Origin of the sequence: Arenibacter amylolyticus, from assembly GCF_002150785.1 — a bacterium.
Lineage (GTDB): Bacteria > Bacteroidota > Bacteroidia > Flavobacteriales > Flavobacteriaceae > Arenibacter > Arenibacter amylolyticus.
Genome location: NZ_MTAZ01000006.1, coordinates 1 through 57671, shown reverse-complemented (window position 1 = coordinate 57671; position 57671 = coordinate 1). Strand labels below are relative to the sequence as shown.

Sequence of the window (57671 nt, the reverse complement as noted above, 5' to 3'; positions counted from 1 at the left end):
ATCGAAAACATGTGTATTTTGTAGGTAAAATCAAAAAAAGATATAAGACACACTCAATAATTTTTAAATTAACCCGTTAGAGTGTTGTTAAGCATGAAAAGTATTGCTTTAACCACCAACCAATACGTTTAATATACAGCTACGGATCCAAACCCGTATCATCCCCAACTAACCCCCAACATTATGAAAAACAACATCAACCACTACGCCAACAGACTTAGCACCTTTTTCTGCGCTATTTTTGGACATCATTATGCAGTGACCAAGATTATTACCTCCCACATTAAGGAGTACCAATGCGTTCACTGCAATAAGGAAGTCACTACGGATGCCAATGGCAATCTCTCCGAACTGACCCCTAAACAACAGGATATCAATAATACCTTGCAGCACATTTACCAAAAAAGACATGGGGCAGACCAACAGGTTGCATAGCCACTAAAGGCTACCCACCATCGGCGGAGTAGACTGATAACGACTAACATTCCTGAAGATAGAAGGCCTAAGATTTGTTTAAACTGCCCCCCCCCTAGACAGCAACAATAAACCAGCCATCAGTTTTCGGGAATTTTTTGTTTAGGTAAAGGAGTTCCACCCCTGGGCGGTTATTGGAATCTTAGTATTGGCACGGGAAATTAAATGGGCTCCTTCCTTGTGATCTGTCATATGTCCAATTACCGAAAAATGGGGATTCCCCTTTATCTTAGGGAAATCTTTTTGATCTATGGTAAACAACAGCTCATAATCCTCTCCTCCACTCAGGGCTACCAACGTACTGTCAATTTTAAACTCTTCACAGGCCGAAATAACGGTTGGATCCAGTGGAATTTTATCTTCATACAGATTACACCCCACCTCACTTGCCTTACAAATATGCAATATCTCTGAGGAGAGCCCATCACTAATATCAATCATGGCAGTAGGTTGAATTTCCAATTTTGCCAACAAGCCTTTTACATCCTTTCTGGACTCAGGCTTTAACTGTCGCTCTATGATATAGGTATATGGGGAAAGATCTGGTTGGTTGTTGGGATTCACCTTAAACACTTCTTTTTCCCTTTCTAACACCTGCAGACCACAATACGCTCCGCCCAAATCTCCAGAAACCACCAACAAATCATTGGGCTTAGCCCCACTTCTATAGGTAATATCGGCCTCGTTTGCTTCCCCAATGGCCGTTACACTAATGATCATCCCTTTGGTAGAAGAAGTAGTGTCTCCGCCAATTAAATCTACTTTATAAATTTTTGCTGCCAAGGCAACTCCTGCATAAAACTCCTCCAAAGCTTCCAGGGGGAACCTATTGGAAACCGCAATAGACACCGTAATTTGAGTTGCTACGGCATTCATGGCGTATATATCCGATAAGTTCACCATTACCGACTTATAGCCCAGGTGCTTCAAGGGCATATAACTGAGATCAAAATGCACTCCTTCTACCAGCATATCCGTAGAAACCACCACCTTTTTATCGCTAAAATAGAGCACAGCGGCATCATCCCCGATTCCTTTTACGGTAGAACTTTGTTGTATTTCAAAGTTTTGAGTAAGGTGCTGGATTAATCCAAATTCTCCCAGCTCCTCTAGACTTGTCTTTTCTTGATTCTTATCTTCTAACATGCTGCAAAAGTAAGGAGGAAATTTATTTATTGCCCCTTTTGCGCTAAATATTGAGAAGAGGCGCCTATATTTTAGAAATACTATTTTATTCATTACTCCCCTAAGACTACCTGCCGCAATTTAACAGGTATTTTGTACTGCAAGTCGATAGCAAGGTCGCTTACAAAATAAAACGCCAGCCTTTTCAAGAAAGACTGGCGTTTTAATATTCTAATTACGGGAGTTCCTAACCCAAGGAGTAGCCTTCCCTATAATTTCGTTTCACGTATTTATTGGCGGCATCAAAATTGCTCACCTTCATATTTTCTGCATCCCACAGAAGTCGCTTTCTACCATAATACTGAGAACCACCGCTCCAGAACCCTTTGTTTTCTGCATTAGGATCTACCTCAAAATAGGCCTTAAGCGCCAAGTTCCCAATAAGGATACTTTCGGTAAAAGGACCAGCATAATCGAAAGAAGAACTGGTTTCCGCATTTCCGTAGCCGGCCATACAAGCATTTACCCACTGCAAGTAGTGTCCTTCAGGCACCCTAGCTATGGTTTCTTCCACTTCAAACTGTTCGTTTAAGCTTAAGGGAAGCAATCTAGGATTAGCGCCATAACAATCTGCCATTAACTTTCCTTTGGTGCCTATAAATAGCACACCACCATCCCAGTTACCCATTGGCTCGTCATCGCCCATTTCCTCTGGACGCTCTGGAAGCAATCCGCCATCCATCCAGGTAACCTTTACTTTCCCTTTACCATCGGTTCTAGGGTAGCTTAGGTGTATTTTACTGGAGTTGGGGAAGCTTTTTGGGTAATCGGCAGTTTCAAACTTCCCTTTAAAGGAATCGGACACACTACACTCTACTTGGTCTGGGTATAGAATGGGGAGAATTCTATAAACTGGGTCCATAATATGGCAAGCCATATCCCCTAGGGCACCCGTTCCAAAATCTGACCAGCCCCTCCAATCAAACGGAAGATACGCATCGTTATAGTCGCGCATTTCTGCAGTTCCTAACCACAGGTCCCAATTAAGCCCCTTGGGAATCCGGTCTTTTTTAGTAGGTGTTTGCAAGGCTTGGGGCCATATAGCCCTATTGGTCCAACATTTAACGGTATGCACTTCTCCAATGATCCCGGTATCGTAAATCTCCTTCATTTTTCGGACTCCATCCCCGGAGCCTCCTTGGTTCCCCATCTGGGTAACCACCTTGTATTTTTTAGCCGCTTCGGTAAGCATTCTTGCTTCCCAAATATCATGGGTCAACGGTTTTTGAACATACACGTGCTTCCCCATCTGCATGGCCATATAGGCCTGAACTGCGTGATTGTGATCTGGTGTAGATACGGAAACAGCATCAATGGTATTTCCTTCCTTCTCCAGCATCTCCCTAAAATCTGCATAATACTTGGCCTTTGGGAAGTTCTTTCTGGAATCTACGGATTGCCTATCGTCCACATCACAAAGCCCCACAATATTAACATTTGGGCTTTCAGCAAAAGAAGTAAGATCACTCCTTCCCTTTCCACCAACTCCAATGCCGGCAATGTTTAATTTATCACTTGGGGCAACAAACCCAGGGCCGCCCAAAACATGCCTTGGAACGATCATAAACCCGGCAGTTGCCAGCCCGGTCCCCTTTATAAAATCCCTCCGGGATTTACTGCTAAACGTGGTTTTTTTGTTGGACATAACTTTAGTTATTTTTTTGGTTTTTTAAAAATGCTGTTGAATTTAAAGGTTTTTTTTTAAACGATATACGGATCAAGGAACTATTTTTTCACCAATCCATTGGTTGCGGCAATTCATAGACCCCATCCAAAATTGACACCACCTCCTATCCCCTAATTTCCTTTAAGGTTAAATCGGAGCACAACTTACTACATTCCTACAATATAAAAAAACAACCTCCTTTCTTATCATTATCCCACCAACTCCCTAGGCTATTTATCAATCACATAATTATACAGGGCAATTCCCCATAAATTAGCAGCGAATAAAATTGGAAAAACTTTGGTTAAATCAGTCCAGCTGGGACTTTCAAACCGCTTGCCATACGCTTATCCTTCCCATAGAGAAATCTAATACCCCTATTGGCTAGATTAATGTTGTAAAGTATGGTAAAACCCTTCTTATGTAGTATCTTTGCAATCTAATTTAGATTAAATCCAATTAACAATGATTAAAGTATCTGAAACAGCAAGAGAAAGGGTAACGGCCCTGATGCGCGAAGGAGGCTTTGATGCAAGCACCGACTATGTGAGGGTAGGAGTTAAAAGCGGCGGATGCAGCGGATTGTCCTATGAGCTGAATTTTGACAAAACGATTGGAGAGGACGACAAAATGTTTGAGGATAATTCCGTGCGTATCGTAGTGAATAAAAAAAGCTTTTTATACCTCGTAGGCACGGTCCTGGAATATTCTGGCGGACTTAACGGTAAAGGATTTGTCTTTAAAAACCCCAATGCGCAAAGGACTTGCGGATGTGGGGAAAGTTTTTCCCTGTAAAGCATCAAAGGGAAACAAAGCAAATGCATCCAAGCTTGGAAATGTCTTTACCAGCGAAAAATAATCAATCATCACCAAGAGCATTTGTTAGATTATAAAATTTGTTAATAAGAGTAACGGTTAAGTTACAACCTACCCTCTTTCTAACTCGTTAACTTATATGAAATGGCATACACAGAAGAAGAATTAAAAAAAGAATTAGAAACCAAGGAGTATGAGTATGGTTTCTATACAGATATTGAATCGGATACCTTTCCAAAGGGATTGAACGAGGAGGTCGTTATTGCCATCTCCAAAAAGAAAGAGGAACCAGAGTGGATGACCCTATGGAGGCTAAAGGCATTTAAGATTTGGAAAGAGATGGTAGAGCCCGAGTGGCCAAACGTAAAGTATGAGAAGCCAGACTTCCAGGATATCTCCTATTACTCTGCACCCAATGTAAAACCAAAATACGATAGTTTGGACGAGGTGGATCCAGAGCTTCTGGACACTTTTAACCGTTTGGGGATTTCATTGGAGGAACAAAAGAAGTTGGCAGGGGTAGCCGTGGATATTGTGATGGACTCTGTTTCTGTAGCTACTACCTTCAAGGAGACCTTGGCAGAAAAAGGAATTATTTTCTGTTCTATTTCCGATGCTATTAAGAACCATCCGGAATTGGTCAAGAAATACATCGGTACCGTGGTTCCACAAACGGACAATTTTTATGCAGCCTTGAACTCGGCCGTATTCTCGGACGGATCTTTCTGCTACATCCCAAAAGGAGTTCGCTGCCCCATGGAACTATCTACCTACTTTAGAATTAACCAAGCTGGTACCGGACAGTTCGAGAGAACTTTGGTAGTTGCAGACGAGGATAGTTATGTAAGCTATTTGGAAGGATGTACCGCCCCCTCCCGTGACGAAAACCAATTGCATGCGGCCGTTGTAGAACTTATCGCCTTGGATGGTGCTGAGATAAAATACTCCACTGTTCAAAACTGGTTCCCAGGAACCAAAGAAGGAAAAGGCGGTGTCTTTAACTTTGTAACCAAGAGGGGTATTTGTGAAAAGAACGCGAAAATTTCTTGGACACAGGTAGAAACCGGATCTGCCGTTACATGGAAGTATCCTTCTTGTATCCTTAAGGGAGACAATTCTATTGGGGAATTTTATTCCGTTGCCGTTACCAACAATCACCAACAGGCTGATACCGGTACAAAGATGATCCATTTAGGGAAAAACACCAAGAGTACCATTATCTCTAAGGGGATCTCCGCAGGGCACTCTCAAAATAGTTACCGAGGATTGGTACAGGTGGGTAGTAGGGCCGAAAACGCTAGAAACTTTTCCCAGTGTGATTCCTTATTGATGGGGAATGATTGTGGCGCCCATGCCTTCCCATATATTGAAGCCAAGAATAAATCCGCAATGATAGAACACGAGGCCACGACCAGTAAAATTGGGGAGGATCAGATTTTCTATTGTAACCAAAGGGGAATTGATACTGAAAAAGCCATTGCCCTTATCGTAAATGGGTTTAGTAAGGAAGTATTGAACAAATTACCTATGGAATTTGCTGCGGAAGCCCAAAAATTATTGGAAATAAGCTTAGAGGGCTCAGTAGGATAAACCATCAACCCCGTAGAATGGGAAATAAAAAAATCTGGATTAAAAAAACACTATAACGAGAAAAATAGTTTAAAATGCTAAAAATCACAAACTTACACGCCAACATAGAGGGCAAAGAAATATTAAACGGAATCAATTTAACCGTGAATGCTGGGGAAGTACATGCCATTATGGGACCAAACGGTTCTGGTAAAAGTACCTTGGCCTCTGTTATTGCAGGAAAAGAAGAGTTTGAAGTTACCCAAGGAGAAATTACCATGGATAATGAGAGTTTGGAAGAGCTATCTCCCGAGGAAAGAGCTCATAAGGGTGTATTCCTTTCCTTCCAATATCCTGTAGAGATTCCAGGGGTATCGGTTACCAACTTTGTTAAAACCGCTATCAACGAATCTAGAAAAGCTCAGGGCTTGGAGGAAATGAGCGCAAAGGAAATGTTGCAATTACTACGTGAGAAATCCGAGTTGTTGGGGATCGATAGAAAATTCTTATCACGTTCATTGAACGAAGGCTTTTCTGGAGGGGAAAAGAAACGAAACGAAATATTCCAAATGGCTATGTTAGAGCCAAAATTGGCCATCTTGGACGAAACAGACTCTGGTCTGGATATTGACGCGCTAAGAGTTGTTGCCAATGGGGTAAATACTCTTAAGAGTAAGGACAATGCTGTAATATTGATTACCCACTACCAGCGCTTGTTAGAATACATAGTTCCAGATTTTGTACACGTACTTTACAATGGTAAGATCGTGAAGTCCGGCACCAAGGAACTGGCATTGGAGTTAGAGGAAAAAGGATATGATTGGCTAAAGCCAGAGACGGTGATCTAATACCACCGTCTGCGGTTCCAGATCTTAATGCAAAAAGGCCGTAAATTGCAAGTATCCTCTTGTTGTAGGCGTGACGGGCCTCAAGTGGTTAAAACCATAAATCCCGTTAATAGCCAGGATTTTAACAAGCGAAGTCTGAGCCTCACCAATAAAGGCATTCCAATGCCGGAGGGCAATTTACCAGGACGACCCATAAGAGCTACCGATACCATCGGTTCGCAGATTCGGATAACATGGAACCAATCATATTAAAGGAATAAAAGAAAATATTTCTAAACTGTTAAGTAGTTATCGAACATCTCAACACAAATAAGAGATCTATAACCTTTAACATTTAGACATTACAACTTAAGAAAATGGATTTAAAAGAAAAATTAGTCTCCTCTTTTTTAGCGTTTGAGAATAATGTAGACGTAGAGCATTCCGTTCATGATATACGTACCGAAGCAATAAAGAAGTTTGAGGAAAAAGGATTTCCCTCCCGAAAAGAGGAGGAGTGGAAATACACTTCCTTAAATAGACTACAAAAAGTAGATTTCAGCATATTTCCCAAAACCGAGAGTAACCTAGACTATAAGGATGTTAAGCGGTATTTTATGCATGAGATAGATACTTATAAAATTGTATTTGTCGATGGTGTCTACAGTTCTTATTTATCGGAAACCACCCATGACGGGGTAGATGTTTGCCTAATGAGTTCTGCGCTTACCAAACCTATGTACAAGCCGGTAATAGACGTATACTTCAACAAGATTGCCAACAAGGAGGATTCATTAACAGCTCTAAACACTGCCTTTAGCAGAGAGGGAGCCTATATTTATATCCCCAAGCACAAGACACCCAAAAAACCCATAGAAATTATACATTTCTCTACGGGTACGGAGGCCGCCTTGATGTCACAACCACGTAACCTGATTATCGCTGAAGAAAATTCTGAGCTTCAGGTTATAGAGCGCCATCAAAGCCTTACCACCAACGAGGTCTTTACCAACGCGGTAACGGAAATATTCGCAGGGAAAAATGCAATCGTGGACTACTATAAGGTACAGAATGATGGATTATCGGCTTCCTTGATAGACAATACCTATATAGATCAGAAAGATGGAAGTGTAGTAGACGTACACACCTTCTCCTTCGGTGGTAAACTTACTAGGAACAACCTCAACTACTATCAGAACGGGGAGCGACTAAACTCTACCTTAAGAGGGGTAACCATTATTGAAGGGAAACAACACGTAGACCACCACACCTTGGTACACCATATTAAGCCAAACAACGAAAGCTACCAAGATTACAAAGGTATCTACGATGAAAGTGCAACTGCTGTTTTTAACGGTAAGATTATCGTAGATCAGATTGCCCAAAAAACCAATGCATTTCAGCAGAACAATAACATCCTGTTGAGTGACAAGGCTACCATTAACACCAAGCCACAGTTAGAGATATTTGCGGATGATGTTAAATGTTCGCATGGTTGTACCATTGGACAATTGGATGACGAGGCTTTATTTTATTTACAGTCTAGAGGTATTCCAAAAAAGGAGGCCAAGGCCTTATTAATGTATGCCTTTGCCAACAACGTTTTGTCTACAGTTCGCATTCCAGAACTAAAAGCTAGAATCAATAAAATAATCGCTAAAAAATTAGGTGTCAATATTGGCTTTGACCTATAAGGACATCCGTTTAGTTAGTTAATTCCTATTATGATAAACACTGTACTCGATATTCTATCCGTCCGTAAAGATTTTCCCATACTAAACAGGAAGGTCCATGGCCAGCCTCTTGTGTATTTGGACAATGCCGCCACTTCACAGACGCCAACGATGGTTATTGATGCTATAGTGGATTATTACAAGCGGTATAATTCCAATATTCACAGAGGGGTCCACACCCTTTCCCAGGAAGCAACGGATGTGTATGAGGAGGCCAGGCAAAAGATTCAAAAGCATTTTAACGCTCGCAAAAGCCACGAAATTATATTTACCCCAGGTACTACCTTCGGTATTAATTTGGTGGCCAATGGCTTTGCCTCCCTATTACAAGCGGGGGACGAAATTATCGTCTCTGCCCTAGAGCACCATTCCAACATAGTTCCTTGGCAGATGCTAACAGAACGCACTGGAGCGGTTCTAAGGGTAATCCCCATGGATGTAGAAGGAGAATTGGTGATGGAAGAATACCACAAGCTATTAAGCGATAAAACAAAGCTGGTATTCTGCAACCACGTCTCCAATGCCTTGGGAACAATTAATCCCATTGAAGAAATCATCAGTGCGGCCCATAAAGTTGGCGCAGCGGTATTGTTAGACGGCGCACAGGCAGCCCCCCATATTAAAGCAGACGTACAGCAATTAGACGTTGATTTCTATGTGGTTTCTGGCCATAAAATGTGCGGCCCTACTGGGGTAGGCGTTCTTTACGGAAAAGAGGAATGGCTAAACAAATTACCTCCCTACCAAGGAGGTGGGGAAATGATTGCCGAGGTGACCTTTGAAAAAACCACTTATGCAGCCCTTCCCCATAAGTTTGAGGCCGGGACCCCAAACATTGCAGGAGGTATAGCTTTTGGCGCGGCATTGGACTATATGAACAACATTGGATTTGATGCTATTTCACGGTACGAACACGAGCTATTAACCTATGCCACTGAACAGCTTTTAACCATAGAAGGTTTAAAAATCTATGGCACCTCTAGCAACAAAACAGCGGTTATTTCCTTTAATATAGAAGGATTACATCCCTATGATATAGGAAGCATCTTAGACAAGCTGGGAATTGCCGTTAGGACTGGCCACCATTGTGCGCAACCCATAATGGACTTTTATAAGATTCCAGGAACGGTAAGGGCAAGTTTTAGTTTTTACAACACCAAGGACGAGATAGATGTATTGGTCGCCGGAGTAAAGCGCGCCAAGTCTATGTTGATCTAAAATCCATAACGCAATCTATATCTTCTTGAATTTAAGTGCTGTGTGTTGTACTTTTGCAATGAAAATCCATATGACAGGATAAATTAACACTATGAGTATACAAGAAATACAAGAAGAGATTATAGCGGAATTCTCCATGTTCGATGATTGGATGGAGCGTTATGAATATATGATAGAATTGGGAAAATCACTTCCCCTAATCGAGGAGCAGTACAAAACCGACGACAATATCATTAAAGGCTGCCAGAGCAAAGTATGGGTACATGCCGAATTAAATGATGATAAATTGGTATTTACCGCTGATAGCGATGCCATTATCACCAAAGGAATCGTAGCCATTTTAATTAGGGCATTCAGCGATCAAAAACCAAGTGATATTATAGCAGCAGACACCCAATTTATAGATGAAATTGGCTTAAAGGAACATTTATCCCCCACACGGGCTAATGGTCTGGTGAGTATGATTAAGCAGCTTAAAATGTATGCAATCGCCTATCAGACACAGTTAAATTAAGGCACAACCTTAGGGTGGTATCATTGAGAGACCATCCCACCTAAATTTTTTAATACGATGAGCACAGAAACACCCACCATAGACACCCAAGAATTAGGCGAAAAGATAGTTCGTGTCATAAAAACCATTTATGACCCAGAAATCCCCGTAGATATTTATGAACTGGGATTAATTTACGACGTTTTGGTAAACGAGGACTACGAGGTTAAAATTCTTATGACCCTAACCTCCCCCAACTGTCCTGTTGCAGAATCCATGCCCATGGAAGTTGAGGAAAAGGTGAAATCTATTGACGAGATAAAAGATGTGGAAGTAGAACTAACTTTCGATCCGCCTTGGACCCAAGATTTAATGAGCGACGAGGCCAAATTGGAACTAGGTATGCTCTAGATCGGCCATGCGTAGCATCAATTAACGATAACACCCTCTTAAAATGGTAAACAGCGCCCCAAATATATGATTACATGCATTTGGGGCGTTTTGTTTTTTATTCATAGTGGTAGCGAGGACCATTATGCGGACAGCATCCACTCTACCAACCCAATTCCATGCCTAAAAGAGAAACTAGCTATGGGTTTTACAGAGAGATGGTCCTCTTAGGGACACCTCAACCAATCATGTTATTTAGAAAATACCACTAATATTCTACAAAGATTTTTTGAAGCTTTGCCAAGGTATGTTCGTAACCAATAGTATAGGCTTTCTCAATCCCTTTCTTATCTAAGATCCCGATTAGTTCTAATGATTGCGGTTCTATAATTAAATCGCACTGCTGTACTTTAGCCCTATTCATGGCATAGATCATTAAGGAAGTGGTTCTATTAGCCAATTGATAAGACGATCTTATCCCCTCCTTACTTAACTGCCTAACGGAAGAAACATTACTCCCAATAATAAAATCGGACTCATCTGCTACATACTCATAGGGAAAGTTATTCATAATACCTCCGTCCGCATATAAGGTGCCATTGATCACAACGGGACTAAAGACAGGAGGCAAGGCCGCAGAGGCCAATAAGGGCATAATAAGCGCTCCCGTAGAGAAAATTCTTTCCTCCCCACGTTGTAGATCCGTGGTCACCACCGACAGTTTCCGCTGCAAGGATTCAAATGTGTTCTCTGGAAAATACTTTAACAACACTTCAAAATACCGATCAGTATCTAAGAGCCCAGGCTTTACTAGGGTCATAAAGTGGTATCGGAACAAAGGGGTTTCCTTAAAAAAGCGAAGCATTTCAGAAACCGAATTCCCATTGGCATACATAGCGCCTACTAAGGCCCCTACACTACTGCCACTAACAACCTGGGCTTGAATCCCAAACTCGTTTAAAGCTTGAATCATTCCAATATGGGCCATGCCCTTTACTCCACCTCCAGATAACACCAAGCCAACCGACTTAGTTTTAATTTCCGCCAAATTCATAGTCATGATTTATAAAAGTAGCACAACCGCTCCTCAAAAAGGATAGCGTTTCACCTTCCACAAACTAAGCAATTTTTATGAATTGAACAGCTAAATAAAATGCAACACTAAAGAAACTCCCCCCTTTAACCATAAAGACAAGTAATAAGCATCACAATTAGACTTTAAAGCCCTACTGCAATAGGAACACTAAAAAAACGGTTGGTATAAAGTAGATGGCAATGGTTCTTGCCCCGTCATAGTCCTTGGCAATCCGCTGGCCTAATAAGAGCATCAGGAGCGCAATACAAGCCACTACGGCACCGGCTAAGGCAACGGACTTTCCACCCTCGGTCACCAGCATGTACATTCCCAACAAACACAGGACCCCGGCAACCAACTCTGTTACCAGTACCGTGATCAACAACAAGGGAACCTGGCCTTGAAACGGGGTATCTTTAAAATGTCCCTGTAACCAGGAAATATTTCCCTTCCAGTCCATCATCTTATCAAAGGCACTTTGTACAAAAGTGATAATTAGAAAAAGAAGCAATAAGAGTTCCGTCGCATTATTGGTTAAGGTTTCCATGTACAAGTATTTATTTTCGCTATTATGCCGCTTTAGCGTGCAATAAGCGGGTTAGTTTTATAGATAGATCCATTAGAATCAACTTAGCATTACCATTTCTTTCGATGTGATAACTAGCATCCTCCAGTTCTTTCACAATTAAAAGAATATTTCCCTCATGAACAAAAGGTGCAAAATTTTCCAATTTGAAACCTTCTACATGAAATCTCATATAGGCCAAGTCCTTTGCATTGTAATTGATTAATAGCGCTTGTCTCATGACAGAAATACAATAGCTTAAGAACTGTTTTTGTGTTTCCCTACCCGTTTTGGCCACCAGCTCGCTCCACGCTATTAAATCGTGTATAGCCCCTTTATTGCCTTTTGCCCTAAAGGCAGAACGCACCCATTGCACAAACCACTGTTCAAAAACAAGGTCTTCGGAATCATTGTTCATAAAGTCCAATGCCTTGTTAAAATTTCCGTTGGCCTCGTGGGAAATCCGCAATGCGTCTTCCCTACCTACTCCCCTTTCGATTAAGGCTTCTACTATGGCCCCTTCTGCCACTGGAGGAAACCGGAGTATTTGGCAACGCGATAAAATGGTCTGAATAATCTGCTCTTCTTCTTCCGCGATTAGGATTAAAACCGTTTTGTGAGGAGGCTCCTCTATAAGTTTTAATAATTTATTGGCCGTGGCAGTGTTCATTTTTTCCGCCATCCAAATTATCATGGCCTTGTATCCTCCTTCATAACTCTTAAGGGAGAGCTTTTTAACCATCTGTTGGGCTTCATCTACCCCTATTTGCCCCTGCCTATTATCTATTCCTATAGCTTTATACCAATCGAAAAGATTCCCATAAGGCTGTTCTGTTAAAAACTGTCGCCATTCTTCCAGGTAACTATCACTTACTGCATGACTTTTAACTTTAGTGGAATTGGCCACCGGAAAAGCAAAATGAATATCTGGATGGGACAAGGAATTGCATTTTATATTACAGCTGGCATCCCCATTCTCATTTTCACCCCCCGTATTCCCGCAGACTAAATACTGAGCATAACACAACGCCATTGGCAATGTACCACAGCCTTCCGGACCAATAAAAAGTTGCGCGTGCGGAATGCGACCGGCATCGGCACTAGAAGTAAGATGATCCTTAATGTGGTTAAGCCCTAAAATTTCCTTAAATTGCATAGGCCAAATATAATGGAATAAAACCAAAATAGGCTTATATAATTGGGCCACATAACTGGCAATTTCTCCCCCTTCATCGCATTGTCAAATTAACAATTCTCCCAGTGGCACGGGTAATTATTAGAGAAAGTATCTTTAAAACATCCTTTAAATCTTTACATTTGCTATTCTATAAAACCAGTAGTCATATGAGAACCATCAACGATTTTAATTTTAAAAATAAAAAGGCATTAATAAGGGTAGATTTTAATGTACCCTTGGATGCCGATCTAAAGGTAACGGACAACAACAGGATTGTTGCTGCAAAACCAACTATATTAAAAGTATTGGAAGACGGCGGGAGTGCCGTACTTATGAGCCATTTGGGAAGACCAAAGGGACAAGCTACCCCAGAGCTTTCATTAAAGCATATTGTAAAAGAAGTTACCCAAGTTATTGGAGTAGACGTTAAATTTGTAGAGAGCTGTGTAGGTCCTGAGGCAGAACAAGCAGTTGCCGATCTAAAAAGCGGAGAGGTATTATTGTTAGAGAACCTTAGGTTCCATTCGGAAGAAGAGGCTGGCGATGAGGAATTTGCCAAGCAGCTATCGCAATTGGGGGACATTTATGTAAACGATGCCTTTGGAACGGCTCATAGAGCTCATGCTTCCACTACCATTGTAGCAAAATTCTTCCCTGAAAATAAATGTTTTGGCTTTTTATTAGCCAAGGAAATAGACGCCATAGAAAAAGTAATGCGTACCGGCGAAAAGCCCATTACTGCAATTCTAGGTGGAGCCAAAGTATCCTCCAAAATCACGATTATTGAGAACATCTTAGACAAGGTAGATCATTTGATTATAGGAGGCGGAATGACCTATACCTTTGTGAAGGCACAAGGAGGAAAAATAGGAGATTCCATCTCTGAAGACGATAAAATGGAATTGGCCTTGGAAATCCTCTCAGAAGCTAAGAAAAAGGGAGTGACTGTACATATTCCCGTAGACGTTTTGGCCGCTGATGATTTTGACAAAAATGCCAACACCCAAGTGGTCGCTTCCAATGAGATCCCTGATGGATGGCAAGGATTGGATGCCGGACCCAAGACTTTAGAAAACTTTAAGCAGGTAATCCTAGATTCCAAAACCATCCTATGGAACGGTCCCGTAGGCGTTTTTGAGATGGAAGCTTTTGCTAAAGGAACAATAGCAGTAGGTAATTTTATTGCCGAAGCTACTAAGAACGGGGCTTTTTCCCTTGTAGGTGGTGGCGATTCCGTTGCGGCCGTAAAACAGTTCGGTTTTGAGGACAAGGTGAGCTATGTATCTACTGGGGGCGGTGCCATGTTGGAAAGCTTGGAAGGAAAAGACCTTCCGGGAATCGCTGCAATATTGGCCTAAATCCCTCGCTCCAACATATAGGGAAGCAAGCATTTTCACCAGACCCCATTTGGTTTGGTGAAAATGCTCCCATTTTATCAGTTCCCATTAAAAGACAACTCATGAAAGTGACCAAGAATTTCCTATTCAGTATTTTGGGGCTAGTGGCCACCACTACCCTTTCTGCCCAAGAACCAGACTCCATTCCCAACACCCCAAATCCAAATAAAGCGGCAATCATGGAGGTAGACACCACTGCGATGGATATGGAAGGGGTAGAATTGATGGAAAGCATGGATGCGCAGGCCACTATGAAAGACCAACCCTTGGTACGATTAAAAGGTGAAAAAAAATACGACCTACAGGATCTCTTGGAAGCCGCTAAATACGATAGTCTATGGTTAAGGGAACTACACCAAAACGCTATGCTCTTCGACTCCATTTATGAGGATATCTCCAAGATGGAAATAGATACGGTGTACCATTATAAGGTAGATACCGATACCCTAAAAGCAAGATTAGAAAGATTAAACCAGCGCACTCCTTTTAATATTACCTATAATCCGTCCTTAGAAAATGTAATCAATTCCTTTCTAACCCGCAGACGGGGCCTAATGAGTAGAATGCTTACTGCAAGTCAGTTTTATTTCCCCTTATTTGAGCAGGAATTGGACAACCAGAACATTCCTTTGGAACTAAAGTACTTAGCCATTGTAGAATCGGCATTAAATCCACGAGCTAGATCTAGGGTGGGCGCAACAGGCTTATGGCAATTTATGTACGGTACCGGTAAAATGTATAATCTGGACGTAAGTAGTTATGTGGATGAAAGAAGCGACCCCATCAACTCTACCAAAGCAGCCAGTATGTACCTTAAAAGGTTGCACCGCATTTTTGACGATTGGGATTTGGCCCTAGCCGCCTATAATTCGGGTCCCGGCAATGTAAATAAAGCCATTAGACGCTCTGGAGGGTATAAGAATTATTGGAATATAAGAAGACATCTTCCTCGGGAAACCGCAGGCTACGTACCGGCTTTTTTGGCTACCATGTACATCTTTGAATACGCCAAGGAACACGGATTGGAACCTGAGGTGGTAAATAGACCTTATTTTGAGACCGATACCGTGCATGTAAAGCGCATGATCACCTTTGATCAAATTGCCGAGTTGGTAGATATCAGTGTAGAAGAATTGGAAGTATTGAATCCCGCCTATAAGTTAAATATCATCCCCTATGTAGAAGGCAAAAATTACAGCCTACGACTTCCTATCTATGCCTTGGGCAAGTTTGTAAACAACGAAGAGGCAATTTACGCCCACGTGGAAAATGAATTAAAGAACCGGGAAAAGCCACTTCCCGAAATGACCTCCACCCAAAACCAAATAAGATATAGAGTAAAAAGCGGGGATTATCTAGGTAAGATTGCCGAAAGATATGGTGTAAGAGTGAGCCAAATAAAAGCTTGGAATGGTTTAAGAAGCAACAATCTGAGGATTGGCCAGCGACTTACCATTTACCCCAGAAAACACCCTAGCACGAGTGTCAGCAGCAGTTCCAAGGTCCATACTGTTAGAAATGGAGACTCCCTTTGGGGCATTGCAAAAAAATATCCGGGAATTAGTATCGAGAATTTACGAAAATGGAACGGTATTAGTGGTAACGATATCAAACCGGGTACAAAATTAAAATTGTGTGACTGTTCCTCGTAAAAATTTATACTACCATGAAAAAAATTGGAATTCTCTTTTTGTCGACATTTTTATTACTGATTTCCTGTAATTCAACTCCAAAGAAAAAATACCTGCCTGAATCCATAGGAGCGATAAATTCCTTGGCAGTAGTAATGGACAATGACTTATGGGAGGGTGCGGTAGGAGACCGTGTTAGACAGCATTTTGCGGCTCCAGTCTTAGGACTTTCTTGGGAAGAACCTCTGTTTACCATTCACCAGATGCCCGCTAAGGTTTTCTCGGGTTCTGTGTTAAGCACCAGATCCGTTTTATTTGTTGCCAAGGACACCCTAAGCTTGGCTCATATTAAAACGGATGTGTACGCCACGCCACAGAACGTAGGTGTTATAAAAGGTACTACCCAGGAGGAAATAATAAAGAACTTGGATGCCAAGGCCAATGAAATGATCAAGGCTTTTAAAAACCTTGAAATTGGGGAAGCCCAAAAACGTTTTCAGATATCCTTGAACAAGGAGAAGGAATTAGAAGAAAAGCTAGGAATTACCCTATCTATCCCCTCCATTTACAAGGTTGGAAAACAGGAAGGTAAGTTTGTATGGATCGATAGACAGATCCAAAAAGGAAGCATGAACATTATTGCCTATGAGGTACCAGGAAACTATTTTAAGAGCGACTCTACCCTGGTGGCCGATATTGTTAGCATGCGCGACTCTATAGGGAAGCAGTTTATTCCTGGGCCCGATGTTCCTGGGAAAATCACGTATATGGTCACGGAGAAAGCTTTCTCTCCCTATGTTTTCCCTGCCGAAATTTCGGATAGGAAAGCCGCTGAAGTAAGGGGAATTTGGGAGATAGAAAATTACCCTATGGCAGGACCTTTCCTTACTTACATCATCAATGACCACAAGAACGATAGAAAAGTGGTGGTAGAAGGCTTTGTATTTGCCCCAGCCACTGAAAAAAGGGATTATATGTTTGAGTTGGAGGCGATTTTAAAAACAATAAAGTTTGTAGACGAACCTAGCCAGCAACAGCAGGCAAGTAGATAAGCCCGGCCCTTTTAGGTGTGTTATCCGCTAACGAAAGGTTAACCTATACATACACTGCTCATTCCACCCTAGGGTTTTAAGCGAGTGCGCATAGATTATTGGGTTCTGCCAAAAGTGGTAGAAAAACTGGGATGGGTGTAGCCTTACGCGCCTGTAGCTTCACGTGCCCCTTCGAAACAATCAGGCCCAAGGAAACACAGGAATTGGGACACCTCTACTGGGAGGTCTACTAAGGCTAAAATCCTATAGGTAAGTACCTTGGTTAGAAACTAAATCCAGTAGCAACCCTATATATAAAGGCGTAAATTACGACTGCTATTAGGAAAAAACAAAACACGGAAAAGGCCTTAAAATATCTTTTTAGAAACAGGTGGGTCCAATTTCTAAAAGCCTCCAAATAGATTTCTTTCAAGAGAAAAACATGTTTCATAACAGCTATATTAGTTAATTGCTCATGCTAATTTTAGAAATGTTAGGCTACTGGGACAACTTATTAGATAAAGTGCCGCATAAAACGGATGAACTAAACTTTATATTGTAATCATTCGACAAACAACATAAGTATTCGTCAAGATGACTAATACCCTAAAAGTAATCTACAAAGGATAAAATTGATTGTTCCAGGGATGGATCCAGAAATAAAAAGGCCCGCTTTCCCAAAAGAGAACGGGCTATAGAAATTAGTCAATCTGGTTAAACTGATTACATCTTCACAATTATAAATTCGGATCTTCTATTGAGTTCATGTCGCTCTCTGGTACACCAAACCCCATCCTTACATTCGTTCAACAATCGCTCTTCCCCGTAGCCAATAGCACTTTCAATCCGCTCTTCGGAAATTCCTTTGGAAATAAGATAGTCCCGGCTAGACTTAGCCCTCTTGTCCGAAAGATATTTATTGTACACCGCAGGTCCTCTAGAATCTGTGTGCGATTCAATTTTTATAACCATGTCCTTATGATCCATCATTACCTCCACCAACTTATCCAATTCTACCGCGGCATCCTTTCTTATATACGATTTATCAAAATCAAAGAAAATCATGTCCGTTTTAAGCTTACGAACGCCCTCCTCTACCACAATCAACTCTTTTAGCTTCTTCATCGGGATTTCTATCTCCACCACTTCATTGGTCCCGGTCACCACCTCTTTTACATTCTCAAAATACTCAGTTTGGGCAATTTTCACAGTATACTTAGTGTCCGACTCCAAATCCTCAAAAACAAAGGTGCCATCGCTAGCAGTAATTACCTCCTTCAATTTAATATTGTTTTCATCTAACAAGGTCACTAAGGCATTGGGCATTAACTCCCCGGTAATTTGCTCTACAACCGTACCAGCAATTGCATTGTATACGGTTTTCTCTGGAATCAACCTTTCAAATCCGTAGAGATCATCGTCCCCTTTTCCACCATTTCTATTGGAGGCAAAATACCCCTTATTGTTGTTTTCATTTACTATATAGGAGAAATCGTCCTTTTCACTGTTTATAGGCCTTCCTAGATTCACAGCATCCATGAATCCGCCATCTTCCTCCAATACGGCTTCATACACATCCAATCCGCCCAGTCCTACATGACCATCGGAAGAGAAGTACAATTTTTCATCTGTCACAAAAGGAAACATTTCCTTCCGTTTGGTATTGATCTTAGGGCCTAGGTTCTTGGGTTGGGAATACTGGTTGTTTCCCAGCACATCCACCACAAAGATGTCTGTCTCCCCCATACTTCCTGGCATATCCGAAACAAAATACAGTTTCTTACCATCAGGACTCAATGCGGGATGCCCGGTGGAATAGGAATCACTATTAAAAGGCAACTCCTTTGCTTCTCCCCACTCCCCGTTTACCTTATTGGAAACATAAATTTTTAAATGATTCATACCATTTTCATCCCTTCGCAACTTCCTCTTATAGTTATTGCGGGTAAAGTACATAGTGGTATTATCGGGAGAAAAAGTTACGGAAGCTTCGTGATATCTTGTGTTGATATTCTTGGATAATTTAATGGCATTCCGCAATTCTTGGGACTCCTCATTGATATTTGCCAAATAAAGGTCCAAAAATGGCTGGTTATTCCATCCATACCGCCTAGTAGTAAAGACTGAAGAATCTCTTGAGGAAGCAAAAACCATTTTATCTTCCTTATAAAACATGGGGGCAAACTCCGAATATTGGGTATTTATAGACAAATTCTTCAAAATAGCGTTGTCATCGGCTGCCAGAATATTATCTAAAACCACTTCATTTGCATTGGCCTCCATACTGGTATCTTCCTCTTCTACCGTCTCATTCTTTGTGGCCCTATTATACAATCGCATCATGCGTTTAGCCCTACCATATTTACCAGCTCCTTTAAGAGTATGCGCATATTTAAAAAGGTACTCTGGCCTCATATCTGCCTTATACGTTTTGTACAATTGATGGTACCAATAATAGGCACGTTCCATATTGGTGTTAAAATAATGAGCGTCTCCAGCTTTCTGAAATATTTCTAAACTACTGACATCGGGAGTTTTTTCCAATCCTTTTTCGTAAAGCTCAGCAGCCTCCGCATACCTCATCTGGTCAAAATAGGTATTTGCCTTATTTATCCAAGAATTACTTTTAACCGGAGGTACCGTCAAAACGGAGGGGGTGGAGTTCCCGCTGGCTGTCACGTTTTCATAACTCACAATTTCTAAAGGTGCCGCATCCACAACCTTAGCGCTTATTGGTTTCTTTTCACGCGAAACAAGGGTATTAGCGGCTACTGGGCCTTTGGAAGGGGGAATAATCAACACCCAAACAGTCTTATCATAAGTCTGATTGATATTGGTATTACATGCCTCCAAAGCCTCTTGCCAGGTGTCAAATCTTTTAAGGTATAGATAGTTCAGCTGATCTTCCGGATTAAATAAAAATCCCGCTTCAAAACCCTTTTTCCTTAGTTTTTCCAGGTTTTTAGCTAAATACCCCTCATTACTATATATGTTACTGATAATGTAATAACCCGGTGTTTGGATATACGTATTTGAAAACCGCTTGATATTTATTTTATGTAGCCTAAAGGCAGCCTCCATTTTATCGGTATCCCCAAGAGGTGCCATTTTGGATGCCAGGATAGGGCTATGACTCGTGGGGATAGTTACAGCTTGCTCCTCTTCACTCCCCTTTTTTCTTTCTTTATTATCCTGACCATAGGTAAGGGTCGCAATTAATAAAAATAGCAAGGGTAAATAATTTTTTATATTTATAAGAGTAGTCCGCAATACAATTAGTTGTTAAGAGCTTAAGCAGTTGAAACCTGTAAAATTCAACTTCGGTTTCCTCAAAAAGGGAAACACCAAACCCATTAATATCATAAGAACGTCAAAACTAGACGCCCTAGTACGGTTTGAAAATTATTTGTTGTGAACACTGTAATTTCCATGGTGTAACCTTGGTTTCATACGCTTTAACAGCGCATCCAAGTAGATTTACCCAAGCTTCTAAGCTTGCAGGAAGATCAAATAAGAAATAAATAAGGATAATAAAGGGTACTTAAGATTTAAGTACAGAACTTGGATAATAATATAAATGACGTCTATGGAAAATCACTAGAAACCTTGTTTTACATGTTTCAGTTCCTTGCGCCTAGAATTCACGGTTCATTTAAGGATTGTTAGAAATCCGCTGTGGGAAGTACGGCGCCATCAAGCGTGATGGCTAAAGAATAAAGAAGGATTGGTGTGAGCTATGCAAATCAACCAAATAAAAAAACACCCACAAAAGCAGGTGTTTTATATATAAAATGGCGTCTCTTATTAGTTCTCTTTTTTGTCTTCCAAGACTTCATCATCTTTGGAAGCATCCTTAAACTCTTTAATACCACTACCCAATCCGCGCATTAGTTCCGGTATTTTCTTTCCTCCAAATAGTAGTAGGACCACCACCACTATCAATATGATTTGAGGGGCGCCAATTGCTAAAAATGTGTTTAATGTGATCATAGTAAGATGATTTATTAGAAACAAAGGTACTAAAAAAGATGTTAGTAGCCTGTTAATTTTAATCGCTAAAATATATTTTAATTCTAACAAAGCAGAATATATTTTGTGAAAGAATACTTTTGTGGTGAAATCGCAATTACCTATCAAAATTTATACTAAAGATAATTAAAGTTAATTTGTAAGCTTATCTTTGTTTATTATGGCCAAAAAAAAACAAAAGAGAAAGGAAATAAAGAGAAAGCTTCTGCACAAGTACCGCTTGGTCATCCTTAACGAGAGTACTTTTGAAGAAAAGATTTCATTTAAGCTCAACAGAATGAATGTTTTTGTTACGGGCTCCTTGTTTATTATAGGCCTCATCGCCTTCACCACACTCTTAATCGCCTTTACCCCGCTGCGGGAGTATATCCCCGGTTACTCCTCCACCAAGTTAAGAAGACAGGCTACAGAGCTTACCTATAAAACTGACTCTTTGGTGACGGTCCTAAATTATACCAACAGGTATTTAGATAACATTCGGAAAGTATTGACAGGCGACATTGAAAATAATGAAATTAACCGCGACTCCTTGTACGAACAGTATAAGATAGACCCTTCCACCATTGATCTCAACCCCATTAGGGAAGATTCTTTACTAAGGGCGCAGGTGGCTAGGGAGGACAAATACAATTTATTTGAAAGAAATCTTAACAGTCCGGGAAGGGTATTGTTTACTCCCCTGAGCGGGACCATCTCACAAGGATTTAATCCAGAATCCAAGCATTATGCCGTAGATGTTGTGGCCCCCACAAATAGTCCAGTGAAAGCAGTGGCCAATGGAACGGTGATTTTCGCGGAATGGACCGCCCAAACAGGTTATGTTATTATATTGGAACACGCAGACGGACTCCTTAGTGTATATAAGCATAACGGCTCGCTGAACAAGGAGCAAGGCGATATTGTTCGCGCTGGGGAAGTGGTTGCCTCTGTTGGCAACACCGGGGAGTTCACTACCGGTCCCCACCTTCACTTTGAACTGTGGAGTGACGGAAGTCCGCTAAACCCAATGGATTTTATAGATTTTAAATAGTAAAGAATGAGTTTAAAGTCCTTAGCTGCCAAGATATTTGCCAAAGTGGTTGCAAGAAAAACTGCAAAATGGGTAGAAAACCCAATAGAAACCCAGGAAAAAGTTTTTGCCTCCCTTATAGGGCAGGCAAAGGATACTGTTTTTGGGAAAGACCATAATTTCTCCCAAATTCAATCGCACGCCGATTTTGTAAAGCACGTTCCCATAAGGGACTACGAAGAAGGCAAGGCCTATATAGAGCGGGTTATTGCTGGAGAAAGCAATATTGTATGGCCTGGAAAACCCACCTATTTTGCCAAAACATCGGGGACTACTTCCGGAGCCAAATTTATTCCCATTACCAAGGAATCCATAAAACACCAAGTAGAAGCATCCCGCAACGCCATCCTTACCTACATACACGAAACGGGAAGGGCCGATTTTGTGGACGGAAAAATGATTTTTCTACAGGGAAGTCCAGTAATGAAGGAGCAAAACGGCATTAAAATAGGAAGGCTCTCGGGGATTTCTGCCCATTATGTTCCCAATTACTTGCAGAAAAACAGACTCCCCAGCTGGGAGACCAATTGCCTGGAGGATTGGGATACCAAAGTATCCGAAATCGTAAAAGAAACCGCTCAGGAAAACATGACCGTTATAGCGGGTATTCCCTCTTGGGTGCAAACCTATTTTGAAAAGCTGAACGCTACTACTGGTAAAAAGGTGGGTGAACTCTTCAAGAATTTTGAACTGTTTATCTATGGAGGGGTCAATTACGAACCTTACCGGGCAAAATTTGAAAACCTTATTGGTCGCCGAGTTGCCAGTATAGAATTATTCCCTGCCAGCGAAGGATTTTTTGCCTATCAAAATTCCCAAACCGAAAAAGGCATGTTATTGCTATTGAATTCGGGGATTTTCTACGAGTTTGTTAAGTCGGACGAGTTTTTTGAGGAAAACCCTAAGCGGATTACTATAAAGGATGTGGAAATAGGGGTTAATTACGTGATGATTATTTCTACCAATGCCGGACTCTGGGCCTATAACCTAGGGGATACCGTTCAGTTTATTTCTTTAAAGCCCTATAAAATAATAGTGTCTGGTAGAATAAAACACTTTATTTCTGCCTTTGGGGAGCATGTTATTGGCAAGGAAGTGGAAGAAGCCATGCGGCAGGCCATTGAAGCCACCGATGCTAGAATAAACGAATTTACCGTTGCCCCACAGATTAATCCTAGCGGAGAAGAGTTACCCTACCACGAATGGTTGATAGAATTTGAACAGCTACCCACCGATTTGGAAAAATTTAACCAAATACTGGACACCTCCCTTCAAAAACAGAATACCTATTACTTTGACCTAATAAAAGGCAAAATATTACAGCGCCTAAAGATTACTCAAATTAAAAAAGACGGATTCCAAGAGTATATGAAATCCATCGGGAAATTAGGGGGACAAAATAAGGTACAACGATTGTCTAATGACCGAAAGGTTGCCGAGGGATTGGAGGCGTTTAGGGTGTAGGAGTATAAAGTTATGGAGTTATCTTGTTATGGAGTTATGGTGGTTGTTCCTCCTAGCATTTTAACTATTTAACTGGGTTATCGTGTCATCTTGTTACTTAAGTCATGTTTTCTTCTTCGTAGCTCCGTAACAGCGTAACTTGGTAACTAGGGTTATGATGTTATCGAGTTATCTTGTTATGGAGTTATGGTGGTTGTTCCTCCTAGCATTTTAACTATTTAACTGCTTTTCTTGTGATGTTGTTACTTAAGTCATGTTTTCTTCTTCGTAACTCCGTAACAGCGTAACTTGGTAACTAGGGTTATGATGTTATCGAGTTATCTTGTTATGCTGATTGTCCTTCTTAGCCTTTTAACCCTTAAACCGCTTAACTGGTTTAATTCCACAAGCACTATAAAATTCTTATACTAACTTCTAATCTTATCCGTCGTCATTAACTAGAATCCAGCTATATTTGTATAAAAAACCAATGATTGTAGGTGAATTCCCATTAGTTATAGCTAGGTTATAGCTAGTTGACAATATTCCACCTTACTAAATATCAATATATATTGTAGTTTTGCATGAAATTCAATTATGAATAATTACACCAACACCACTAAAGCCCAAGAGTCTACGAATGCCATTGAACGCCTGTACATTACCATGCGTCATTTGTTCAATCGTGGATTCTATAAGCCTTCGGGAGTATCAGGTGCTGCCCTTAGGCAATCCCTTTTACAATTAAGACCGGAGATCTACGGTTCCATTGCCGAGGAAAAGTCGGAGTTAAATGGACTTATTTATGTACTGGAGCGCTTGCCCGAGGGTATTGAGCAGTGCCGGTACATTAACTTAACATCGGACGAGGGGTATTCCAGCTCCCAATTTAAACCTATCATTCCGCCCAAGCGACGAAGAAACTGCTACCGTATAGACGATGAGCAGATGAATATTGAGATTACCCGGGGCCGGTCGGACATTTACGACATCCTTACCCACCTTACCTTTCTCTTTATAGAGTCCGAAAAAATAAGCAAACGTGCCTTAATTGACGATTCGGATAAAACCATCCGCGATTGGGTAAAATTGGAGGAAGCAGCACTAAAAGAAGAGGAGTTGAGCCAGCGGGAACGGGAAGTGGCATTGACCCATGCAGCCAATGTGATGGGCAGACCGTTTATAGAAGTCATGGCCATCCATAAAATGCTCTCTACGGAAAAGGAGCCGGAGCGATTCTTAAAAATTGTCTATTGGTTAGGGAAATTGGCCATAGAGGAAGAAACTACTGGAAATAAACGCGCCATTACCTTTAGCCCCATGTTGCGAGAGCGCTTGGGCCACCACATTCATGGGGAACGCTGGGCCAATACGATTAAGAAAACAATGCGCGAGCACAATCTGTTAGAACGCCCTATCCATATAATAAGCGCCAATATGCACAGTGTTATGAATTCCCTGTTTGCTAAAAAGGCATTATCCAAGGAATTTGCCAACAGCGATGACCTCACCATTTTTGAGGCCTTGAGCAAAACGGAAAACTCCAGATTAAGGAATAAGGTTACCGCCTTGGCCAAAAAGAACGGTATGATCGCCATAGATGATGTTTCTGGGACCAATATAGACGTTCAGATCTTTGATCTGGCCAAGTTGGTTAAAGGCGCCTGTTGCTATGAGCTAAAGAAAACGGCCGAAAAGGACATCCCCGTACTTTTTGTGATGGATTACGCCTTTGGAGAACAAGCCTATGAAACCATAGACGAGCTATTAAAGCCTTATAAAATAGATAAAGACCAAGAGGTATTTTTAAATGTCGATTCCGTCTCCATCATGGGGAAGGCCGGAATACTAGATGGCGGTAAAGGGGATATCATGATACCATTTGCCCATATCTTTGAAGGAAGTTCGGACAATTACCCTTTTAAAAACGAATTGAGTAAGTCCGACTTTGAAGGAAATGGGTTAAAAGTACAGGAGGGCACCATGGTGACCGTATTAGGAACCTCCTTGCAAAATAAGGATATTCTAAAATACTTCCATGAGTCTACCTGGAGGGTCATTGGCCTGGAAATGGAAGGCGTGCACTACCAAAAGGCCATACAATCTGCCTCCAAGATACGAAAGAGCATTCGGGAAGATGTAAAGGTGCGGTACGCCTATTACGCTTCGGATAATCCCTTGGAAACAGGAAGCACCTTGGCTTCTGGCGGCTTGGGGACTACTGGGGTAAAACCTACTTATTTGATTACCGACAAAATTCTAACACAAATATTTAATTCTTAAGTTTATATGTCCGATAAACCACAAACACCCAACAGCGCATCTTCGGAGGAAATTGATCTGGGACAACTGTTCCAATTAATTGGCAATGCCTTTAAAAAATTCTTCCGCTTTATAGGGAATATATTTAAGGGTATTTTTCACGTTATTATATTATTCCTGCTTTTCTTACAAAGGCATTTCTTGAAATTTACTATTGCTGCTGTTATTGGCTTGGCCATAGGGATTTACTTGGATATGACCAAGACCCCAAAATACGTTTCCACCATGGTGGTAGAGCCTAATTTTAACAGTGTACAACAATTGTACAACAACATTAATTTCTATAATGAATTGGCCGAAGCACAAGATTCCGTCGCCTTGGCGGAAGCCTTGAATATTTCCGTACAGGAAGCAGCTGATATTAAGAAGTTTGACGTGGACTCCTATTCGGATGACAACCAAAAGATAGCCCTGTTCGATAAGTTTGTACGAAGCCTGGATTCTACCACCAAAAAGGCCATCGATATAGATAAGTATTTAAAGAACTTCAATTCCTTTGATGCCCGCTTCCATACGATTTCGGTAACAGCCACCAACAATAGTGTGGCCAAGAAAATACAGCCTTCCATCATAAATTCCATTTCTAGAAATGAGTATTTTAAGCTACAACAGAACATTAGCGATCTCAATATAAGCCTACAGGACAGTCTATATAAGAAACAGTTGATGGAAGTAGACTCCTTACAGTATTTGTACAAGCGCGTAATGATAAAGGAGGCTGAAAAACCCATGCAGGGGACCAGTATCAGCCTAGGCCAAGGAGAAGGAAAGGAAAACAAGGAACTGGCCTTAATCAATGAGGTAGAGCGATTAAAAGAGAATTTGGTGTTATTAAATACCGAACGCGCCAACAAATCCAGTATCCTAAACGTAATTTCTGCTTTCCCAAGAACGGGGGTAGAGGTAAAAGGGGTTTTAAACTCCTATAAATTTTGGATACCCCTTGGTTTTATAGGACTAACCCTTCTTTTGTTAGGTTTGATGGAGTTAAACACCTATTTAAATCATTATCAAAAGAAAGAAACAGAGAGTCGGGTATAAGAATTAGCAGGGAATTAATCGGCTGCAATTGAATCGGTTAACACGGGCTAGGCAGCCGGCTTGAGAACATAAACCAGATAACAATAAAGCAGATGAACATCTTGATTACAGGAGGAGCGGGATTTATAGGCTCCCATGTGGTGAGGAGATTGGTAACTACCTATCCAAACTACCACATCTATAATTTGGATGCTTTGACCTATGCCGGGAATCTTGAAAATTTAACCGATGTGGAATCGGCCTCCAACTATACCTTTATTAAAGGGGATATTACGGAGGCCGATTTTATAGATGCCCTTTTCCAAGAACACCAATTTGATGGGGTAATCCATTTGGCAGCAGAATCCCATGTAGATCGGTCTATAACCGATCCCATGGCCTTTGTAAAAACCAATGTGATGGGTACCGTACATCTTTTAAACGCCTTTAAATCCCTTTGGCAAGATAATTTTGAGGGAAAGCGATTTTATCACGTCAGTACAGATGAAGTATACGGCTCCTTGGGAAAAACAGGGTTATTTACCGAAACCACCCCCTACGACCCCAATTCTCCCTATTCTGCCTCCAAGGCAAGCTCCGATCATTTTGTAAGGGCCTATGGGGAAACCTATGGCATGCCCTATGTAATCAGCAATTGCTCCAATAATTACGGGCCCAATCATTTTCCGGAGAAATTAATTCCCCTATTTATCAACAATATCATTCAGAAACAGCCCCTGCCTGTTTACGGCGATGGGAATTACACTCGGGATTGGCTGTATGTAAAAGATCACGCAAGGGCAATAGACCTTGTGTATCATAAAGGAAAGAATGCGGAAACTTACAATATAGGCGGCTTTAACGAGTGGACCAACCTCAACCTGGTAAAATTATTGTGCCAGCAAATGGATGAAAAGCTGGGAAGACCGACGGGAGATAGCGAAAAACTGATCACCTACGTCAAGGACCGACCTGGGCACGACCTCAGATATGCGATTGACTCAACCAAAATCCATAAAGAATTGGGCTGGAAGCCATCGGTGACTTTTGAGGAAGGATTGGCCAAGACCATTGACTGGTATTTGAAAAATGAAGAGTGGTTGGCACGTGTTACTTCCGGGGATTATCGGGAGTATTATGAGAGGCAGTATAAATAAAGTGATGGAGTTACGTTGTTATGCTGTTATGAAGTTACGCAGTTATGAAGTGATGGAGTTATCATGTTATGAAGTTATGATGAAAGGGGGAGTAATTTACAATTGAATATGAGAGACTGATAATAAACTTAACTCGATAACATCACCACAAGATAACTCGATAATCGGATAACCTAGTGATAAAGTTACGTTGTTTTGAAAAAGACAACATTAAACAAGACAACAACATTAATTTGGAAATAAAATCTCACAAAGATTTAAAGGTATGGCAGGAATCTATGGATCTGGTGATTGAGGTTTATGACCTATCTAAATCATTCCCCAAAGAGGAGCAATTTGGACTCACAAGTCAAATACGTCGAAGTTGTATATCTATACCATCAAATATTGCCGAAGGAGCGGGTAGGAAAGGACGTAAAGAATTTACTAGGTTTTTGTATATAGCCCTTGGGTCTTTGGCGGAAGTAGAAACACAATTGGAAATTGCTTATAGGTTAAACTATAGTACCACTAATACAGCGGTTAATGAAAAAATCATTTATATAAGACGAATGCTAACAAAATTAATAAAGAGTTTGAATGCTTAAGTTTACAGTTAATTAACCTAGTTAAAAAGTGACCTAGTTACACAGTTATGATGAAGAAACTTTAAGAATGCATCTTCACAACATAACACCATAACTGGATAACAATATGATCCAAGTTACGAAGTGATGAAGTTAAGCTGTTATGAAGAAGGCGAAATATAACTTGATAACTCCGTAACATGATAACTTGATAACAATATAACACCACCATGAAAGGAATCGTACTTGCAGGAGGCTCAGGAACTAGGCTATACCCCATTACCATGGCGGTGAGCAAGCAACTGATGCCCATTTATGATAAGCCCATGATTTACTACCCCTTGTCTACGCTTATGTCGGCGGGAATCAGGGAGATTCTCATAATCACCACCCCGCAGGACAAGGCACTCTTTCAAAATTTGTTGGGTGACGGATCGCAATTAGGCTGTGACTTTAGATATGCTACCCAAGACAATCCCAACGGTTTAGCGGAGGCCTTTATCATTGGAGAAGAATTTATAGGGAAGGACAAGGTGGCGTTGATATTAGGGGACAATATCTTTTATGGCTCGGGATTGGCCCAACTATTACAGGCCAACAATGATCCCGATGGCGGAATTATTTATGGCTACCATGTACAAGACCCACAACGTTATGGGGTAGTAGAATTTGACGTCGAAGGACGGGCCATTAGTATAGAGGAAAAACCAGAGAACCCTAAATCCAACTATGCCGTTCCAGGAATTTACTTCTACGATAATGAGGTGGTAAACATCGCAAAGAATGTTACACCCAGTAAAAGAGGAGAGTTGGAGATAACCGATATCAATAAAGCCTATTTAGAAAAAGGTAAATTGCAAGTCAGTATTTTGGATCGCGGAACCGCTTGGTTAGATACGGGTACCTTTGCCTCATTAATGCAGGCAAGTCAGTTTGTAGAGGTAATAGAAGAGCGACAAGGACTTAAAATAGGTGCCCTAGAAGAGGTTGCCTATACCATGGGATATATTTCCAAGGAAGAATTAGAAAAGTTGGCACAACCCCTTTTAAAAAGCGGATACGGGAAGCACTTATTGGAGCTTATTAAAGAGTGAGAGGATGTTACGATGAAATTGACGTTGTTATGAAGAAGATGAAATAGGATAGCTAACTAATAATAATGCCAGGGATAACATCCCCCTGCCCCCTTCAAAGGGGGAGTAAATTGTGACAATCACTAAGATTTCAAATTTGAATGACATCTAAGTGATGCTATATTGAACTCGATAACAGCACAACACATGTTACGAAGTGATGAAATGATGCTATTATGAAGCTCAAAACATTATTAAAACCAATTCCCCCTTCGAAGGGGGATTAAGGGGGATGTAAAAGGAAGTAAAAAGTCCCTTATTGAAAAACAGTAATTTACTTGAAAACATTATCACAACATAACTCCATAACAGCATAACTAGATAACAACACACACATTGACAATCACAGAATCCCCATTAAATGGCTGCTTTATTTTAGAGCCTCAAATCCATAAGGACCATAGAGGCCTATTTTTTGAATCCTATCACAAAAAGAATTTCGAGGAAGCTACTGGCTATTCTGTAGATTTCGTTCAAGACAATATCTCAGTTTCAAGAAAAGGGGTCTTACGGGGACTCCATTTTCAAACAGGCGAGTATGCACAGGCTAAATTGGTGCAGGTACTACAGGGCGAGGTTTTAGATGTGGTGGTAGACCTACGCGAAGGGAGTGCTACCTATGGGCAACACTTTAAACTTAATATTTCTGCAGAAAACCGGAAAGGCATTTTTGTACCAAAGGGTATGGCTCACGGATTTTTAGCTTTAACGGACCAGGTAATTTTTGCCTATAAGTGTGACGCATTTTACAACAAAGAATCGGAAGCAGGTATACGATATAACGACCCGGATTTAAATATAGACTGGGAAGTCCCAGTAAACCAATTGGTAATCTCCGAAAAAGATTTAGAACTCCCCTTATGGAAAGATCTCAAGATATAAAACGGGTCCTAGTTACTGGAGCCAACGGACAATTGGGTCTCAGCATACAAGACATCTCGGACCAAAATAGCAACCTAGAATTTGTTTTTGCAGATTCCAAGGAGTTGAATATCACTAATCTTGAGATGGTAAACCAATACTTCCAAACGGGGAAATTCGACTATTGCATTAATTGCGCGGCTTATACCAATGTAGAACAGGCAGAGAAGACTCCGGAAATAGCCTTTAAGGTCAATGCAGAAGGAGTAAAGAACCTATCCCTGGCTTGTAAGGAAAATCAAGTAATCCTAATTCATATTTCCACGGATTATGTTTTTGATGGGGAGAAAGACTCCCCATATACCATACACGACTCCACCAATCCCATTAACCAGTATGGGAAATCTAAATTAGCAGGAGAGCAAATTCTTCAGCGAACTTGGCGCAACCATTTTATTGTTCGTACCTCTTGGTTATACCACAAAATTCACGGAAAGAACTTTTATAAGACAATTTTGGAAAAAGCGAAGAAAGGAGAAACACTTCGAATCACGGACCGAGAAATCGGCTGCCCCACCAATTCGGAAAACTTGGCAAAGTTTCTTGTGAACCTTATCACGACTGATAACCATGCCTATGGGCTTCACCATTTCACCGATGGGAAAGCGATGAGTTGGTACGATTTTGCAATAAGCATCTTAGAGGAATACAACCTTAAAGAGAACACAAATATCATTAGAGACAACAGTTATCAAACTCTTGCTAAAAGGCCAAGATATAGTGTGATGCTGTAGGTACAGGTGTAACACAATCTTTCACCTGCCAGTAAACTATCGGTTTACGAACGAAATTCAGCCACTGGTTTTATGGTATAAAGCGCTTAAAAACTTATTAACTGGAATTAAGTGTATTAAAAATCGTAGTTTTGCCGATCGGTTATTTTTTTACGGTGGAGTTTAATCCCATCAATGAATATATAATCGAAAAATTAATATAGAATAAAAGAAATAGGTAGTGATAAAGAATATATGTTGCATAGGCGCCGGTTATGTTGGCGGTCCTACCATGGCGGTAATAGCCCTAAAGAATCCAAATATTAAGGTAACCGTTGTTGATATTAATGAGCAACGAATTTCGGATTGGAATGACAAAAATCTAGATAACCTACCTATTTACGAGCCTGGCCTAGCTGAAGTGGTAAAAGAAGCCCGTGGAAGAAATCTCTTCTTTTCTACAGAAGTTGATAAGGCAATAAAGGAAGCTGAAATAATCTTTATTTCCGTAAATACACCTACCAAGACGTATGGGAAAGGAAAAGGAATGGCTGCAGACCTTAAGTATGTTGAGCTATGTGCCCGCCAGATCGCAAAAATTGCTACGAGTGATAAAATAGTGGTCGAAAAATCCACCTTACCTGTGAGGACGGCACAAGCCATTAAGGACATTTTAGACCATACCGGCAATGGGGTTAACTTTCAAATACTATCCAACCCAGAATTTTTAGCCGAAGGAACTGCGGTACAAGACCTACTATACTCAGACCGTGTGTTGATTGGTGGAGAAGATAGCACAGAAGGAATAGAGGCTATTAAGGCCTTGGTTGATATCTACGCTTCATGGATACCTAGAGAAAAAATACTCACCACCAACGTTTGGTCTTCTGAATTGTCAAAATTGGTAGCAAATGCCTTTTTAGCACAACGAGTTTCTTCTATCAATGCCATTTCTGAGCTATGCGAAGTAACAGGCTCTGAAGTAAGTGAAGTGTCTAGGGCTATTGGAATGGACAGTAGAATTGGCCCTAAGTTCTTAAATGCCTCTGTAGGCTTTGGAGGCTCTTGTTTTCAAAAAGACATCCTCAACCTAGTCTACATCGCCAAGTCCTATGGCTTACATGAAGTAGCCGATTACTGGGAACAGGTAATCATCATGAACGACCATCAAAAGAGAAGGTTTGGCGAAAAAATTGTAAGTACCCTTTACAACACCGTATCCGGCAAAAAAATTGCATTCTTGGGATGGGCATTTAAAAAGGACACCAATGATACTCGAGAATCCGCTGCTATTTATGTGGCAGATCAATTGATTGAGGAACAAGCTGAAATACATGTATACGATCCTAAGGTAACTGCCACACAAATGAAAACTGACCTTAACTCCTTGAATACACGTTCTGAAGAAGAAAATACAAAGTACTTAAATTCTCAAACAGGACCCTACAAAGCCCTTAAAGACGCACATGCCGTTGCTATACTAACAGAATGGGAGGAGTTTGCGAATTACGACTGGCAAGAAATTTACAATAATATGCAGAAACCTGCTTTTGTGTTCGATGGAAGGGGGGTCTTAGACGCAAAAACCTTAAACGAAATCGGTTTTATTTATTACAAAATAGGAAGCGGTAATTAAAATTAATAAAAATAAGCATGGGAAAGATTGTTAATGTGATATTAAGTGGTGGGTTTGGAACGCGATTATGGCCTCTTTCGAGACCAGAACATCCCAAACAATTTTTAAAATTATTTGAAGGGAAATCATTATTTCAACATACTATATTGAGAAATGATTCGTTAGTGGATGCTTGTATGATTCTTACCAATGAAAACCATTATAAGATGGCCTTGGAGCAAATTCAAGAGTTACAAAAAAACTTTGATGAAAAAGTATTGGAACCTTTACCACGAAATACAGCTCCCGCCATTACTTTGGCAGCTTTAGCAGTAGAGGAAGACGATATTCTATTTGTTACTCCTAGCGACCATATGACGGCTAACCAAGAAATCTATGAGCAATGCGTAAAGCGTGCTATTGCCTTGGCAAAAGAAAACTATCTAGTCACTTTTTCCATTAAACCAGAATATCCCGAAACAGGCTATGGTTATATAGAATTTAAGGATGAAGATGTACTTAGTTTCCGTGAAAAGCCAGATGCCAAAACAGCAAAGGCTTTTGTAGAAAGCGGGAACTTCTATTGGAATAGTGGTATGTTCTGTTTTAAAGCAGGTGTTTTCTTAAAGGAAATAAAAAAATATAGCCTAGAAATCTATCAAAAATCCTTGGAAGCCTACAATAAGGGAGTAACGGTAAGTACTATGGAAGCTATACCCGAGGAAAGCGTAGATTATGCAGTTTTTGAAAAGAGTAAAAAAATTAAAACGGTTCCGTCTAATTTTCAGTGGAATGATCTGGGCACCTTTGACTCCCTAGTGGATTATTTAACAAATCAGGATGAAGATAATTGTTCTGCTATTCAAAAAATAGAGGGAGTCAACGTACAAAATAGCCATGCCATCAGCACAAAAAAAGTGGTAGGAATCGATCTTGACAATCTTATTTTAGTTGAAACCCATGACACTATATTGTTATTGCCTAAAGGAGCATCTCAGAAAGTAAAGGAGGTGTATCAAAGAAATAGAGATTAGTCCATGCAAAAAATATTAGTAACAGGAGCCGCCGGATTTATAGGGTATTATGTAGCTGAAGCCTATTCCAAGCAGGGAATAGAGGTGGTTGGAATAGATAACATTAACGACTATTACGATGTAAATCTTAAATATGCAAGATTAAAAGAATCTGGGATACAAAAGGAATTGATAATAGAAGGGTTATTAGTGAAAAGTGAAAAATATGAGTCCTATAAGTTTGCGAAAATTGATATTACAGACTACCAATCATTAAATAAATTATTCGTAGGGGAGAAATTCACTCATGTAATAAATCTCGCTGCTCAAGCAGGAGTACGTTATTCCATCGAAAATCCACATTCTTATGTTCAATCCAATTTAATAGGATTTTTAAATATCCTGGAATGCTGTAGGCATAATCAAATAAAACATTTGGTTTATGCCTCTAGTTCATCTGTCTATGGACACAATAAAAAGATTCCTTTTTCGGAAGAAGATAATGTAGACCACCCAGTAAGCTTGTATGCGGCTACAAAAAAGAGTAATGAATTAATGGCTTTTACATATAGCCATTTATACAATATACAAACTACCGGCTTACGCTTTTTCACAGTATACGGTCCTTGGGGAAGACCGGATATGGCACCAATGCTCTTTGCTGATGCTATTGTTAACGGTAGAGCTATTAAGGTTTTTAACAAAGGTGAAATGCGTCGAGATTTTACATATATTGACGATATCGTCGAAGGAATTGTTAAAGCCGTAGGATACAATAATGATAAGAAACCACCTTACGATGTATTTAATATTGGAAACTCAACCCCTATAGATTTAATGGAATTTATAGAGTGTATGGAAAAAGCATTGGGGTTAGTGGCGTTGAAGGAAATGTTGCCAATGCAACCAGGGGATGTAAAGGTTACATACGCCGATACCACTAAATTAGAAGGCAAAATAGGATATAAACCAAAATTAGATTTAAAATCTGGATTAAATTATTTTGTCACTTGGTATAAGGAATATTACAACTGCCAATAACTCCATAAGAAGATTGACTTAAATATTTACCATAAGTGGCAATATTAATATTTCTATGATTGAAAAAGTAAAGAAAATTCTTAAGGCCAATAAGTCGGTCTTATCCAATTTCTCCTATCTTTCCGCCATGCAAGTTTTCAATCTTGCCTTACCATTATTAACATACCCGTATCTGATTAGGGTTCTTGGAAAAGAAGCCTACGGTTTGGTGATTTTTGCTCAAGCAATAATTAGTTATTTCATGATTTTAGTGAGTTTTGGATTCAATATGTCTGCCACCAAAGAAGTGAGTGTTCATAGGGATGATAAAGAAAAACTTTCTGAAATTGTAAGTAGTATTTACATAATAAAAGGCGTATTGCTAATTGCATCTTTTATTGTGCTATTAATAGCGGCGGAATTGACAGAAATAGCCAAAGGATATAATTCATTGTTTTATTTAACCTTTTGGATCTGTTGGTACGAATGGATTTTCCCTTTGTGGTATTTTCAAGGAATAGAAAAAATGAAGTTTATTACTTTCATTACATTGTTGAGTAGATTAATATTTGTGGCACTTATTTTTATTCTCATACAAAATGAAAACGACTTCCTTTTTTATCCTATTATTAACGGTATCGGAGCATTAATATCAGGTGTAATTTCTTTATATATTGTATTTTTCAAACATCAAATAAAATTTAAATTTCCGAAATTAAAAACCCTATCCTATTATTTAAAAGAATCAGCACCAATTTTTGTATCTCAAGTCTCCATTAAAATTTATGTAAACAGTAATAAGGTAATTATCGGGAGTTTGTTAGGATTACAAGAAGTAGCCTATTATGATCTCGCGGAAAAAATGGTTACCGTTTTAAAGACCCCGCAGGGAATTTTGGGTCAAGCATTATTTCCCAAAATAAGTAAAGATAAAGATGTTTTATTCGTTAGACGGGTGTTCAAGATATCTGTATTGTTCAATGTAACTTTGTTCTTAATTATGTTGATATTTGTTAAACCCTTGGTGCTATTGTTAGGAGGAATTGATATGACTCCCGCCATCCCGATAGTTATTATCTTGGGATTAACGGCACCAATTGTGGCTATGAGCAATGTTTTTGGTGTACAATTGCTTATCCCATTCGGCTACAACAAAGCGTTTAGTAAGGTAATTTTGATGTCTGGATTAGTGTATTTACTCTTAGTAGGAGTAACATGGACATTCATAGATATGTCTATAGAGCTGATATCAACAATAACAGTATTAACGGAGTTGTATGTGACCTTATATATGTTTCATCACGTTTTAAAGTATAATTTATGGAAGAAAAGAAATATGATTATTTAATAGTTGGCGCAGGACTTTTTGGAAGTGTGTTTGCACACGAGATGACCAAAAAAGGGAAAAAATGTTTGGTTATAGATAAACGAGAACACAAAGGTGGAAATATTTATTGTGAGGAAATAAATGGAATTAATGTACATAAATACGGCGCCCATATATTCCATACAAGCAATAAAGAGATATGGGATTATGTAAATTCTTTTGTAGAATTTAACCGGTACACGAATTCTCCCATTGCAGAATTTGAAGGCAAATTGTACAATTTACCTTTTAATATGAACACTTTTTATCAGTTGTGGGGCGTTAAAACTCCAGAAGAAGCAAAGGCCAAAATTGATGAGCAAAGGGCAGCCTATTCGTATATCAAAGAACCTAAAAATTTAGAAGAGCAGGCTTTGGTATTAGGAGGAAAAGATATCTATGAAAAGCTTATTAAAGGATACACTGAAAAACAATGGGGTAGGCCAGCTACCGAAATCCCTGCTTTTATAATTAGGAGGCTTCCGTTTCGTTTTAATTTTGATAATAATTATTTCAATGATACTTACCAAGGTATACCTATTGGCGGGTATAACAAATTAATAGAGGGTATGCTAGAAGGGGTAGAAGTGAGAACTGGGGTGAATTATTTTAAGGAAAAAGAAGAATTAGATGCCTTAGCTGAAAAGACTGTTTTTACAGGTAAAATTGATGAGTTCTTTAATTATCAATTTGGGAAATTAGAATATAGAAGTTTGCATTTTGAACATGAACAGCTTAACACACCCAATTATCAGGGGAATGCTGTGATAAATTACACTGATAAGAAAGTTCCATTTACTAGGATTATAGAACACAAACATTTTGAATTCGGCACTCAGGATAACACTATCATAACTAGAGAATATCCACATGAATTTTCAAAAGACAATGAACCTTATTATCCTATAAATGACGACAAGAACCAAGCCCTCTACGAGAAATATAAAAATTTGGCAAACAAGCAATCTAAATACATTTTTGGTGGTAGGCTAGCCGATTATAAATACTATGATATGCACAATGTTATTGATGCAGCATTAGAAACCGTAAAAAAATTATAAATGACAATATTTTATTTCGTACCTGCATTTTTACCTAAGGAAACAGGTTTTTCAATTGCTTTCAAAAATTTTTGTTTATCAATATTAGATAATGAAAGAATTGAACAACTATATGTTATATCTCCTGAAGACAATCCACCATTAATTCATTCCAAAATCAGATACATCTATTTCGATAAGTATATATGGTGTGAGAGGTTAGTAAAATACTTAGGACCACATATAGGTTCTATAATTATTAATCTATACTTGAGATTTTGGATTAAACAATTAAATGTAGATGAGAAAAATTCATTGTTTTTCGTAGAGTCCGTATTATTGAGTTATTTAAGCTTTTTTTTACACAAAAAGTATAAGTACACCCCTACAGTTACTAGGATACATGGAGCACTTCCAGAAGTGGCTATATGGACAGGAGAGAAGTTAAGACGGGATTTAATGAAGCTCTTACTAAAGACAAAAAACATTTCAGTTACAACCTACCATTATATAGATTATTTAAAGACTTATTTCTCATTAAAACAAGATAACGAAATAAAATTCTTTATAATACCAAATTCGCTCCCAAAAGTTAAGGTCAACAATTCAACAAAAAGAAATAATAAGTTGAAATTGATGCAACTAGGAAGAATGGACAAACAAGGATATTTTCAAAAAGGATTTCAAGATACTTTACAAGCATTTTACTATTTGGAAACTATTTACTCTCCACGTGATTTAGCTGATATAGAATGTACTTTTATTGGTAATGGTGATTTATCAAATGAATTTAAAAAACATTTATCCAAATTAAAATATATAAAGACAAAACTTTTAACATCTATCTCAAATGATAAAGTACAACTAGAATTGGACCGCTCAGATGTTATCCTAATGCCTTCCCGATATGAAGGTATGTCCATGTTTGCCACTGAAGCTTTAGCAAAAGGTAAAGCTTTTATATTTACCTCTGATGGAGGAATGCGAGACATGATATTCAATAACTATAATGGAATCTCTATTCGTCCATTTGATTATTTAGAATTAGCAAAAGCCATCTTAGATTTAAAAAATTCTTCTAGCAAAATAGATTTATTTTCTAGTAATTCAATCAAATTGTTTAACCAAGAATTTTCTCACGAAAAAACAAATGAAAAATTTGATGTTTTATTAAAAACATTACATGATTAATATGAGTTTAAGACAGAAATTAAAAGAGGCATACTATAATAATAAGTGTATCGAATTCTTTTTAGGTCCAGTAAAAAATCTTTATGATTTTTATAGATACAATTTAATTACAGATGAATATTTTACGAAAATTGAGTTTAAACGAAATTTTGGATATGATTTAGATTTGAATAATCCTAGAACTTTAAATGAAAAAATTCAATGGTTAAAGTTAAAAGAGCGAACTAAATTACAAACAATTTGTGCAGATAAAATAGCCGTAAGGGATTATGTGACTATTAAAGTTGGAAAAGAAATTTTAATCCCGATTTATAAGCAAATTGAGAATATCAATGACCTTAACACTAACAACGTCCCAAATGAGCCCTTTATAATTAAGACAAATCACGATAGTGGCTCCTATAAAATAATTAAAGACAAAAACAATGTAGACTGGTCTTTCATTAGAAGCTATTTCGTAAAAGCGTTAAAGAACAACTTTTACAACAAAACAAAAGAATGGCAGTATAAAAATATAGAACCTAAGATCTTCCTTGAGAAATTATTGATTTCAAAAACCGGTGGATCTCCAGACGATTATAAATTTCATTGCTTTAATGGGAAAGTAGAGTTTATCTCAATAGATCGTCATAGAGGCACGGAAAAGCACACTAGAAACTGGTATGATAAAAACTGGAATATTGCTGAATTCTATTGGTCATCTATTAACCAAGTAGGTAAAGAAACATTACCTAGCAAAATACAAATACCACCACCTCCTAATTTAATGAAAATGATTAAGATAGCCAATAAACTTTCAGAAGATTTTAAATATGTTAGAGTAGATCTTTATTTAATTAATAATGACATTTTTTTTGGAGAGTTAACTTTTCATCATGATTCTGGTTTCAGACCTATTATACCTTCTATTTGGGACTTAAAGCTAGGAAACTTAATACAATTATAGAAAACAAAAGCATGAAAAAAGTATTTTTTATAATGCCAAATTTGGGTGGCGGGGGAGGTGAAAGAATTATATCAATACTGCTTAACAATTTAGACAGGAGCAAATTTGAACCACATTTGGTAATTTTAAAAAAAGATGGATCAAATGTATTTCTTAAAGACTTATGGGAAGATGTAATTGTTCATAACTTAGAAATAAAACTGCCAATTAGAGTATCATTTCCTCTTTTAATCTATAGGATGCTAATACTTTCCAGACAAAAAAAACCTGATGTCCTGTTTTTTGGTTCAGGTCAGATAAATGCTCTTATATCCCCCTTCTTGTTTTTGTTTCCACAACATATAAAAAAAATAGCTAGGGAATCAAATATCCCAAGTATCTTTGAAAAATACTTGATTATTAGATTATTTTACAAGTATTTTTATAAGAATTTTGACCGTATAATTGTGCAATCAGATGATATGTTCAATGACTTGCATAAGAATTTCAAAATATCAGAAACCAAATTAGTGAAAATCAACAATCCTGTTGATGTTTCTTATGTAGATCACAAATTGAGTATAGATAATCATATAACTCTATCAAAATACAAAATCAATCTTTTGGCCGTAGGTAGGTTGACATATCAAAAAGGATTCGATATATTAATACATCAAATGGCAAAGCTTAGTGAGAAGAACTTTTATTTAACTTTTTTGGGAGAAGGGGAGGAAAGGGAGTCATTAGAAAAAATGGTAGTAAAGTATGATATACAAGACAATATTTGTTTTAAAGGAAATGTTGGAAATCCATATAAATACTTGCAAATGGCAGATGCCCTTATTTTGAGCTCTAGGTTTGAAGGTTTCCCAAACGTAGTTCTGGAGTCTTTGGTTTGTGGTACACCTGTATTGGCCAATAATTGTTTAGGAGGAATTGATGAAATAATTAAACCTGGATTTAATGGGGATATTTTTTCATTTCAGAAAGGAGATTTTGAATCTAAATTCAACCGATTTTTCAAAACAAAATTCAACAATCTTGAAATTAGAACCGATGCCATTCACAGGTTCAGGGTAGAAAACAAAATAAAACAATTTGAGGATCAGTTATAATTCAGTAAATTTTGAAGTTAAAAATTCAGACCATTTTTAATGTTTTTTTATTTTTTCTGCCTTTTACACAGGCATTAACGATAAACGTTTTTTTCCCTCTAAAAATATCAGAATTACTATTACTTATCTTGATAGTTTTATTCATCCAACTCAAATGGGAGACCAACTATTTTAAAATTCTAAGGGAAACGCAGGTATTATTAATCTTCTTAGCCATTGCAACCCTTTCTTTCATGGTTAATGCTTTTTGGACTTACGATTATCCACCTAAGGCTATTCCTTCAAGAATAGGGAGGATACCTGATAGTTTTTTAAGGTTGGTCTATATTTACCTAAATGTTATTGCATTTATTATTTCAATTTTCTTTATTGGCAAGAATAAAAAACAAAGTCTCAATTTTTGGCTAAAGGGGGCCTTATTGGCAGCAATTTACGGGTGGTATCTTTTTATTTCATCAGCTTTAAACCTTCCATATTTGACACTTTTTGGAATGGACGAAAATCCCCAAACGTTATTCGGAATTGTACGTTCAGGAACCTTTAAAGAAGGAAATTATTTTGGATTATTCCTTTTATTATCTAGTACCATTGCTTTTTACCTAAATAAAACACGAACGGGAATCTTTTTAATAATCTCTATAGTCACAACTTTTTCTACAATTTCTATAGTAAGCGCAATATTATTTTTAGCTTTCTATTTTAAAAGTCTAATATTTAGAAAAAGGGTTTTAAAAATCTTCCTACTTCTTCTTCCTTTTATTTTGATTTCCACTTTTGCATTCTCTAAATCTGAATTTTATCAAAAATATGTGCATGCCAAGTTATTTACACCGTTAAGTACCCTTACGAAATCAAATATGTCAAAAGTTGATAGATATCTTACAGGAGATATTGCGTTCCATGCTGGGCTAAATAATCCTATATGGGGTGTAGGCCCATATAATTATGGATTACACTATGATCAATATAACAATATCTATTCGACCGTTAAAAATCATAGTGACTGGTCACGCCAATATTTCAAAAGAACAAATTTAAGAGCTATTCCTAACAATGTATACCTAGAGGTTTGGGCAGAGTATGGGATCATAGGATTTTTGTTTTTTATAATGTTCTTAGCAATGACCCTTTGGACTGCACTAAAAATTAAAAATAATATACTAACCGGAGGTCTATTGGCTATGTACCTTTCATTAAATGCATTTCCTTCTTTTATTATGTTATTTCTCTGGGTGTATTTAGCAATTCCATATGCCATTTTTTATCATAACTCCAACAAACAATCTTGAGCATACATTATATGGGATTTAAAGTATTTTTTAAACGGTATAATTTTCTAGTATTAGCGCTATTACCTATGTTAAGTTTGGCGATGGTCTCAATAGCAACGGCCCTTTTTGTTATAGGAAGTATTATCTTATACAAAAAGAATGATAATCAAAACTTCTTTGGTGATAATAAGAAGTATTTCAGAATATTGTTCTGGTATTCATTACCTTTTCCATTGCTAATTCTGTCATTGATATGGACGGAGGATCTGAAAAATGGTATTTCAATATTAGAAAAAGGATTGTCATTTGTAATAATTCCAGGTACTATATTTTTTTTAAGACCCATAAATTCAAAGAATCAAATACGAATATTTATACAAACCTATATTATTAGTAGTACAGTATATGGTATTATAATGCTAGCTTATATTTTTTGTCAATCTATTCCTTCTGACTTATTACTTATCTCAAATTATCAATCTACAATTAAATTAAGGTCATTATTTGATAAAATTCCCTTACTTAACGAGCATCCGATTTATTTTACACTGTTAACAGGGACAGCTTTATTACTTTTGTATTATAATAAATTTAAACAAGAATGGATAAACATAATTATAACCATCATCCTGTTAGCAGGGATTTTACTAGCAAGTAGCCGGGGACCTATATTAGCGTTATTTCTTGTTTTTATTGTTATATTATATACAAATATTAAAAACAAGCTTAAAGCATTAGCTGTAATTGCCATTTTCTTACTATCTAGTGTGTTTATCGTATATTTAACGCCGTTAAAGAGTAGATTGGATGAAATAACAAACACAAAAAACCTTTATCCTGAAGGAATTCATCATAATTCTTTTAATTTAAGGATGGGGATTTACAAATGTTCCTTTCAGCTTATGAAAACAACACCCATTATGGGTTTTGGGGGAGATGTTCAACATGCGCTGGACCAATGTTATATTGAATCATTTAACACTGATGCTTACCAAATTACTAGTTACAATTCTCATAATCAATATTTTCACTTTTGGCTTAGTTTCGGTGTCTTAGGTTTTATTTTAATATTATGTAGTTATATTATTTATATTCAAAAAGCAGTATTATTTAAGGATCAAGAATATGGAATGTTTCTATTATTCTTCTTTGTAGCGTTTTTGACAGAAAACATTTTAAGTAGGAATACAGGTATTGTTTTGTTTACCCTGTTTAACAGCCTATTATTTTATAAAAATTTAGTTGCACATGATAGTGATTAATGCCAGGTTCCTTACTCAACCCATATCGGGTGTGCAGCGTTTTGCTATAGAAATTTCGAAAGAATTGAATAAAAGCGGCCTTCCTGTAGTCTTTGTCGCACCAAAAAATATTATTCATCATGAATTAGCAGAAGAACTTGACGTTAAATATATCGGCGGTTTTAAAGGTCACCTTTGGGAACAAATTACACTTCAAAAATATGTACTTAGAAAAAATGCCTTACTCATTTCCTTTTGCAATACTGCTCCCTTATTTATTAAAAAACAAATAGTAACTATCCATGATTTATGTTTTAAAATACACCCAGAATGGTTTTCAAAAACATTCTCAACGGCATATAATTTCTTGATACCAAGAATAGCAAAAACATCATTACATATAATAACAGTTAGTGAAACTTCAAAAAAAGAAATTGTTAAGGAGTTACTTATATCAGAAAATAAAGTTTCTGTTGTATATAATGCTGTGGCACCTATTTTTTTCAAGGATCAAAGCCTAGAGTTTTCAAATAATAATCTATTAAAAAACAACTATCTACTTACGGTTTCATCACACCACCCTAGAAAGAATTTTGAAAGACTTATCGAGGCTTTTGTGTTAATCGATGACAACGATCTGTATTTATATATAATAGGAAACGTTAATGAGCATTTTGCAAATAAATCGATAAATGAAGTCACCAATAATCGGATTCGGTTTCTAGCTGATATTTCGGATGCAGAATTGGTAAATTATTATAGGTTTGCAAAATTATTTGTTTTCCCGAGTTTATATGAAGGTTTTGGAATCCCAATAATAGAAGCTTTAAGTCAGAAAACCCCAGTTTGTGTTTCAGATATTCCTGTATTTAAGGAGGTATGTGGTGACAATGCAATTTACTTTGATCCAAAATCGCCTTTGTCTATTAAAAATGGTATTCTGAATGGTCTAGAAAATGAAAATATGGTTAATAAACATAGAAATAAATTGGCGTTAAAGTATTCTTGGAAAACAAGTGCTGATCTGCTAGTTGGCATTATTAAAAAGTTTAAAAAATGAGCTTTTTTCAATATTGTAAAGAAAATATCGAGGCATTAAATAAAGAGTACAACATACCTTATTTAATGACGATTGTATCAAACAGAGGATTTCATTCCCTTTTCTTTTAAAGAGTAAGTCATGTTTTATGGAAAATTAAGATACCCCTCCCGATGATACTAACAATATTTATTCAGGTTGTCTATGGGGTAGACATAGATTATAAATGTGATATCGAAGGTGGGGTAATAATAATTCACGGAGTTGGCACAGTAATTGGAAGTGGCGCTAAAAATTCAAGGGGCACAAAAGTATACCATCAAGTTACTCTTGGAATTAAAGGTTCAGGAATTCAAGATGGGTTTCCTACTATTGGACAAAATGTAGTTTTGGGTGCAGGTTCCAAATTATTAGGAAATATCATCGTAGGCGATAATTCAATAATAGGAGCTAATGTTGTGTTAACTAGAGATTTAAAAAAAATACCTTAGATAAGTTATCTCCTTCAGTTTATGAATATATAAATCTTAAATGAAAAAAGCATTAGTACACGATTGGTATTACGTTAATGGTGGAGCGGAAAAGGTGATCCATTCCTTTACTAACACTTGGTCAGATTTTACACATTATGGCCTTGTGGACTTTTTAAATAAAAAGGATAGAGCTTATATCTTAGATGGTAAAAAAGTAAATACCAGTTTCATACAAAACTTACCAACTGCAAAATCCAATCATAGAAAGTTTTTACAATTATTTCCATATGCAATAGAACAGTTTAATTTAAATGAGTACGATTTAATTCTTAGTTCATCAGCATCTATTGCCAAAGGAGTCCTTACACACCAAGATCAATTACATATTTGTTATTGCCATTCTCCAATGCGCTATGCTTGGGATTTATATCATCAATATCTCAAGGAAGCTGGTCTAGATAAAGGAATTAAGGGCATCTATGCCAAATATGTATTACATAAAATGCGTAATTGGGACATCAATTCTTCTAATCGGGTAGACCATTTTATAGCAAATTCGGAATATATCGCAAGAAGGATTAGGAAGGTTTACAGAAGAGAAGCTAAAGTAATCTATCCACCAGTGGATACAACGGCCTTTTCTTTTGAGGCTAAGAAGGAAGATTATTATTTTACAGCCTCCAGAATGGTTCCTTATAAAAAAATAGATTTAATAGTCCAGGCATTTAATGATATGCCGGATAAAAAACTGCTAGTCGCAGGTACTGGTCCAGATTATGAAAAAATTAGCAAATTAGCAAAAGAAAATATTGAGTTCCTCGGATTCATTTCCGATGCTGATTTGAGCAAGTACATGCAACAAGCAAAGGCATTTGTTTTTGCAGCGGAAGAGGATTTTGGCATCGTACCTGTAGAGGCTCAGGCGTGTGGCACACCAGTAATTGGTTTCGGAAAAGGAGGCCTTTTAGAAACAGTCTTACATAATAAAACAGGAGTCCTATTTCAAGAACAATCTTCAATTTCATTAAAAGAAGCGGTCAATCATTTTGAAAATTTAAATTTTGAACCTGAAATAATTAGACAACAGGCCGAGAGGTTTTCTAAAGAAAGGTTCGAAAAAGAGATTAAAACTTACGTTGAGGAAAGCTATTCCGATTTTGCAAAAAAAAGATAGCAGCCTTACCATCAATATTATAGTCTATACGTTCTTCAATTCTAAAAATTACCACCCTATTTCAATTTTAAAATTTACCTTTGTCCCCATTTTACCATTTAACTTTAGGGCAGAATGCCAATACTATTCAAAAGATACCGTTTCGCCGGACTTATTACCCCCATATCCTATACGGTGGATTTATTGGTGATCAACCTATTTGCGTATTTTCTACCTATTAATTTTCAATATCCCATACTTTTCCATTCGTACCTTACCCTGGCGTGGATAATTTTATCAGTGAAAAACAATTTTTATGGGGTTTACAGGTACACCAAAGTCACCAATATTCTAAAGCTACTGTTTAACCAGTTTGTCTTCTTCTTTTTAATCCTATACGCTTTTATTGGCTTTTTTAAGCAACCCAATATGAGCCGCTTGGCATTAGGAGAATACTTTATTTTTACAGCCATTGCCATCTTTAGTATTAAGTTCTTGAACTACGTCCTTTTAATGAAATACCGTGAAAAGGTGAAAGGGAATATGCGAAACGTAGTGGTAATCGGGAAAAATAAAAAGACGGATCAACTCATCGATGTGTTCAAGGAGCGCAGGGAATTTGGGTACCATTTTATGAAGCAATTTTCTCCTTCGGAAACCAGCTTTAATATCCACGATACTTTTGTCTATATCGTAGAAAATAATGTGGATGAGATCTATTGCTCTGTCTCCGAGCTTAAAAATAGCCAATTAACGGAATTCATCAACTTTGCGGACAATAACCTGAAAACCCTAAAATTTATACCTGACAATAAGAATATATTCTCCAAGAAACTCACCTTTGAGTATTACGATTATATTCCCATTCTATCGCTGCGCGATATCCCGCTTCACAATCCGTTGAATTCGGCCCTTAAAAGAGCTTTCGACATAGTTTTCTCGTTGTTCGTGATTGTATTCATCCTTTCTTGGTTGGCGCCGTTAATCGCCTTGATAATACGATTGGAGAGCAAAGGCCCCATATACTTTCGACAAAAACGCTCTGGAATAGACAATAAGGACTTCTATTGCTATAAATTCCGGTCCATGGCACCCAATGAGAATGCGGACAGCCAAATGGCTTCAAAAAACGATATGCGCGTGACTAAGGTGGGTAGATTTTTAAGAATGACCAGTATTGATGAACTCCCGCAATTCTACAATGTGCTCTTTGGCAATATGTCCGTTGTAGGCCCCAGACCCCATATGGTGAAGCACACCAACGAATTTGCCACTAGGGTAGATAAGTATATGCTGCGCCATTTTGTAAAACCCGGGATTACCGGATTGGCTCAAGTAAAGGGTTATAGGGGTGAAATTGAAACGGATAACGATATTTTAAACAGAACCCGATTCGATATCTTTTATATTGAGAACTGGTCCCTATTTTTAGATATAAAAATTATTATACAAACAGTTATCAATGCGGTTTCGGGAGAGGAGAAAGCTTATTAAAGAAGAATAAAGAGAAGAGAAAAATGACAATTGAAAATAAGGAGAAGGCATTAGCTATATTGTAACATTTAAAATTTAGAAAAAATAACAATAGCCAGTTGGCAATATCTAGAAGCCAAATGTTAGAAGTAAATTTAGATTAAGGCTACATTTCCAAATTGGCTCATTTCCAAATTATCAAATTGATCAATTGTTACCTTAAACCTGCAACCCCAATACTTTTCAATATAATTCTAATTTCAGTTGCCTTCGCACTAATACCTCACCCAAACCTCATCACCCTTCACCCCTCAATATTGGTTATTAAACCATAAATATTTCCTAAACTGAAAAATCCGTTTAATTTTGGATGGTACTATCCTCTCAAAAATATTAAATGATGAAATGAGCCAACCTAAACAATTATTGGCGAAATCGAAGATTCATGAATCTCCTATAAAAAACAATTAATAGACAGGTGAATAATTACATCTGACAAATAAATAGCAATAGATGAAAAAAGTTCTGGTTACGGGTGCTGCAGGTTTTTTGGGATCTCACCTTTGCGATAGATTGATTAAAGAAGGCTTCTATGTGATTGCCATGGATAATCTGATTACTGGTGATCTTAAGAATATTGAACATCTCTTTAAACTGGAGCAGTTTGAGTTTCAACACCACGATGTTACCAAATTTGTACATGTCCCTGGGAAATTGGATTATATCCTTCATTTTGCCTCTCCCGCCAGTCCCATCGATTATCTAAAAATTCCCATTCAGACCCTTAAAGTAGGTGCCTTGGGAACCCATAACCTATTGGGCCTGGCCAAGGAAAAGAATGCACGAATCCTTATCGCTTCCACTTCCGAGATTTACGGTGACCCCTTGGTGCACCCGCAAACGGAAGAATATTACGGAAATGTGAATACTATTGGCCCACGTGGGGTATATGACGAGGCCAAACGCTTCCAAGAATCCATTACCATGGCCTATCACCGGTTTCACGGGGTTGAGACACGGATAGTGCGAATCTTTAATACCTATGGCCCTAGAATGCGTCTGAACGACGGACGGGTAATCCCCGCTTTTATGGGTCAGGCTTTACGGGGGGAAGACCTCACCGTTTTTGGGGATGGATCGCAAACCCGCTCTTTCTGCTTTGTGGATGATGAGATTGAAGGGATCTATAGGCTGTTGATGAGCGATTATACCGGTCCGGTGAATATTGGGAATCCGCACGAAATAACCATCAAGGAATTTGCCGAGGAAATCATAAAACTAACGGGAACCGACCAAAAGATAATCTATAAGCCCTTACCCCAAGACGACCCCATGCAGCGGCAACCCGATATTTCCAAGGCGAAGGAAATTCTGGGATGGGAACCAAAAATCAGTAGGGCAGAGGGTATGAAAAGAACCTGGGACTACTTTAAGACCCTTACCGACGAAGAACTCAGAAAAACAGAACATCGCGATTTCTCCGACCGGAATAAGAAGTGAGGTTCAGTAGTCGGTAATCGGTGAACAGTGGCCAGTCAATGTTTGCGGTAATAGTGGGTAGTTTTACAGTAGACCTCTTGCAGTGAACAATAAGCAATGGTTTCTATTTCAAATGGAGTGCTTTTCAGAAATGGCAACTATTAAACTACGGACACATAACATCATAACCGGTAACTCCTTATCTAAAACAGTATTTAAAAATTGTTAGCCATGATAAAATGTGTGCATCTGAGGATTGAGCGTAGCCGAAATCCGAACTAAAAGAGAAAGTATAAGACATTACTCAAAGCATTTAATACTGAGGAATCTTTAAAAATGCACAATTTGGCTTCAATGCCTAGGAGATGGACCTTCGACATTAGGTGCTGTTTTCGCACCATCTCGATAGCTACTCGGGGGAGAAGTAGCGCTAGTTGTTATTCTTACCACGGTCAATATTAATCTGCAGCCAATAGCCCTAACCTATGGATTAAATAAAGCCTAGGGTGGGATAAATAAACTAAACCCTTTCAATACTGACTAAAAACATTTGGACCTTATAACAACTTTAGCTTTTTAACTATTTAACCACATCACTCCATAACCCAACACAACTAGGGCCTTAATCAATTTTTCCCTTCAAGTAGGTGCAATTTCCATAGCAAACCGTATTTTTGGAGAAATTTTTGAAACATGAATATCCTTATCCTCGGTGCTGGTGGCCGTGAACATACATTGGCCTGGAAATTAAAGCAAAGTCCAAAACTCAATCAACTTTTCGTAGCTCCCGGAAATGCAGGGACCGCTGCCATAGCCACTAATATACCAATTGGTGTAAGTGATTTTGAGGCCATCAAAAAATCGGTGCTATCCGAAAATATTGATATGGTTATCGTTGGACCCGAAGATCCCTTGGTAAAAGGGGTGCACGATTTTTTCCTAGCGGATGAGGACATAAAGCATATTCCGGTAATCGGACCGCAGAAAGAAGCGGCTACCCTGGAAGGGAGCAAGGAGTTTGCCAAGGAATTTATGATGCGTCACCAGATTCCGACAGCGGCCTATGAAAGTTTCACCGCTGATACCTTGGAAAAAGGATATGCCTTTTTGGAAACCCTAACCCCTCCCTATGTATTGAAAGCCGATGGCTTGGCAGCGGGGAAAGGGGTACTGATATTGAACGAACTTCAAGAAGCCAAGGACGAGCTGAAAACCATGTTGGTGGATGCCAAATTTGGAAATGCCAGTACCACCGTGGTTATTGAGGAATTTTTAGACGGAATAGAGCTAAGTTGTTTTGTACTTACCGATGGCGATAATTTTAAGGTCCTACCCACAGCAAAAGACTATAAAAGAATCGGTGAGGGTGATACCGGATTGAATACAGGCGGTATGGGGGCCATTTCCCCCGTTCCCTTCGCAGATAATGAATTCATGGATAAAGTACTTGAACGAATCGTTAAACCTACCGTAGAGGGCTTTAAAAAGGATAATTTGCCTTATAAGGGGTTTGTGTTTATCGGATTGATAAAGGTAGGGGACGACCCTAAGGTGATTGAATACAATGTTAGAATGGGAGATCCGGAGACGGAAGTGGTTATCCCTAGGGTTAAGAACGACTTGGTAGAGGTTTTTGAGGCCGTTGCAGCCGGGACCTTAGACCAAATTAACTTGGAAATAGACGAGCGTGCAGCTACCACGGTGATGGCCGTATCCGGAGGTTATCCAGAAGCCTACCAAAAGGGCAAGGAAATCACTGGATTTGATGCTGTAGAGGATGCAGTAGTCTTCCATGCTGGAACCGAACTTAAGGACGGGAAGGTACTTACCAATGGCGGAAGGGTACTAGCCGTTACTGCCTATGGGTCCGACTTTAAGGAAGCACTCAAAAAATCCTATGAGAATATGGAAAAACTTCAGTTCGACAAAATGTACTACCGGAAGGACCTGGGGTTTGATTTGTAGTATTAAGTAGTGAGTATTGAGTAGTGAGTATTGAGTAGTGAGTATTGAGTAGTGAGAGGAGTTTTACAGTGAACTGCTTTACAGTAAACAATTAGCAATTAACAATGGCGGGGCGACCTCAGTAATCGGTGATCAGTGGCCAGTCGCAGTAGGAGACATCTAATTATTGCTCAAAAACAGCTTAATTCTGATCCATTAGGTTCTATTGTCAACGACCTTAAAATAGACTTGCTCACGAATCAGGGGATTACATTTAGCTGATATTCGTTAAGCGGAGCGGAAACCCTAATTAAATTGGAAAGTGCCACTATGTATAAAGCTTAACTAAGGAACATGAACTTGGATCGCTTTTAGAACGCCATACATCGCTTCTAACATCTATTTCCCCATAACTTCTTAACAAGATAACCTCATAACAATAAAAGGGTAATAGGAGTAGGCTGCGGCCAGTGAACAGTTTTACAGTGAACAATTAGCAATTAACAATGGCTAATCGACCCCAGTAATCGGTGAACAGTAATCGGTGAACAGTAATCGGTGAACAGTAAACAGTTCGCAGTAGGAGATATATAGTTATTGCTCAAAAATAGCTTAGTTCTGATCCAGTAGGTTCATAGACTTGCTCCCGAATCAGGGGATTGAATTAAGCTGATATTCGTTAAGCGGAGCGGAAACCCTAATTAAATTGGAAAGTGCCACTATGTAAAAAGCTTAACTAAGGAACATGAACTTGGATCGCTTTTAAAACGCCATACATCGCTTCTAACACCTATATCCCCATAACTTCTTAACAAGAACCTCATAACAATAAAAGGGTAATGGGAGTAGGCTGCGGCCAGTGAACAGTTTTACAGTGAAAAATTAACAATTAACAATGGCGGGGCGACCTCAGTAATCGGTGAACAGTGGCCAGTCGCGGTAGGAGATATATAGTTATTGCTCTAAAATAGCTTAATTCTGATCCAGTAGGTTCTATTGTCAACGACCTTAAAATAGACTTACTCCCGAATCAGGGGATTGCATTTGGCTGATATTCGTTAAGCGGAGCGGAGATCCTAACTAAATTGGAAAGTGCCACTATGTATAAAGCTTAACTAAGGAACATGAACTTGGATCGCTTTTAAAACGCCATACATCGCTTCTAACATCCATATCCCCATAACTTCTTAACAAGATAACCTCATAACAATAAAAGGGTAATGGTAGTAGGCTGCGGCCAGTGAACAGTTTTACAGTGAACTGCTTTCCAGTAAACAATTAGCAATAAGCAATAAACAATGGTGTACGTCCCTGATATAGGTTGACCACTTCCAAGGAAACAAAATTAAGCTCCTCCCTTTTTCAAAGGGAGGTGGTTTGCCTGAAAGTGCAAACCGGAGGGATTAATTACGGTTACATTAATCATAGTACTATGTTACGGGACTTATATCGCACTAGAAAATGCTAACATCTATATTGTAAGCGAACATACAAGACCAGCATTACTGCCACAGCCTACCCAAAAAAATCCGGAAATAAAAAAACCCTCTAATGTTAGAGGGTTCTTTTTTGGAGGCATCGAGCGGATTCGAACCGCTGTACAAGCTTTTGCAGAGCTCTGCCTAGCCACTCGGCCACAATGCCCTTTAGGAGTGCAAAGGTAGTACTTTTTTTAAATATCAAAAAGTTAAAGGAACTATCTTTTTCTTTTCAGTACAATGGTCACTCCTTCCACATCCCCGCCAATGGGCGGATTTATTTTGGTGACAGCCACTTCCACCTTCTTTACCATGCTAATTTCTTCTAGGATGCGATCTAAGATTCGCTTTCCCACATGCTCCAATAGTTTAGAGGGTATGGTCATTTCTTCCTTAACAACGTGGTTTATATGTACATAATCTACCGTATCTACCAGTTCATCGGAGATGGCGGCCGAATCTAAGTTGGCCCAAACTACCACATCCACGCGGTATTCACTTCCAATAATTGTTTCTTCCCCTAAACAGCCATGATGGGCATAAGCCCTTATATTACTAACCTTTACTTTCCCCACTGCTTCCTAGTTTTCTGCAAAACTAAATCAATCCCAGCGTACCCCAAGGGGTTTTAGTATTTTATTATTACCCACGACTTAAAAGTCGTGGCAATTCAAGGAGCATCCCTAATTGAAATCGAAAAAACGATGGAATGGAGTGTAGCGGAAACAATTTAGGCAAGTCACCAGCCCCTATAAAATTTTATCAATCGGTACATTATTATAGTGCCGTGATCCATTCCAAAATCAACAAATCTCCAAATCAATCGCTACATCGGTACATTGCTACATTAATCCATTTGCACATTACATCTCAATACGTACACCTACAATTACTGATTCCCTGGAAAAGGTCCATCCCGATGGTAACCACATGGGTACCGGTACTATAGCCCAGTATTTCGTTTAATATAACCTGATAGGAATACCCAAAATAGAGATTGTTCTTTTTCAGTCCGGCCAATGGGGCCACATACAAGGGTCTACCCAATTGGTCGTTTAAAAATCGATAGGTAGCCCCCACATAATAATAGTCCTCAAAATCGTAAAATCTGAACTTTAGGTTAATATCCGCTTCCGATCTACCATCACTCTCAAATATTTTATACAAAACGGAGGGTTCTATTTCCATATTGCTATTCTTGGATTTCTTGTATCGATAACCGGAATACAGATAGAAATTTCGCAGTTTGTTGGGCTCATAGATGGGATCAAAAATATAGACATCCTTATTGATCACGTTGGAGGCATTTAGGCTTAGGTAGAAGGCATTTTTCCGATAGAGCACCCCTACATCAAAGTTGTGGTTAGATGTAGAGCGATCATCGGTCACCCCTGGGTCAAATCCAGCGTCCGTAAATTCACCCACATCCAACCGAAACTGGTTAAAGTTATAGGAGAGTCCAAAGGAGAGAAATTCGTCCTCATATCGATCCAAGGTAAGGTGGTGGGCAAAGGACATACGTGCTCCCTGTTGCTTGGTATACCCGTTGGAGTCATTGTATAAAAACAGTCCCACCCCGGATTTTTCCCCCAAGCGCATATCGGCAGCCAGCGATTGGGTTCTGGGCGCATTTTTAATACCTACCCATTGCGCCAATCCATTGAGCCTAATTTTAACGTGATCTCCAATTCCCGCATAGGTGGGAGACAGTACAAAGGGGTTGTCTGCCAGGTATTGCGAAAGCTGGGGGGAATTTAATTCCTGTCCCCGTACTGCCACGGTTCCTAATACCATTAAGATCACTGTTATCTTGCGCATTGTAAGCATACATATATTTTTATCTATACAGGGTGAAATGCCCCACAAATTCCCGATCGTCATTCTCTCCCTTCAGTTTTATTACATACCAATAGTCCCCGGTGGGTAGTTCCGAATTCTTATAGAGTCCGTCCCATCCTTCATCATTTAAGCCCATTCTGTAAACCTCCCTACCATAACGGTCAAAGATGATAGTTAGTATTTTTGGGAAGCCTTCCATGTTTTTAGGAGCCCATCTATCGTTGTTGCCATCTCCATCGGGGGTAAAGAAATTGGGCACTTCTATATCGATGAATTCCATGTAAATCTGGGCAATACTTTCGCATCCGCTTTCATCTACTACCCGTACGGTATGGGTGCCGGTTTCCCTGATATAGAAGGTATTGTCCTCCCCATTATCCGTATCTTCAAAATAGAAGGTGTATCCTTCCGTGCCCCCGGTGGCAATTGCCGTAATTTCATTGATATTATTTTGCTCCAACGTCAGTACTAGCGGTTCAAAATCTGCAATCGTGAACGCGATGGTATCCACACATCCGTTAGAATGACTGATGGCCAAATAATGGTCCCCCGGACTTATGTTTCTAAAGTTAGGCTCCAAGACCATATCATTTGGATCCGTGGAGTCCAAGGCATATAGCACCTCTGATGCTACTGTGGGATCATCTAAGATTACTTCCAGGGAATTATTAGGTGTACTCCCCGTACATTCATAAACGGGCGTTACGGTTGCTTTTAGGTTTACTCCCGGATCTACGACAACCGCCAAGTTGATTTGACAACCCTGGGCATCCCTTACAAATATGGCATAGGTCCCTGCCGCCAATCCAGAAAAATCGGTCCTATCCTGTACAAAGTCGGCATCCGCGGTGGAGTTGATACTGGTGCTATACGGAGCGGTACCTCCGGTAATATTTAAGGATATTGTCCCGTCTTCCTCCCCAATACAAATTTCCGGACTTGTTGTGGCCGAGGTTGTAATCGGGGAAGGCTCATTAATGGTAAAGTTCAAAAATTCGAAACAACCATTAATATCCTGGGCTATTACATTATAATCCCCAGGTGCCAGATTGGTAAAGGTATTTACCGTATCAAATTTGTCCAGATCTGGTGAAATAGCATACTGATAGCCTCCGGATCCTCCTGATAACTGAACGGAAATTCGTCCATCATTGGCCCCGTTACAGGATACATCCGTATAACTACTATCGACCACCAAGGGCGTAGGTTCGGTAATATTGATCGCACTAGACGCTACTACACAATCCTCACTGGTAACTCTTACGTAATAGCTACCCACAGTAAGATTATTAAACCTTCCAGAAGTTTGCGGAGCAGCAACCCTGTTGGTAAAGCTAGCATCGGTAAAGAGCTCATAGCGATAGTTTCCGAGCCCTCCAGCTGCCTTGGCAGTGATGCTTGCCGTACTATCCCCGTTACAGTTGATGATTGCTGCCGAGGTATCCAGGGCAACTGACAATGGTGCAATGGCGGTTTCGTTTATTTCGTTGGATAAAACAGAGCCACATCCAAAGGCGTCCATCACATAATAGCTATACCTCCCGGCAGCCACATTGAAAGTATGGGTGTTTCCGCCGCTCATCGGGAAATAATTGATACCGTCCTCACTGTATTGATAAGGTCCTGTACCGCCCGATGCAGTAAGTTCCAATTGGGCATCCATAGTACAGCTCAACGGACTGGTTCTTATTAGAGAAGCATACACGTTCGTAGGATCCACAATGCTTACCTGTACCGTTTCAAAATCACATTCCCAACCATCCGATACGGTAATGGAATAAATACCCGCACTTAGGTTGTTGAAATCAGGACTAAGCTGTCCTCCCGAAGTAAAGGTGATCACTGTTCCCGTGGGGTCGTATACATTTAATTGATATTGGTATACCCCTTCTCCACCCGTCATATTGATAGCACTTATGGCACCATCACTATCGCCATAACAGACCAAGGTGGTGCTTAACGGAGTAATATCGGAACTGATTGGGGCCGGCCGTACCAAATTGATGGTATCATTTAGGATACACCCATTGGCATCGGTTATCTCTACGGTGTAATCTCCGGCTGAAAGTCCGTCAAAAACCATACTCCTCACATCAGTTGCATCATATACCTCTGAAGTGGTGGTATTGGTAAGTACTATATCGTAAGGCGCGTACCCTCCACTTGGATCTACCAAGATTTCACCCTGATCATTGGAGCAGGTAACGTTGGCGATGGCATCTACAACCGCGCTAAGAGCCCTATCTGGGGATATTATACGAACCGTGTTGGAATCCTCCGTACATTCCGGGGCATCCAATTCCGTAACCTTTACATAATAATTCCCTCCTGTAAGACCGGTAATGGTCAATGGATTGGTAGCGGTAGTGGCCGATCCCAAAATTGGGGTGGCTCCACCTCCAGCAGTATAAACTGTATAATTATACGGCCCTGAATAGCCAGTAACATTAATTTCCAATGATCCATTCGTATCTCCAAAACAGGTCACTGGCGTACTAGCCGTAGCGCTAACCTTGATCCGATCGTAAGGAGCAATCATATAATTTGCCGTATCCTCATAACAACCCGTAGAAGTGTCGGTTACCCTAAAGGTGTAAACTCCTACTGCATGCAACTCAAAGGTAGCACTGTTGTAAGTTGGTGTACTAATAAGGGTAGCATTGGTATTGCCTACAGGTAATAACTGGAAGCTATACGTATTGTTTGTATCGCCATTGTCGTTGGCAGTAATGGTTATTACCTCTGGTCCTACACAAGATATGTTGGCATCTTTGGATATTAATGTTGTGAATTTATTAAGCGTGCTAATGTTCACTGTGGTAGCTGCAGTACACCCGTTATCATCCTTGATGGTCACGGTTATAGTTCTATCAGACCCATTGTCAGTAATATTAAAGGTGTTGGAGGTAAAGAAGTTCACCCCATCTATACTATAGGTGTAAGGAGCTGTTCCCCCTGCTCCCGCAGCTGTAATTACTGCCTGCCCTGGCTTATTAGTAGCATTACACGTAAAACTAGTAGCACTGGCAGTTACCCCTACAGGATCTGGCGCTACAATAGTTACGGTTTGGAAATCGGAGCAACCCCTATCCGAGCTAACGGTAATGGTATAAGTACCCGCTGCCAAGCCCGTGAACAATCTGCTGTTCTGGGTGATAGGCGGATTGGTACCGTCGTCCAAGGTAAAGGTATAGGGCGGATTGTCATTGGAAGCATCTAGGAGTACCTCAATGGAACCGTCCGTTCCTCCATTACAGGAAACATCTTCCTTGCTAGTGGTAAACACCACAGGTGTGGCAGTTTCCAAGGAAACGGGCACTTGCGCGTCGCAACCAGAGCCAGAGGTATCGTAAACGATGGCGGTATAATCGCCCGG

The 57671-nt window shown here is 39.1% G+C and carries 47 protein-coding genes and 1 tRNA gene; 36 read left to right on the top strand and 12 right to left on the bottom strand.

Features of this window, described 5'->3' with window-relative positions:
• Positions 1–183: 183 nt before the first annotated feature.
• Positions 184–435, top strand: a complete 252-nt coding sequence (locus BV214_RS04070; protein WP_086476213.1) for a hypothetical protein — start codon at positions 184–186, stop codon at positions 433–435.
• Between the two features lie 141 nt (positions 436–576).
• On the opposite strand, the gene thiL is transcribed toward BV214_RS04070, so the two are convergent.
• Positions 577–1620: a thiamine-phosphate kinase gene (gene thiL, locus BV214_RS04065; RefSeq protein WP_086476212.1), complete on the bottom strand. Its 1044-nt coding sequence runs from the start codon at positions 1618–1620 to the stop codon at positions 577–579.
• Positions 1621–1846: 226 nt separating this feature from the next.
• Positions 1847–3304: a Gfo/Idh/MocA family protein gene (locus BV214_RS04060; protein ID WP_086476211.1), complete on the bottom strand. Its 1458-nt coding sequence runs from the start codon at positions 3302–3304 to the stop codon at positions 1847–1849.
• Positions 3305–3790: 486 nt separating this feature from the next.
• On the opposite strand from BV214_RS04060, the gene BV214_RS04055 reads away from it, so the two are divergent.
• From BV214_RS04055 to BV214_RS04025, 7 genes are all read left to right on the top strand, one after another.
• Positions 3791–4120: a HesB/IscA family protein gene (locus tag BV214_RS04055; protein WP_086476210.1), complete on the top strand. Its 330-nt coding sequence runs from the start codon at positions 3791–3793 to the stop codon at positions 4118–4120.
• Between the two features lie 165 nt (positions 4121–4285).
• Positions 4286–5731, top strand: coding sequence for a Fe-S cluster assembly protein SufB (sufB, locus tag BV214_RS04050; protein ID WP_086476209.1), 1446 nt, complete (start codon positions 4286–4288; stop codon positions 5729–5731).
• A 74-nt stretch (positions 5732–5805) separates the two neighbouring features.
• Entirely contained in the window at positions 5806–6558 is a 753-nt protein-coding gene (gene sufC, locus BV214_RS04045) for a Fe-S cluster assembly ATPase SufC (RefSeq protein WP_086476208.1), read from the top strand.
• Between the two features lie 356 nt (positions 6559–6914).
• On the top strand, positions 6915–8231 hold the full coding sequence (sufD, locus tag BV214_RS04040) for a Fe-S cluster assembly protein SufD (RefSeq protein ID WP_086476207.1): 1317 nt from the start codon (positions 6915–6917) through the stop codon (positions 8229–8231).
• 30 nt (positions 8232–8261) lie between these two features.
• A complete protein-coding gene (locus BV214_RS04035) occupies positions 8262–9488 on the top strand; it encodes an aminotransferase class V-fold PLP-dependent enzyme (RefSeq protein WP_086476206.1) in 1227 nt (408 codons plus the stop codon).
• A gap of 91 nt (positions 9489–9579) precedes the next feature.
• The gene (locus BV214_RS04030) at positions 9580–10002 is read left to right on the top strand and encodes a SufE family protein (RefSeq protein WP_086476205.1); all 423 of its coding nucleotides are present in this window, start codon (positions 9580–9582) and stop codon (positions 10000–10002) included.
• A gap of 57 nt (positions 10003–10059) precedes the next feature.
• Complete coding sequence (locus BV214_RS04025) at positions 10060–10392, top strand: SUF system Fe-S cluster assembly protein (protein WP_086476204.1); 333 nt, start codon at positions 10060–10062, stop codon at positions 10390–10392.
• Between the two features lie 247 nt (positions 10393–10639).
• Here the strand turns inward: BV214_RS04025 and BV214_RS04020 are convergent, their stop codons facing one another.
• The 3 genes from BV214_RS04020 to BV214_RS04010 form a co-directional block, all read right to left on the bottom strand.
• Positions 10640–11425, bottom strand: a complete 786-nt coding sequence (locus BV214_RS04020; RefSeq protein WP_086476203.1) for a patatin-like phospholipase family protein — start codon at positions 11423–11425, stop codon at positions 10640–10642.
• Between the two features lie 172 nt (positions 11426–11597).
• Positions 11598–11993 carry a DoxX family protein gene (locus tag BV214_RS04015; RefSeq protein ID WP_086476202.1) on the bottom strand — a complete coding sequence of 132 codons (396 nt, stop codon included), beginning with the start codon at positions 11991–11993 and terminating at the stop codon, positions 11598–11600.
• Positions 11994–12015: 22 nt separating this feature from the next.
• A complete protein-coding gene (locus BV214_RS04010) occupies positions 12016–13167 on the bottom strand; it encodes a DNA polymerase III subunit (protein WP_086476245.1) in 1152 nt (383 codons plus the stop codon).
• A gap of 188 nt (positions 13168–13355) precedes the next feature.
• On the opposite strand from BV214_RS04010, the gene BV214_RS04005 reads away from it, so the two are divergent.
• The 3 genes from BV214_RS04005 (at position 13356) to BV214_RS03995 (ending at position 17268) form a co-directional block, all read left to right on the top strand.
• Complete coding sequence (locus tag BV214_RS04005) at positions 13356–14546, top strand: phosphoglycerate kinase (protein ID WP_086476201.1); 1191 nt, start codon at positions 13356–13358, stop codon at positions 14544–14546.
• Between the two features lie 101 nt (positions 14547–14647).
• Complete coding sequence (locus BV214_RS04000) at positions 14648–16237, top strand: LysM peptidoglycan-binding domain-containing protein (RefSeq protein WP_086476200.1); 1590 nt, start codon at positions 14648–14650, stop codon at positions 16235–16237.
• Between the two features lie 14 nt (positions 16238–16251).
• Positions 16252–17268, top strand: a complete 1017-nt coding sequence (locus BV214_RS03995; RefSeq protein WP_086476199.1) for a DUF4837 family protein — start codon at positions 16252–16254, stop codon at positions 17266–17268.
• A gap of 262 nt (positions 17269–17530) precedes the next feature.
• On the opposite strand, the gene BV214_RS17115 is transcribed toward BV214_RS03995, so the two are convergent.
• The 3 genes from BV214_RS17115 to tatA all read right to left on the bottom strand — a co-directional run bounded on the left by BV214_RS17115 (position 17531) and on the right by tatA (position 21237).
• Positions 17531–17698, bottom strand: coding sequence for a DUF6747 family protein (locus BV214_RS17115; protein WP_317045162.1), 168 nt, complete (start codon positions 17696–17698; stop codon positions 17531–17533).
• A gap of 272 nt (positions 17699–17970) precedes the next feature.
• Positions 17971–20478 carry an OmpA family protein gene (locus tag BV214_RS03990; RefSeq protein WP_245806740.1) on the bottom strand — a complete coding sequence of 836 codons (2508 nt, stop codon included), beginning with the start codon at positions 20476–20478 and terminating at the stop codon, positions 17971–17973.
• Between the two features lie 573 nt (positions 20479–21051).
• Positions 21052–21237 (bottom strand): twin-arginine translocase TatA/TatE family subunit, encoded by a 186-nt coding sequence (tatA, locus tag BV214_RS03985; RefSeq protein ID WP_086476198.1) that lies wholly within the window; start codon positions 21235–21237, stop codon positions 21052–21054.
• A 199-nt stretch (positions 21238–21436) separates the two neighbouring features.
• Between tatA and BV214_RS03980 the strand changes: the two genes are divergently transcribed.
• The 25 genes from BV214_RS03980 to purD all read left to right on the top strand — a co-directional run bounded on the left by BV214_RS03980 (position 21437) and on the right by purD (position 50999).
• The gene (locus BV214_RS03980) at positions 21437–22306 is read left to right on the top strand and encodes a M23 family metallopeptidase (protein ID WP_086476197.1); all 870 of its coding nucleotides are present in this window, start codon (positions 21437–21439) and stop codon (positions 22304–22306) included.
• A gap of 6 nt (positions 22307–22312) precedes the next feature.
• Entirely contained in the window at positions 22313–23809 is a 1497-nt protein-coding gene (locus tag BV214_RS03975; RefSeq protein WP_086476196.1) for a GH3 auxin-responsive promoter family protein, read from the top strand.
• A 576-nt stretch (positions 23810–24385) separates the two neighbouring features.
• The gene (locus BV214_RS03970) at positions 24386–26071 is read left to right on the top strand and encodes a DUF6909 family protein (RefSeq protein ID WP_086476195.1); all 1686 of its coding nucleotides are present in this window, start codon (positions 24386–24388) and stop codon (positions 26069–26071) included.
• Between the two features lie 6 nt (positions 26072–26077).
• The gene (locus tag BV214_RS03965; protein ID WP_086476194.1) at positions 26078–27151 is read left to right on the top strand and encodes a hypothetical protein; all 1074 of its coding nucleotides are present in this window, start codon (positions 26078–26080) and stop codon (positions 27149–27151) included.
• Positions 27152–27243: 92 nt separating this feature from the next.
• Complete coding sequence (gene rfbB / locus BV214_RS03960) at positions 27244–28287, top strand: dTDP-glucose 4,6-dehydratase (RefSeq protein ID WP_086476193.1); 1044 nt, start codon at positions 27244–27246, stop codon at positions 28285–28287.
• A 278-nt stretch (positions 28288–28565) separates the two neighbouring features.
• Positions 28566–28874: a four helix bundle protein gene (locus BV214_RS03955; RefSeq protein ID WP_394334912.1), complete on the top strand. Its 309-nt coding sequence runs from the start codon at positions 28566–28568 to the stop codon at positions 28872–28874.
• A gap of 209 nt (positions 28875–29083) precedes the next feature.
• Complete coding sequence (gene rfbA / locus BV214_RS03950) at positions 29084–29947, top strand: glucose-1-phosphate thymidylyltransferase RfbA (RefSeq protein ID WP_086476192.1); 864 nt, start codon at positions 29084–29086, stop codon at positions 29945–29947.
• A gap of 375 nt (positions 29948–30322) precedes the next feature.
• A complete protein-coding gene (gene rfbC / locus BV214_RS03945) occupies positions 30323–30868 on the top strand; it encodes a dTDP-4-dehydrorhamnose 3,5-epimerase (protein WP_086476191.1) in 546 nt (181 codons plus the stop codon).
• Positions 30847–31641: a dTDP-4-dehydrorhamnose reductase gene (rfbD, locus tag BV214_RS03940; protein ID WP_086476190.1), complete on the top strand. Its 795-nt coding sequence runs from the start codon at positions 30847–30849 to the stop codon at positions 31639–31641. The genes rfbC and rfbD overlap by 22 nt, the downstream gene beginning before the upstream one ends.
• A gap of 220 nt (positions 31642–31861) precedes the next feature.
• Positions 31862–33256, top strand: a complete 1395-nt coding sequence (locus BV214_RS03935; protein ID WP_176328451.1) for a UDP-glucose 6-dehydrogenase — start codon at positions 31862–31864, stop codon at positions 33254–33256.
• Between the two features lie 17 nt (positions 33257–33273).
• Positions 33274–34269 (top strand): mannose-1-phosphate guanylyltransferase, encoded by a 996-nt coding sequence (locus BV214_RS03930; RefSeq protein ID WP_086476189.1) that lies wholly within the window; start codon positions 33274–33276, stop codon positions 34267–34269.
• A 3-nt stretch (positions 34270–34272) separates the two neighbouring features.
• On the top strand, positions 34273–35289 hold the full coding sequence (locus BV214_RS03925) for an NAD-dependent epimerase (protein ID WP_086476188.1): 1017 nt from the start codon (positions 34273–34275) through the stop codon (positions 35287–35289).
• 55 nt (positions 35290–35344) lie between these two features.
• Positions 35345–36616 (top strand): flippase, encoded by a 1272-nt coding sequence (locus BV214_RS03920; RefSeq protein ID WP_086476187.1) that lies wholly within the window; start codon positions 35345–35347, stop codon positions 36614–36616.
• Positions 36589–37695 (top strand): UDP-galactopyranose mutase, encoded by a 1107-nt coding sequence (glf, locus tag BV214_RS03915; protein WP_086476186.1) that lies wholly within the window; start codon positions 36589–36591, stop codon positions 37693–37695. The genes BV214_RS03920 and glf overlap by 28 nt, the downstream gene beginning before the upstream one ends.
• Complete coding sequence (locus tag BV214_RS03910; protein ID WP_086476185.1) at positions 37696–38865, top strand: glycosyltransferase family 4 protein; 1170 nt, start codon at positions 37696–37698, stop codon at positions 38863–38865.
• A 1-nt stretch (position 38866) separates the two neighbouring features.
• The gene (locus BV214_RS03905) at positions 38867–39811 is read left to right on the top strand and encodes an ATP-grasp fold amidoligase family protein (RefSeq protein ID WP_176328450.1); all 945 of its coding nucleotides are present in this window, start codon (positions 38867–38869) and stop codon (positions 39809–39811) included.
• Between the two features lie 11 nt (positions 39812–39822).
• Positions 39823–40905 carry a glycosyltransferase gene (locus BV214_RS03900; protein WP_086476183.1) on the top strand — a complete coding sequence of 361 codons (1083 nt, stop codon included), beginning with the start codon at positions 39823–39825 and terminating at the stop codon, positions 40903–40905.
• Between the two features lie 11 nt (positions 40906–40916).
• Positions 40917–42194 (top strand): O-antigen ligase family protein, encoded by a 1278-nt coding sequence (locus BV214_RS03895; protein ID WP_086476182.1) that lies wholly within the window; start codon positions 40917–40919, stop codon positions 42192–42194.
• 11 nt (positions 42195–42205) lie between these two features.
• A complete protein-coding gene (locus BV214_RS03890) occupies positions 42206–43438 on the top strand; it encodes an O-antigen ligase family protein (protein ID WP_086476181.1) in 1233 nt (410 codons plus the stop codon).
• Entirely contained in the window at positions 43425–44477 is a 1053-nt protein-coding gene (locus BV214_RS03885) for a glycosyltransferase family 4 protein (protein ID WP_086476180.1), read from the top strand. The genes BV214_RS03890 and BV214_RS03885 overlap by 14 nt, the downstream gene beginning before the upstream one ends.
• A gap of 152 nt (positions 44478–44629) precedes the next feature.
• A complete protein-coding gene (locus BV214_RS03880) occupies positions 44630–44947 on the top strand; it encodes a serine O-acetyltransferase (RefSeq protein WP_086476179.1) in 318 nt (105 codons plus the stop codon).
• Between the two features lie 40 nt (positions 44948–44987).
• The gene (locus BV214_RS03875) at positions 44988–46103 is read left to right on the top strand and encodes a glycosyltransferase family 4 protein (RefSeq protein WP_086476178.1); all 1116 of its coding nucleotides are present in this window, start codon (positions 44988–44990) and stop codon (positions 46101–46103) included.
• Between the two features lie 120 nt (positions 46104–46223).
• The gene (locus BV214_RS03870; RefSeq protein WP_394334911.1) at positions 46224–47576 is read left to right on the top strand and encodes an undecaprenyl-phosphate glucose phosphotransferase; all 1353 of its coding nucleotides are present in this window, start codon (positions 46224–46226) and stop codon (positions 47574–47576) included.
• Positions 47577–48068: 492 nt separating this feature from the next.
• On the top strand, positions 48069–49055 hold the full coding sequence (locus BV214_RS03865; protein WP_086476176.1) for a UDP-glucuronic acid decarboxylase family protein: 987 nt from the start codon (positions 48069–48071) through the stop codon (positions 49053–49055).
• A 672-nt stretch (positions 49056–49727) separates the two neighbouring features.
• Positions 49728–50999, top strand: a complete 1272-nt coding sequence (purD, locus tag BV214_RS03860) for a phosphoribosylamine--glycine ligase (protein WP_086476175.1) — start codon at positions 49728–49730, stop codon at positions 50997–50999.
• A gap of 1549 nt (positions 51000–52548) precedes the next feature.
• Here purD and BV214_RS03855 read toward each other — a convergent pair.
• The 4 genes from BV214_RS03855 to BV214_RS03840 form a co-directional block, all read right to left on the bottom strand.
• Positions 52549–52622, bottom strand: a tRNA-Cys gene (locus BV214_RS03855).
• Positions 52623–52674: 52 nt separating this feature from the next.
• A complete protein-coding gene (folB, locus tag BV214_RS03850; protein WP_086476174.1) occupies positions 52675–53031 on the bottom strand; it encodes a dihydroneopterin aldolase in 357 nt (118 codons plus the stop codon).
• A 295-nt stretch (positions 53032–53326) separates the two neighbouring features.
• Positions 53327–54274, bottom strand: a complete 948-nt coding sequence (locus BV214_RS03845) for a PorP/SprF family type IX secretion system membrane protein (RefSeq protein ID WP_086476173.1) — start codon at positions 54272–54274, stop codon at positions 53327–53329.
• A gap of 19 nt (positions 54275–54293) precedes the next feature.
• A partial coding sequence (locus BV214_RS03840) for a T9SS type B sorting domain-containing protein (protein ID WP_140157713.1) occupies positions 54294–57671 on the bottom strand: 3378 nt, incomplete at its 5' end.

What these genes read in the sequence shown, in the direction of transcription:
- BV214_RS04070 (WP_086476213.1), top strand. Translation starts at nt 184, where the DNA reads ATGAAAAACAACATCAACCACTACGCCAACAGACTTAGCACCTTTTTC.
- thiL (WP_086476212.1), bottom strand. Translation starts at nt 1,620, where the DNA reads ATGTTAGAAGATAAGAATCAAGAAAAGACAAGTCTAGAGGAGCTGGGA.
- BV214_RS04060 (WP_086476211.1), bottom strand. Translation starts at nt 3,304, where the DNA reads ATGTCCAACAAAAAAACCACGTTTAGCAGTAAATCCCGGAGGGATTTT.
- BV214_RS04055 (WP_086476210.1), top strand. Translation starts at nt 3,791, where the DNA reads ATGATTAAAGTATCTGAAACAGCAAGAGAAAGGGTAACGGCCCTGATG.
- sufB (WP_086476209.1), top strand. Translation starts at nt 4,286, where the DNA reads ATGGCATACACAGAAGAAGAATTAAAAAAAGAATTAGAAACCAAGGAG.
- sufC (WP_086476208.1), top strand. Translation starts at nt 5,806, where the DNA reads ATGCTAAAAATCACAAACTTACACGCCAACATAGAGGGCAAAGAAATA.
- sufD (WP_086476207.1), top strand. Translation starts at nt 6,915, where the DNA reads ATGGATTTAAAAGAAAAATTAGTCTCCTCTTTTTTAGCGTTTGAGAAT.
- BV214_RS04035 (WP_086476206.1), top strand. Translation starts at nt 8,262, where the DNA reads ATGATAAACACTGTACTCGATATTCTATCCGTCCGTAAAGATTTTCCC.
- BV214_RS04030 (WP_086476205.1), top strand. Translation starts at nt 9,580, where the DNA reads ATGAGTATACAAGAAATACAAGAAGAGATTATAGCGGAATTCTCCATG.
- BV214_RS04025 (WP_086476204.1), top strand. Translation starts at nt 10,060, where the DNA reads ATGAGCACAGAAACACCCACCATAGACACCCAAGAATTAGGCGAAAAG.
- BV214_RS04020 (WP_086476203.1), bottom strand. Translation starts at nt 11,425, where the DNA reads ATGAATTTGGCGGAAATTAAAACTAAGTCGGTTGGCTTGGTGTTATCT.
- BV214_RS04015 (WP_086476202.1), bottom strand. Translation starts at nt 11,993, where the DNA reads ATGGAAACCTTAACCAATAATGCGACGGAACTCTTATTGCTTCTTTTT.
- BV214_RS04010 (WP_086476245.1), bottom strand. Translation starts at nt 13,167, where the DNA reads ATGCAATTTAAGGAAATTTTAGGGCTTAACCACATTAAGGATCATCTT.
- BV214_RS04005 (WP_086476201.1), top strand. Translation starts at nt 13,356, where the DNA reads ATGAGAACCATCAACGATTTTAATTTTAAAAATAAAAAGGCATTAATA.
- BV214_RS04000 (WP_086476200.1), top strand. Translation starts at nt 14,648, where the DNA reads ATGAAAGTGACCAAGAATTTCCTATTCAGTATTTTGGGGCTAGTGGCC.
- BV214_RS03995 (WP_086476199.1), top strand. Translation starts at nt 16,252, where the DNA reads ATGAAAAAAATTGGAATTCTCTTTTTGTCGACATTTTTATTACTGATT.
- BV214_RS17115 (WP_317045162.1), bottom strand. Translation starts at nt 17,698, where the DNA reads ATGAAACATGTTTTTCTCTTGAAAGAAATCTATTTGGAGGCTTTTAGA.
- tatA (WP_086476198.1), bottom strand. Translation starts at nt 21,237, where the DNA reads ATGATCACATTAAACACATTTTTAGCAATTGGCGCCCCTCAAATCATA.
- BV214_RS03980 (WP_086476197.1), top strand. Translation starts at nt 21,437, where the DNA reads ATGGCCAAAAAAAAACAAAAGAGAAAGGAAATAAAGAGAAAGCTTCTG.
- BV214_RS03975 (WP_086476196.1), top strand. Translation starts at nt 22,313, where the DNA reads ATGAGTTTAAAGTCCTTAGCTGCCAAGATATTTGCCAAAGTGGTTGCA.
- BV214_RS03970 (WP_086476195.1), top strand. Translation starts at nt 24,386, where the DNA reads ATGAATAATTACACCAACACCACTAAAGCCCAAGAGTCTACGAATGCC.
- BV214_RS03965 (WP_086476194.1), top strand. Translation starts at nt 26,078, where the DNA reads ATGTCCGATAAACCACAAACACCCAACAGCGCATCTTCGGAGGAAATT.
- rfbB (WP_086476193.1), top strand. Translation starts at nt 27,244, where the DNA reads ATGAACATCTTGATTACAGGAGGAGCGGGATTTATAGGCTCCCATGTG.
- BV214_RS03955 (WP_394334912.1), top strand. Translation starts at nt 28,566, where the DNA reads ATGGATCTGGTGATTGAGGTTTATGACCTATCTAAATCATTCCCCAAA.
- rfbA (WP_086476192.1), top strand. Translation starts at nt 29,084, where the DNA reads ATGAAAGGAATCGTACTTGCAGGAGGCTCAGGAACTAGGCTATACCCC.
- rfbD (WP_086476190.1), top strand. Translation starts at nt 30,847, where the DNA reads ATGGAAAGATCTCAAGATATAAAACGGGTCCTAGTTACTGGAGCCAAC.
- BV214_RS03930 (WP_086476189.1), top strand. Translation starts at nt 33,274, where the DNA reads ATGGGAAAGATTGTTAATGTGATATTAAGTGGTGGGTTTGGAACGCGA.
- BV214_RS03925 (WP_086476188.1), top strand. Translation starts at nt 34,273, where the DNA reads ATGCAAAAAATATTAGTAACAGGAGCCGCCGGATTTATAGGGTATTAT.
- BV214_RS03920 (WP_086476187.1), top strand. Translation starts at nt 35,345, where the DNA reads ATGATTGAAAAAGTAAAGAAAATTCTTAAGGCCAATAAGTCGGTCTTA.
- glf (WP_086476186.1), top strand. Translation starts at nt 36,589, where the DNA reads ATGGAAGAAAAGAAATATGATTATTTAATAGTTGGCGCAGGACTTTTT.
- BV214_RS03910 (WP_086476185.1), top strand. Translation starts at nt 37,696, where the DNA reads ATGACAATATTTTATTTCGTACCTGCATTTTTACCTAAGGAAACAGGT.
- BV214_RS03905 (WP_176328450.1), top strand. Translation starts at nt 38,867, where the DNA reads ATGAGTTTAAGACAGAAATTAAAAGAGGCATACTATAATAATAAGTGT.
- BV214_RS03900 (WP_086476183.1), top strand. Translation starts at nt 39,823, where the DNA reads ATGAAAAAAGTATTTTTTATAATGCCAAATTTGGGTGGCGGGGGAGGT.
- BV214_RS03890 (WP_086476181.1), top strand. Translation starts at nt 42,206, where the DNA reads ATGGGATTTAAAGTATTTTTTAAACGGTATAATTTTCTAGTATTAGCG.
- BV214_RS03885 (WP_086476180.1), top strand. Translation starts at nt 43,425, where the DNA reads ATGATAGTGATTAATGCCAGGTTCCTTACTCAACCCATATCGGGTGTG.
- BV214_RS03880 (WP_086476179.1), top strand. Translation starts at nt 44,630, where the DNA reads ATGATACTAACAATATTTATTCAGGTTGTCTATGGGGTAGACATAGAT.
- BV214_RS03875 (WP_086476178.1), top strand. Translation starts at nt 44,988, where the DNA reads ATGAAAAAAGCATTAGTACACGATTGGTATTACGTTAATGGTGGAGCG.
- BV214_RS03865 (WP_086476176.1), top strand. Translation starts at nt 48,069, where the DNA reads ATGAAAAAAGTTCTGGTTACGGGTGCTGCAGGTTTTTTGGGATCTCAC.
- purD (WP_086476175.1), top strand. Translation starts at nt 49,728, where the DNA reads ATGAATATCCTTATCCTCGGTGCTGGTGGCCGTGAACATACATTGGCC.
- BV214_RS03845 (WP_086476173.1), bottom strand. Translation starts at nt 54,274, where the DNA reads ATGCGCAAGATAACAGTGATCTTAATGGTATTAGGAACCGTGGCAGTA.